The organism is Mycobacterium neglectum (genome assembly GCF_002591975.1).
Classification (GTDB): Bacteria; Actinomycetota; Actinomycetes; order Mycobacteriales; family Mycobacteriaceae; genus Mycobacterium; species Mycobacterium neglectum.
In genome coordinates, this window is the sequence record NZ_NVQE01000016.1 from 1 (window position 1) to 56,364 (window position 56,364).

Sequence of the window (56,364 nt, forward strand, 5' to 3'; positions counted from 1 at the left end):
CCCGGTGCCCATCGCCAAGGAGGTTCCGCAGGCACCGCCGCGGGAGCCGGGGCTGCCGGCGCGGGTGGTGGTGCCTCGACATACACGGTCCGCGGCGGTGCCTGCGGAACCTCCTGGGCGACGGGCACCGGGGGCTTGATGGTCTGCGCCGGCGGCGGAGGAGGCGCCTCGATCGGCTTCGCTTCAGGAGCGGGCGCTGGTGCCGGTGCGGCGGGTGCGACCGTCGTGGGGACGAGGGCGTTCTGACCGGGGCTGGGCCGCTGGTCGGCCGTCGGGCGAATACTCACTGCCAACGAAATGACCAGCGCCACAACGCCGACCACGAAGATGGACGTCAGCGCACTGCCGACGAGCAGGAACGGCTTGCGCTCCCCCTCGGCCACTTGCAGGTCGGTCTGTGGGTCGTAGTCATCAAGGGACGCACCATCGGCGCCGCCGGGCCTCATCTGTGTCTCGGCGTTGGCGAGGCCGGCGAGGACCGATCCTGCGGTGGTTCCGTCGGGATCTTGCGAGTAGGCCAGTCCGACGGTGGACGACTCCATCGCCGGGGCGCTGGCGGCAGCCAGAGCAGCACCGCGAGCGAGCGCGAGTTCAGGTTCGTCCGGCGCGCTGACCGGAAGGCTGACCAGATGCTGAAGGTGTTCCCTCACCGACGAGACATCGACACCCGAGCCGACGACGAACATGCCCTGCGGCGGAGCGTCCTGCGCATCGACGGCGGCGGCCATCTCCGTCAGCACACCCATCGCGTCTGCGCTGTGCAGACTGCTGCTGAGCACCTTCACGACCGAACCGTCGTCGGTCTGGACGACTGAGAGCGTGGCGGTGTCACGGTCAATGAACAACAGCGCGGTGGTGTCGTATCCGACCGCACGGCCGGCAGCCTGGGCCAACGCTGCAGCGGCGTGGCTGGCGGACACCAGCATCACGTCGTCCAAACCCTTCGCCGCGAGGGCGTCACGCAATGCCGCGCCCTGGGTGTGGTCACTCCAGGTGACACCGATCGCCTTGAGATGGTGGCCGCCCGTCGCGGCACTCTCCTGGGTCCCCAGCACTGCTTCAACCACCTGGTCGGCGGCCGCAGAGTTAGCTGACCCTTCGTTGGCGGCGACGTCGAACGAATCGTGGTCGACGGTTACCCCGTCGCCCTTCTCGCCCTCGACCAGCACCATGCGGACCGTCGTAGGTGTCGTCGATACACCCAATACGATGTCCACTTATTCCTCCAATAAGTTTGCTAATCCATCCGGTTCAGTGATGGGCCCCGCAATCCGCACGCGCCGACCACTAGTACTAAATCGACCTGATCTGCAGGTGCGTTACATGCCCCAAACGCATTTGCTGACGGCGATCGAGTCGTGGCCGGATCTATGGCAGCTCCGGCGCCCCGACGACGCCGGTACCTCGACCCTACTCGTGTCAACGGGCGACCGCGCCAGCCCGTTCAAAAGCTCGGAGGGAGATTTCAGTCCGGGATTCCGTCGGCAGTGTCTAGTCGCTGCTGCCCTGGGGTGCCGGGGCCGCCCGGAGCAGGTCGACGCCCGGGCTGGTGACCGTGCACGCCCTCGGCGTAGGCGGTCTCGGCATGCTGGGTGAAGTCGACGCCGGTCGTCTCGTCCTCTGGACTGACGCGGAAGCCGAGAACGCGATCGATGACCTTGGCCAGCGCGAACGAGACGGTGAATGCATAGAGACTGACCACGAGGGCGGCCAGCGCCTGCTTGCCCAGTTGGGCGAGACCACCGCCGTAGAACAGGCCCGCGGGACCGGCCGTCATCACCTCGGCCGCGAGGAAGCCGATCAACAGCACCCCGACCAGTCCGCCCACGTAGTGCACGCCGACCACGTCCAGTGAGTCGTCGTAGCCCCAACGGAACTTCAGCCCGACCGCGTAGGAGCAGATGACCCCCGCGGCCAGACCTACGACGATGGCGCCGAGGGTGTTGACCGTCCCGCACGACGGCGTGATTGCGACCAGGCCGGCGACCACACCCGACGCAGCACCGAACGTCGTCGGCTTACCGTCGCGGAACCGCTCGACGGTGATCCAGCCGAGCATGCCGAGGCAGCCGGCGACCAACGTATTGAGGAAGACCGCCGCTGCCATGCCGTTGGCGGCCAGTGCAGAGCCGGCGTTGAAGCCGAACCAGCCGAACCACAGCAGGCCCGCGCCGAGCAGAACGAAGGGCAGGTTGTGCGGGCGCATCGCATCCTTCTTGAACCCGATGCGCGGTCCGAGCACCAGTGCCAGCGCCAATGCCGATGCACCAGAGACGATTTCGACCACCAAGCCACCGGCGTAATCCAGCACTCCGAGATTCAACAGCCAGCCGTTCGGACCCCAAACCCAGTGCGCCACTACGGAATACACCGCGACGGTCCATAGTGGAACGAAGACCATCCATGCCGAGAACCGTGCACGGTCCGCGATCGCTCCGCTGATGAGTGCGGCGGTGACAATCGCGAAGGTGAGTTGGAATGTGGCGTAGAGGAGTTCGGGCACCGACCCGCGGACGGTCGTCGGATCGATGCCGAGCATGCCGAAGTGTGAGAAGTCTCCGATGAGTCCGCCGCCGGCGTCCTCGGAAAACGCGACGGTGTAACCCATCAACAGCCAGGCCACCGTGCACGCCGGGATCGAGATGAAACACATCATGATCATGTTGAGTACACCGGTGGTACGGACCATGCCGCCGTAGAAGATGGCAAGACCCGGAGTCATCAGCAGGACCATCGCGGTGGCGGCCAGCAGCCATGCGGTGGCGGCGGGATCGATCTCGGGCACGTCAGCTCCTTCGGCAAAGTTCCGACGAGCATTTCGGCCCCACGTTTCAGCCGCGCGGCAACCGTGTTTCCGACATGTTTCGTGTTTCGGCGCAGTTACCGAAACCTCACGCTCAGCTGGACTTGATGAAGTTCTGATACGAGCGCGACGGCGTCGGGCCGCGCTGCCCCTGGTATTTGGAGCCGGCCTGCGAGCTGCCGTACGGGTGCTCGGCGGGACTGGTCAGCCGCAACAGGCAGAGCTGGCCGATCTTCATGCCCGGCCACAGGGTGATCGGCAGGTTCGCGACGTTGGACAGCTCCAGCGTGATGTGGCCGGTGAACCCTGGGTCGATGAAGCCGGCCGTGGAGTGGGTCAACAGTCCGAGACGGCCGAGCGAGCTCTTACCTTCGAGGCGTCCCGCGAGGTCGTTGGGCAGGGAGCAGCGCTCCAGCGTCGAGCCGAGGACGAACTCACCGGGATGGAGGACGAACGGCTCGCCCTCCTTGGGCTCGACCAGTGTCGTCAGTTCGTCCTGGCGTGTCGACGGGTCGATGTGGGTGTAGCGCGTGTTGTTGAACACCCGGAACAGGGCGTCCAGGCGGACGTCGACGCTCGACGGTTGGACGAGGCTTTCCTCGTACGGGTCGATGCCCAGCCGACCGGCGGCGATTTCGGACCTGATGTCACGATCGGAGAGCAGCACGCGACGAGCGTAGCCGCTCGGGTGTTAGCCTTCGTGATCACTGGCGCAGCCAGACAAGCCGATGTAGTTCAATGGCAGAACATCAGCTTCCCAAGCTGAATACGCGGGTTCGATTCCCGTCATCGGCTCCAGGTAGAGAGCAATTTCTGCTCTAGCGGAGTGGCGCCGGTCCCCTATCCGTCCCTTGTGAAGGTCCGTTAGCCCCCGCCTAGCTCGGGAACGCGATGACATTGCCGCCGTAGCTCGGCGTCGGCCCGGTCGCCAACGCGCCCAGCGCGGCCATCTCGTCGGCGTAGTCGGCTTTCTTGTAGACGTGGGTGTAAATCTCCTCGGTCGTCGTCGCGCTCGCATGTCCCATCCACTCGGCTACCTGGCGGACGGGGATGCCGATGCTCCCGCACAACGAGGCGTACGAGTGGCGCAGGCTGTGGAAGCGGAACCCAGGCGGCAGCATCGACCCGCCCGCTAGCCGATTGGCTCGGAGCACAGCGGGGCGGTAGACCGTCTTGTAGAAGCTCTGGTGCCGTAGCGGCTTCGCCCAGTCGGGTTTCAACTGCGCTTCGGCCTCCGCGACCGAGAGCGCGGCGCGGGCTTCGGCGTGTCGGGCGGTGCGCGCCCGGTTGGCGGCCTTCCGCGCTTCCGGCGTCGTCTCCGCTTTCCGCGCACCCTTCGGCCCGGTTGGCTGCGTCGGCGGGGACTTGACCGTGAACGCCGGGAACAGCGGTGCATCCGGCTCCAATCGGCGCGGGTGCTTCTTCAGGTACTCGCGCAAGCGGTCGGTTGCCGGCTCCGTCAGTGGTACCTGCCGCTCGCTGGTGGCGGTTTTTGTTGGGCCGTACTGCTCTTCGCCCTTCGCAAACTTGACCGTCCGCGAAACATCCAACGTCGCGTGCTGATTCGGCGGTAGCTCTACGTCTGCGATCTGCAGCCCGCCGAGTTCCGCCGCCCGTAACCCGCTCCAGGCCGCAAGGTGCACCAACACGTTGTAGGGCCAAGGTGTAGCCGCCTCCAACGCGGCTACCTGGTCGGGGTTGAGGAACTGCGTCTTCGCAACAACTCCCACCTTCCCGCCGCTGGTCCCGCGTTCCGCAGGGAGCTTCACATGCTCGGCGGGGTTCTTGGCCAGCCGGCCATCTACTTCCGCCTGCTCCAACACCATTCGCACCGTGAAGAACGCGTGCCGGACGGTGGACGGCTTCTTGCCTGCGATGGTGAGCCGGTTGACCCAGTCCTGTATGTACTCGCGGGTGATCTTGTTCAGCGGGTAACCGCCGAACACAGCGTCAATGCCCAACGTTCTACCGTCGCCGCGACGGGTTGCGGCCGGGGCGAGCGCGGAGCGGTGGTTGACTAGGTTCTCCTTGTGCGAAGCCAGCCAAATTGCCGCTGCGTCGCGGAATAGCATCTTGCCCTTGCGGGGGTCGAAGTCATTGCCCGCCGCGATAGCCGCCTTGGCCTTGTCCTCGTAGGCTTCTGCGGCCTTCTTGGTCTGAAACGGGCTGTGGCTACGCTGCTTACCGTCTGGACCGTGCCAACGGGCAACCCAAACTCCGCGCTTCTTCTGCGCCATTATGTTGTCCTCCTTGGTGTTTCGGAATCGCGATCTCGCTGCGCGGCTAGCGTAAGCGCAACCGCGCCAACACCTTTCGTGTACACCTTCATGCGTCGTCCTCCACGTCCCGCCAACTGTGGCGGTTAATCACGGCGCTCATGTTGCTCTGGCTTACGCCGAAGATGTACGCAAGGTCGCCAACTCCAAACCGGCCCGCCGCGTGCATAGCCCGTGCCTCGCGCACGTCGTTGGCGTCCAGCTTCGCTCGCCGGTCGGGCTGTTGTGCGGGTGTGGGTTCCGGCCCGTCGGCGTGGTCGTCCGTGGGCTGCTGGGGCGGGGGCGCGCCGTTGCGCCGTGGGGCAGGCGGCACGACGTAGCGGTGCCCCTCCGGTGTGCGCTTCACGAGTGGTCGTGGGCTCATGCTTGCTCCACCTCGTCCGCGCGGTAGTAGGCCACGTGGTGCGGGTAGTGGTCCCGCTCGCCGCAGAAGCGCACGACGTAGACCGGGGTGCCGTCGTCGCCGGTGATGTCCCGCTCCACCGTGCCTACCTGGCCGGTGAAGTCCTCGTTGGGTAGCAGCACCCGCACGCGGGTACCGGGGCGGTAGTCGCTGGGCTGTGTCACGCGGCTGCCCCTTTCTTGTTGGCGCGCTTGAGAACGTCGCTGACGGTCGTGGGGTACCACTTCGCCCCGCCGCCAGGAGTCGGCACACCGCGCTCGGTGAGCCGCTGGGCGATCTTGTTGGGGCTCAGCCCGTCCCGTGTGCTCATGCGCACGATGCGCTTCGCCAAAGCCGGGTCTACCTGTGGTGGCCGGCCCAATCGCTTGCCCGCCTTACGCGCCTTAGCCAGACCCTCCCGCGTCCGCTCGCTGATCTTGCGGCGTTCCTCGGCGGCGACGGCGTTGCGAACGTCGGCGGTAAGCCGCTGGGCCGGGTCGCCGCTATCCGCGCCGTCGCAGTCCATGAGCCGCCACGCGTGGCGTTGGGCGCGCTCGAACAGGCTCGCGTGGTCGAGTTGGCTTCGTGTCGCCCGGTCGAGTGCACGAACAAGCAGCGCGTCGGCCACGCCCATCTCGATGGCCACTATGGCGACCTCCCTGCCGTACATTCGCGTCGAATCCCCGCCGCTTACAACATCGCTCGTCACCGTAAGCAGTTCGTATCCCCGTGCCTCGCAGAACTGGCGCAGCGAATCATGTTGCGCTCCAAGCCCATAGCCGTTCTTGCCTTGGTCCTTCGTGCTGACTCGTATGTAGCCGATCACCCTTAACGTCATCCGCCCTCCTATAGCCGTAACGGTCGAATCGCTCGATTCGGCTTTAAGGCTACGCCAGCAGCACACGCGCGTCTGCCCTCTCACCTGCGCTTACGCCGCATTTGGCTAACTCCTGCAGCTCGGTTCGCTGCGGCCGCGTCGGCGGCTGCAGCCTCTGCTGTGGTTAGCGCACGCGTAGGGCGTGCCGGTGCGGGTTCGGCCCACTCGGGCGGGGTAGAGCGGTCGGCACGCTCTCCGGTGGAGCTAGCGGGCCGCTCGTGTGCGTCCTCCACGACCTCGGCGTCCACGATGTCGTCGGACGCGGGCAGGGCGCGCTGAGGGGCCTGGGCCGGGGCGAACTCCCCGCGCTTCATGGCTTCGTGCTGTGCCTTCGTGATCTGCGCAACATCGCCGAGCAGTTCCTCCCACGGCTCCTGCTTGACCTCAACGGCTAGCTCGGTTTTCGCCGCCATCCCAGCGCGGTCGAGTGCGTCGCGGATCGCCCGCAGTGCAACGTTGTCGTCAACGCCTCCGTCTAGCGCGAAGCCAAGTAGCCGCTGAACCAGCGAGTCGGCGGCTTGCTGTAACCGCCGTTGCGCCTTGGCTTTTACTTGCGGAGCGTTCCCGCCGTGGTGGTAGCACACATTGCCACCGAGCATCGCCGGTCGTTTACACGGCTCGCCGGTGCGAGTGCTTCGCGCAGTACACCGCGTCCCGCCCGACTTGAAATCAGTGCTCACCTCTCGGGCGTCCCTCGATAGGTTACGAGTGCTATCGGTTTCATTCATAGGTCATCGTTCTCCATTCATCGTTCGCCGGGTCTCGTCCAGTCCTCGGGCCAAGGCGGGCGTCTTGGGTTTCGTCGCGGCCGCGTGGGATGGCCACGGCGAGTGCGCTTCTGGGGTCGCAACCAATACGGCGGCTCCATGACGGTGAATACGTTCATTGGGTCATCCGTAGCTCTTCCAGCTGGGTCACAATTTGGCCCAGCTTCTTGTCAATCCCGCCCAGAGCCGCGCAGATACCAATGAGCGCAAGTGTTCTCACAGTGTCGTTATTTTCGCCCATCGGGTCACGAAGCTCGCTAAGTGCCTCTTGTGCCAACTCATCGGACAAGCTTTGCTCATCCCACTTCGTCCTCATTTTCTCAATTCTCCTGTTTCTCTTCGTGGTTCGCGGTCGGTCACCGCGACGTCTGTGTAACCCGCCCTCGGGCTTCAGAGGGGTAAGAGGGGTACGAATTACCCCTCTGCCCCGCGAAACTCGCCGCCTCGCGCGTTTAACGCGAATGATCATTTGTGTGTGACCAGGGGTTTTAGATTTTCGGTTTTCACGCCCCCGCGCCGCAGAGGGGTACGCACGTACCCCTCTACCCCTCTGAACGTGTCCGCTCATCGGCCCGCCCTCAGCCACACGGTATGGCCGGGCCGACCGTTGTACTCGATGGGTTTCAACTCAACGTCGCCAACATCTACAAGTCGTGCAAGTGCCTCGTCGAAAATCTCTTTGTCAGGCCCAAATTGTCGTTTCAACTTTGCCTTGGCCTGGCCATTGTTGGCGCGCAACTTCTCTCGAATACGCTCCACAACGCGTGCAATCTTTTTGTCGCGCATCACGTCATCTTTGACAACCTCGCGCTCGGCATCTCGTCGCCCCATCGCCTGGGCGGTCTTGGTCGCGTTCGACTTCATCGCCTCTAACACGCTTGCGCGGGTTGTCCTCGATACCGCAAGAATCGTTCCGGCTAGGTCCCAGTCCTCTTCGGTGACTTTGTCGGTGCGCCCGTTCAGCCACATGAGCCCAGCCGCGATCTTCAACCGTGCGAGCATCGCGTGCGAGTCCAACGCGCCTGCTTCCGAGACCTCGCCGCGCCGTTTCGCTAAGTGCTCGCGCCGAATCGCGTCAACCACGCTCGGCGGCAGCCCCAGCACATGGAAGGCGGTCTTGTCGGCGGGTTCCTGGAGCTTGTATTGGACGACTGCAAAATTCAGCCGTGTTGACCCCTCGCTGTCACCCGCGTCATCCTCGTGCTGGCTCTCGGCGTCAACAGCCGTGGGGTCATCGGGCTGCGACTTGCTAGGCATCGGCCATGCGGGTAGGCGCAGCGGCTCTGGCTCCGCTGGCGGATCATCCGGTGCATCGGGGTCCGTCGTCGGCAGCCAGATGAACCGTTGCGGCGTCCCTCCGTCCGCATCCTGCAAGAGCGCGCCTCCGCGCCCCGGCTGTACGCCGACGATCATCGTCATGCGGTATCGGTGCGACATCATCACGACGGCCTTCTCCACGTCAGACCATCCGAACCCAAGCCGCTCACCCATCCACGCCTTGCGAAGCTCGGGCATCAAAGTCGAACCGCCGCGGGCGGTTAATGCAGCGAACGTGTCGATTTCGGGCACCGTAAAGATCGCGGTATCCCGCACGTTGATCTGCTCGGTTTTCTTCTTGTAGGCGTACTGCTTCAGCAGCCCTTCGCCGCTCCCCGGCGTCGCAACAAACGGATACAACTCAGTGATCAGGAAGTCTTCGGCCACCGCTTCGGACGCACCCTTACCAAAGCCAGACGGCGCCACAAGCGCGACAAACAAATTCAAGCTCGCCTCGGAACCCACTGTCGGCGGCAACACCACATGCGGGGGAATCGTTGCTATTGCCCGCGCCAAGACTGCGCCGAGCACAGACCACGGCCCCACCAGACGCGCTCGTGCGAACGTCCGTAGCCGCTCCAACTCGGGCCGCGCCGACCAGAATGCCTCTAGCTCAACATCGGCGGCCAACTCAGCTTCGGCTGCACGGTCCTCTAAGCGTTCTGCCCAACCGTCTACATCACACTTATTCGTGTCCACGGCGCACCGGTCGTCCGGTACGCCTAGCGGCTGGCCGTCCTCGTTCACATAGCGCGGCTGGATCTTGCTCAACGCGCCCAGCACGCTCCGGCCCATCTCGCCGCTGGCTTCCTCCGGTGCGCGCTTGTCTTTTGCACGCTCCCACCAGGTCTGCTCAACCTGCGCTAACGCCCAACTCAGCCCGGCGTGTCCTTCGGCGGCTAGGTTCAGCAACTCCCAATGCGTATCGGTCAGCCGGTCGTGGCTCGTGGGGCTGGCCTCAATCTCTGCGATGCGCCGCGCTACAGAACTTTTCATCATCTGGCACGGTTCGGCGTCGAACAGCGGGCGCGCCTTAATCCACTCAACCAATTCATCCGGCGGCAGATCGCTGACCGGGTCATCACTTCTCAGCAACCCGCCGCAGGTCAGGTGCGTAAACCAGGCCTCGGGCAGCACGGTGACGCGATCTATGGCGGGTAACCCGCCGTCGAATCGCTCCATGGCGTCTTGGCCAGCCTCGGCAAGCTTCGATGGTGCGCCCCAACACCACTCGTAAATGGCCGGCTGACCATTCATCACCGGCGCATCGGGGTTCGTGCTCGGGTACGTCGCCATGTAGCGGTGGCGCTCCTGGATGATTTCAATGGCGCTTGCCGCTTTCCCGATGAAGCCATAGCCCTTCGGCACGAGGTACACCGCGATGCAGCTACCGGTGTCGAGCCGTGCGCCGCTCAGGGCCGTGTCGGGCAACTCACCTAGGTCACATTCAAGGTCGTGCAACTCATCAGCGCCACGCTTCGGTGGGCCGTCGCCCTTGGCGTAGTTGTCGATGTCAATGCCAACTAGTTCCCAGCCATCAACGTTGTTCCCCGCGTATACAACCGGCAAGTTCGGTGGCCGATACTCACGCGGAACTTCGGCCAGGCGCAAGGCAATGTTGCCGCTCTTGTGCCCGTTGGCGAGCCAATCTGCAACCTGCTCGTCGGATGGGTATGGTTTGCCTCCGCCAGTGAAACCTGTTGGTGGCGGCGACTTCTCGTTTTGGGGCAAAGGCAGCGTGCCTAGCCAACCTAGTTCACGGTACTTCGCGGCTGCGCGCCCGAATGGGCCTAGCGGGCGGGCAACTTTCGCGGGTATACTCACTAGAGACTCTTTCTTGTTGAAGCAGGTTTGGGGTCCTGCCCCCGGCGCGCCCGCCAAAGTGTGTCGGGGGCAATCAACGTCTAGGGTTGGATTGCAGCAGACTCGCCGCTCACTTCGGCACCAGCGAATGTCACGAGCGATTCAAACCACTCGTCAATCAGCGCAGGCGTTGTGTAGCGCTTTTTGCCCACTTGGTAGAACTTCAATTGCCCACGGCGAAGCGCATTCTCGATTGCGCGCGGGGCTACATCAAAATCTGGGTACTGCGATTCGACGTAATCTTTGATTTCGTCGGTGTAGTCATTCCGGCAGCGGATGCCGCGCCGTCGATCGGCGTTGTGGTTGTGGTCCACGGATTCCTCCAGGGTCAGGGGTCTCCGGTGCTCACGGCACAACCTCCTTCATCGTAATCGCCTGTGGGCGGGTTAGTTCCGTCTTAGCGTACCCGTACCGCGCCGTGTTCGCCCGAACGTGTTTCATGTGTTCGGGCGAACACGGCTGCGCGGCTTAGGGTTACGCATTCATCGGCTGCACCTTGTGCTTTTTGAGGTACTGGCGCCAGGCCTTAGCCATTTTCTTCTCGCCGAACCCGTACGTCTCATACGTGCCCCACAAACCGCCGAACCATAGGAACGAATGAATGCGGCCGAATGTGTCGGCGTCGATGTTCTCGATGCCGTTGCGGATCGCAGCCTCGATGACGGGGGCCCACTCGGGGTTGGCCCGCCAGGCAGCGTCACGGTCGATGATCATGCCGCGCAGAGTGCACAGCTTGCTCGCATCGATCTGCCACTGCGCGCTCATGATTCGACCTTGAAGTCGTAGCCCAAGGTCCGCAGCGAAAGGACCAGGAGATTGACAAGTTCATCTGCACGGTCGTCGGACTCCCCGGCCTCGGTCAGCATCTTGTCGAGCCGCGCCTTGACGCGATCAACCCACTGGTTCACATCCGGTGACCCGTCCTTGCGGCGCTTGATCAGTTCCTCACGGATGATGCGCCGCCACGATCCGCCGCAACGTGTGCACGCGGCCTCAACTTCGGTTTGAGTCTTGAACTTGTCGGCAAGCTGCATCCGCCGGGTGATCTCCGACGCTTCCAACACGAAGGTGTCGGCGATGTCGGCCCGCATGCCGTTCGGCAGCTGCTTCTTATCACCGCGTTCCGCTACGAGCAGCTTCCCGAACTCCCAACGGTCCAGTATGTTTTCGGTCCCGCTCTTGATGATCTTGTCCTGAATGGGCCTAAGCTCCAACAAGATTCCCGAAATGTCGTTCGACATGATTCCTCCATAGGTTGGCGTTTTGCTTTGAAAGGCCAACGGAGGCAAAGACAAAATTAGCGCACAACCGAAGGCCTGCCCTTGCTTGTGAAGGACGAACCATCGATGTGCGCTCTTGGGCATCGGCTGCCGGGATGAGAGCTACCCGACTCGGTCGGGTTCCAGACCTCGCCATCGCTGCGGGTCTGAGCACCACCAGTTTACGTTGGTCCACGGCTACTTTGCAACGGTCTAGCAAATCGCACATGTGTTCGATAGAGAGGGTCAAGTTGTGCACGCGTCCACAACTTTCTACGGTTGCCAGGCCCCGGTCAACGCTCTTATCGGCCCGGTGCTCGGCATCGCCTACGGGCCAGGCGGGGTGCTCGGGCGGTGGCGCTTACGCCACCCCGGGTGAGCTCGGCGGAACGACTCAAGCAGCGCCTCCATGCATGACTCGCAGATGCTCAGGACGTAGATGTGTTGCCCTAGTGCAACGGGGACCAGCTGCTTGTTGCCAGCGAAAGGGTTCTCACAACCATCCGGCAAACGCATGTCGCAGGGCGCAAACGTGCAATCGCGCTTGGCGTCCTTCATGAAGGTGTCAAAGTCGTAATCAGCCCCGTAGTCGGGCATACCTACCTCGGGTGCATGACGTTCACGCGGGAGCACCCCGCCAGCGGTCCCGCCCCGCAAGACATACACCTTTTCTGGCTTGGCCACTACGGTCCCCAGGGGCACCGTCTGGTGGGCGGGGTTGTCGGGGTCGAAGGCCGGCCAGCCGTTGGCTTCGTCGTGCTTGTTGCGGTCGTCGTAGTAGTGCACGATGCCCTCACCGTGGCGGGAGTCGCGTGCCTGGGCCTCACGCAGTCGCGCTCGCGCCTGATAGACGCGGTCACGGAGTTCTGTTGGTAGCTCCCAGTTGATCCACTCCAGCCCGTTGGCCTCGTTGTACTGCTCAACTGCCGCCCGCGCTTCCCGTATCGCGCGCTCATGCTGCTCAGCCTCGGCGGTGATCGCCGCGTTCTCCAACGTTGGCTCAAGGTCGATGTACTTGCGGCGCAGCATTTCGGCGCGCTCTGGGTCGATGTCGGTCATGATTGCTCATACCACCTTGTGCTCGTCGTAGGCGTCGGCTGACGGTGTTGAGAGGTAAGCCAGGTCCACAGATCGTGCGTGCTGAAGTGCATCGCATGGCCGATCCACGTATGCGGGATGCTGTTCTTCTTCGCCTGGTTTTTGAAGAAATTCCAAGACATCGCTACACCCGCTGCCTCGACGATCCATTGGTGTGCTGCAACCTTGCCTTTGATCGTCGGCGAATGCGACAAAGCCAAACCGTCTGGCGGGTTCGGCGCGAACGTTGTCACTGCCACTTTACCGCCCTCCCTTCATAATTCGCGTCTACTTCGATCCTACCCGGTCCCGACGTTTTCGCCGCCCGGTAGCGCCCTCGCTAGCCACACATGCGGCTTTAGCTCAGCGCGACAACGCATCTCCGGCGTAGGGTCTCCGCTAAAGCACTAGAGCAGAGAGGCCGAAAGATGGCGAAGCAACTATTCCGCGTATGGGGCGGCGAAGGCAACAGGCACGGAACTGCCACGCGCGGAGACGTCTTGGTGAACCGTCTCAACGACGGGACGAGCCTTGAGGATGTCTGGCTGGAAATCAACGACGCACTTTCGTTGTACAACGCCCAGAAGTCTGCACTTGCAGGACTACTCGCCTTCAGAACCGCCAACGTAGCCGACGCCATCCCCCAGGGCCAGGAAGTGCCTCTCCTGGAGGAAGCTACGGAATTCGGTACCCCCGTTGGCATTTCAGATCCGTCTTACCTAACTCTTGGTTACGGCTGGAAAGATTTTGACATAGCCAGCCGTATGTCGTGGCGCTATTTGCGCGAGGCCGACAGCGAGCAGGTAACCAACCGGGTGGCCCGTATTATCGCTGGTGACAATCAGCTGGTCAATGGCTCGATCCTTCAGAGACTTCTCGATCCCACTGTGCGCGTGAATGATTGGGGTCACAACTGCTATGGGTTGTACAACGGCGATATGAAACCGCCGGATTACATTGGCAAAACCTTCGACTCGACGCACAAGCACTACCTCACGACTACGACGACAACGCTCGACAGCCTCCATGTCGAGGCCGGGATCAACCATGTGCGCGAGCACGGGTACGGGGTTCAGACCGGGCGGTTCGTGCTGTTGATGAATCCGGCAGACGTGCAGACCTCGCTGATTACGTCGTGGCGCGCGGGCAAGGAGTACCGCACTGGCGGCCCGTTGCCCAAGTACGACTTCATCGTCAGCAGCAACGCACCCGCCCGTATCACACACGAGCATGTGGAGGGCGCTGCACCGCCGCCCGACTATCTCGGCCAGCCGGTCCTGGGGTCGTATGGTTCAGCATTGCTGATCGAAAGCTACTTCGTGCCAGCGGGTTATGTGATCATTGCCGCTACGGGCGGCGCCAACGGCAGCGACAACGTGGTGGGGTTCCGCGAGCACAAGAATCCCGCCTATCGTGGACTTCGCGTGATCCCTGGCGTCGGGCCGTATCCCATCCAGGAACACTTTTACGCTCGCGGGTTCGGTACTGGTGTTCGACACCGGGGCGCAGCGGTCGCCATTCAAATCACCGGGTCGGCCAGCTACACCGCGCCTGTCATGACGGTTCACAGGTAACCACGATGGGCTTCAACGAAAAGTGGTACGGCGACAAAGAGCACGCTAAGGGTGCAGACGATTGTGGCGCAACAGAATTCGGTTTTGGTCCCGGCCCCGTGCCACCTGGCAAGGAACTCGCCCCGCCCAGTGAGGGTGGGCAGTACGTCGGGCGGTCACCAGATATGGTCGACCCACCCCGAGGCCGGTACCGGCGTAGCGGCGCGCCACGGGGTTATGCCGGTGATCAGATTGCCCATTGAGCCGACGCACGGCTGGCGTTGGTACAGGGTCGAGAACAACAGGCTGTACTCGCCGATTGTTGGCCGAATCCCACTGCCCCGCAACGGCGTTTTAGACCAGGTGTACTTTATCCCACGCGCCGAGCACATCTGGTCAACAGCCATGATGATTGCGCACCAGAAGTGGTACAGCTTCGCGCTCACCTTCGGCACTGTCCAAGGCCCATTTGAAGATGACCCCACGATGCCACGTACCGGCTCGCTGAAATCCACCCGCTACCAGGCACTTGCGATCCTGGCGTCGGCGGGTTCCATTGACCCTCAACACTACGACATGCCTGTCGTGGACGGCCTGCTGTCCGAGGACTTGCTGCTAGCGGTCGAACGAGAGCACGAGTTTGTCCATGGATCCTAGATATGGCTGGCGTTGTTACACGGTGGATGGCAATCGCTTGGTGTCGCCGTGGATTGGTCGAATACCGCTGCCGCGCAACGGTGTATTAGACGGCGTGTATTTCATGCCGCTTACAATCGACATCAAGCGGACGGCCAACTGGTGCAAGTGGGGCTCGTGGGTTGGCGGCGACTTCGCCACTACCTTCGCGTTGACCTTCGGTCGGGTGCACGGGCCATTCGAGCAAGACTACGGCTACGTTGAGCCGAGCATCACATCCATGAGATGCGCTCGGTACGAAGCGCTTGCCATTGTTTGCCCCGTCAGCCCAGAGAGATTTGTTGGCGCATATGCCCTTCCCGTCGTGCAGGGGCTCGACCTAACAACCTTGGCGGCGGTAGAGCGTGCATTCGGGCAACCCGCTGCTTCTCCGATGGCGCAGGTGCGCGAGGCCATTAAGTCCCAACAGCGGGCCACTATGACGGCTTGCGGCGTGCTGGCAGGCCGGGCACCGTAATGCCGCTACACATCACCTTCATCTGCTCGGGCAACATCTGCCGCTCGCCAATGGCCGAAATCATGTTCGCGCAACAGATCGCCGCACGCGGCCTAGCTGACGCGGTTCACATCAACAGCGCGGGCACCTTCGCCTGGCGCAAAAGTCGCGGCTTAGACCCACGAGCTACGCCGGTACTCCGTCAACACGGCTACCCCGCCCCAAGCCACCGAACTAGCCAACTCACCGCCGCACACCTGCGTGCTGACTTGCTGGTGTGTGCGGGCCGCAAGCACTTGGCGCATCTGGCCGACTACGGCGGGGTGCCCGGTGAGCGGTTGGCGCTGCTGCGAGCATTCGACCCAAAGTGGGCAGGACGGCCCGACGTACCGGACGTTGCCGACCCGTACTACAACGGTGAGTTCGCGGCCACCTTCGCCGCTATCGACGCGGCCCTGCCGGGGCTACACGAGTGGGTCGATCAACAACTAGCCCGCGCCGGGCGCGCGCATGTGGGAGCGGTGGAGCGAGGCCGTACGGCGGCACAGGCTATTTCGGCGGGGAGAAACGCGTCTGGCCGATAGATTCATCTGTTGGATCCGGCATGTTGACCGGGGGCAGCGCGTCCACGTCGTCGTAGGGCCAGGCGTTCAGCTCGGCCATTATTTGCGTTTTGAGCGTGGGTCCAGCCAGTACGGGTGATGACGTAGATGTTGTCAATTTGCGGCTCGTACTCGTACTCCCGAACAACCGCCATGACATGCGACTGTGTCCAGTCATTGTCGTCATGAACGATGTTCTTGTTCCGCAAGTTCAGCCAGTACTCGCAGGCTTCGAGTTGCTTCGCATCCGTATAGATGGTCTCGGTGACGAGACGGCTGCGGGCCTTGCTATTGCCAAAGCACTTAAAGGCCGCCACGAGCGCCGAGTGCCACAGAGCCTGGCGCGTGATACCGCCTTCGGCGCTGTAGCCGAGCCCGTCGAGTTCATCAAGACACTCCACGGCGAAGCCCAGATCAGTCAGATGCAGATTCAGGTGCGCGAGTTCCTTCCCGAGGTCGTCCGGCACCTGCACGATCTTCTTGATCACGCCCTCAGGCGATTGCTCCGTTAAGTGCACCCCGCCGTCACGGAGCTCAATGCTGTACGTGCTCTTCACGGAAGAGCATTCTCCCAGGGACCGCCGACAGGTCGGGGCGTGTCATGGTGCGTGTCCCCGTCCCTTAACGGTCCCTTGAGCGCAGCCGTACTCCGGGCGTACCGCACCCGTACCGGGGTAGTGCGCTAGCCGTACCGGAGCTGCAGCTAGCGTTGCAATTTGGGTTTGCTATGCGGCCCATCTACCAGCGGTTATCGCTCATGCGTTCGGGCGTGGAAATAGCTTCCCAAGCTGAATACGCGGGTTCGATTCCCGTCATCGGCTCCAGAGATTGCGATTCGGCGACATGATGGCCACAACCGGGAATCGCGAGCCCCGCCAGCGGCAATCGGGCCGACACGCCCTTTAAGTTGCGAATCACTATGACTAACGTTTTGCGGGTCTTGCGCACACTGGCCACTGCCGTCGCCGCGCCGGCAATCGCGGGCCTTGCACTCGCCGGCACGGCAACCGCCGACCCGCCGCTACTGAACGGCGTCTACGGCTCAACCGACGGCGACCCCTACAACGTCTGGACCTTCGCGACGAGTTGCGGCGCCGCCGGCTGTACCGGCACGGTCACCAGCAACCAGGGCTGGCAGACTCCCACCACGCTTTCCGGCGGTCGCTGGAACTTCACGGTCTCGAAGCCGGGCGGCCTCACCTGCGACGACGGGCACTACGAACCGGCCGTCGTGTCGATCTCGGTCGACCCGGCGACGCTGGGTGGCGTGTTGTCGTCAGATTCCAATTACGGCTGTGCGGGCGGAATTCTGACCCAGAGCCCATTCCAGCTGCAAAAGGTCGGCTGACCCGTTCTGGGACGATCACCTAGCTGAAATGGGTGCTCGGTCGCGCGAGTTGTACGCCGTCGACAGTGATGTCGAGTTTCTCGTTGTAGAACGCCACCATGTTCGCGATCGGCGCCACCGCAGGCAGCGGCGTCTCGTAGGTCCACGCGAGGTCGGCGACTGACGCGTCTCCAACGTGCACCGACCAGTAAGCCGAAGTGACGCCCTTGTAGGGGCACAGCGTCTGCGTGGTCGACGGCTCGAGATGTTCGAATGCCACGTCGGTGCGGTCGATGTAGTAGCGGGTGGGCAGTCCGGTCTCGAAAACCATTACCGGGCATTGGGTGTCGGCCACTTCGACACCATTCAGAGCAACCGTGACGTGGCGGTGGGACCGTAGCGCATCCACGCGCACGTACGGGTTCCGGGGATGGCCGTAAATCGGCTCGTCCTCTTCGAACCAGTCCAACGTGTCCCATCGGAACCGGACCAGCCCGGCGAAGTCGCCATCATTGAAGACCTTCGCCGCCGGAACATTGCGGAGTACATCGGCGCGGACATCCGAGACCGGTATGTAGTACTGGGGGTAATACGGCACCTCCCACACATAGCGTGCCGAGATCGTGTCGAACACCAACTCCGAATCCAGAAAGCCGCGCACCCGACGCGGACCCGGTTCGATGCGACCGCGTACCGCGGCCATCTGGGGATAATCAGGCGACTTCGGCGTGGTCATGCTTGCCAGACTAGGCGCGCAACGGCATTCAGCCGAAGGGCCGCGTAACCTATACCGTCCGGCTTCCCAATCCGACTCTTGCGTATGCAAAAACACCAGGTGAGCGCTACTTTTTTGCAATCATTTCGACAGCGTCAATTGATCTTGTTTTTCCCCTTTTTCTGGACATCTGTCCGGTACCGTTAGCACCGCTTTCCGTCCTAACGGCCTTAACAGGAAGACGACGATGACACAACCTCCGCCTGGCAATTACCCGCCTCCGCAACCGCAGGGCGCGCAGCCAAGCACACACCTTGTTTTCGCCATTCTGGTGACATTGTTCTGCTGTCTCCCGTTCGGCATCGTCTCGATCGTCAAGGCGAGCCAGGTGAACGGTCTCTGGGCGCAGGGCCAGTACGACGCAGCGCAGGCGTCGTCCGCCGCCGCGAAGAAGTGGGCGATGTGGGGCCTCATCGCCGGCATCGTCGTATTCGTGATCTACGGCATCCTGATCGCCGTCGGTGCGGTCAACATGGACTTCGATACGACGACAACGACCGACTACTGATCTCCACTCCGCTTCGGCACAACGTGCCTGTCCGCCTCGGCGGCCCACTGTTGGTGGGCGCCTTGGCGGCAGGTGCGTGTGCGGTTGTGTGGATCGGCGATCCGACCACACCGGGCGGCTTCCTACCGCTGTGCCCGACGAAAGCCCTTCTGGGCATTGACTGCCCGGGCTGCGGCACCCTTCGGATGATCTATTCGCTGCTGCACTTCGACTTCCTGTCAGCGGTGCGGTTCAACGCGCTCGCTGTCGTCGCGCTCGGATTCCTGATCGTCGCCTTTGTCGTATGGACGTACGGCAGCATCGTGGGTCGCAAGGTCTCCGGCTGGCAGCACCACCGCTGGGCCGCCACCGTGACAATGGTTCTCGTCACGCTGTGGTTCGTGGTTCGCAACCTGCCGTTCGCGCCGTTCACCGCATTGCACGTGTGACCGGCGGGATGAAATCGCTATCGATTACGGACGCAGTCGTACGTCAACGGGATATCGGGTCCGAGTTCCACGACCTCGAACGCCTCGGGTGTGATCGCGCGGAAGGTATCGGCGGCAATACCCAAATCCGCCCATTTGGCGTTGCTGGTTCGGTCGTCGGCGAAGGTGAGCGGCACCTGGCCGCCGTCGGCCAGCAGCATGCCGTGGGTCTGCAGAGCCTTGATCACCACCTTCTGCGAGTCCGTGTAGCCCGTCTGGTCGAAGTCGGCCTTCAGTCGGAACCGCACGCCATAGGGCGGCGCATTGGGGTCGAGGCTTTCGGGGCCACCGGCGTGGCTCGCCGGGTGCACGTACACCCCTGCCCTTATCCGGTCGTTGGGCAGGATGAACCGGATCGCGTGATCGATTGAGCCCGAGGCGACTTCGTCGGCAGTGGGTGTCATGGCGGAGATCGGGAACCCGCCTGCATCTGCGCTGGTGCACTGATCGCCGCGCAGGTTGTCCGGGTACTGCTTGTTCAGGTCCCAGACGAAGAAGGCCGCGGTCGCCAGGCCCTCGCCCTCCTTCGTCGACTGGTACGTCTCGTACAGCCGCTGACCTTCGCGGTCGACGACGAGCAGTTGGCAGTCGCCCTGGCCCTCGGTGTTTCCGGTGATATCGCACTGAAGATCCGGGGATCCGCCGATGTTGGCGTTCTCCGGGACCGGCATCTCGGCGGGCACCGGATCGCAGGCCGGGCCTCCGAAGCAGTAGTCCTCGGTGCCGGCGACCTGCATCCGCGGGGTGCTGCCGTCGGCGAAGAAGACGGCGTTCGAGAAGTCGATCTGGAGCCTGTTGTCGGTGCCCCACCCGCCCGCTGCGCTGAGTGCACCGATGATCGCGTCGCTGCGGTCGGACTTCGGAACACCGGAGACGTCGGAGTTCCACGGCTGCGGACCGTTGAACATCCCCCCGCCGGACGCAGTCGGCGCAGCAGGCGGCTGCCCCGTGGACGGCGACGGCGTGTCCGACGGCGACGACGACGCGGTGTTTGTCGATGGCGAGTCGGAGTCACCGGTGAACATGATCACGGCAGCGACGGCCACGATCACGACGAGTAGCGCCGCGGCCGAAGCCAGCAGAATGTTTCTCCGCCGCCCCGACGGCGGGGCCGAGGGCGCCGGCGGCGGACCCTGCCCGGCAGGCGTTCGGTACTGAGTCGCGGCGGCGAACGCCGCCGGGTCGGGTCGATGCAGACGCTCAGTCGGCTCCGGTGGCCGGGCCGCCATCGTCGGTCCGGGCTGGTTCAGCTGCCCGGTCGGCTGCGCCGTCCACGCCGGCGGCGCGGCCTCGGTGCGATCCTGCTGCGCGCCGACCGCTGCGCGGGCGGCGGTCGCGAGATCCTTGGTCGAGGCATAACGCTGGTCGGGTTCCTTGGCCATGCCGGTGGTGATCACCTGGTCCATCGCCTGGGGAATCTGCGGCCTGACCATCGACGGCTTCGGCGGAGGTTGGAGCATATGCGCGGTGGCGATCTGCTCGAGTGTCTTTGCCGGGAAAGGAGATTCACCAGTGAGCGCCTCATACAGCACACACGTGAGCGCATAGACATCGGCCCGCGCGTCGGCCGACCCGGTCGAGAACCGCTCGGGAGCCATGTAGGCCCAGGTACCCACAGCGGCTCCCGTGTCGGTGAGCCCCGCCTCGCCCGCGACCCGGGCTATACCGAAGTCGATCAGGTAGGCGAAGTCATCCTCGGTGACGAGGATGTTCGAGGGCTTGACGTCGCGGTGCACCAGTCCGATCCGGTGGGCAGCGAACAGTGCCAACGCGATCTGTTCGATGATCTTGATGGCACGTTGAGGGGGAAGCGGACCCGAGCGCAGGAGCGTGCCGAGATCCTCGCCCTCGATCAGCCTCATGTCCACGAACAGGCGGCCGTCGATCTCGCCGAAGTCGTGGATCGGCACCACGTGAGGATTGTTGAGCCCCGCGGCCGCTCGAGCCTCGCGACGGAAACGTTCCTGGAACGTCTGATCGTCGGCCAGATGAGCGGGCAGGACTTTCACCGCCACCACGCGGTCGGTCACCGTGTCATAGGCGCGCCAAACGTCGCCCATACCGCCCCGGCCCAGCAATTCGACCAACTTGTAGCGCCCGAACGGCGTCGCGTCCAACTCAACCTCCCGAAAGTGCAGCCTGCGCAACGATAAGCCGCCACCGCCCCCTTATGGGCGGAATGCAGGGGCCACACCGCACGGGCTCGGTAGGCCCTCGGGCAATATGTCTGTCGTGTCGGGACAGCTGGAGAACAAGGTCGTCATCGTCGCCGGACTCGGCGGCATCGGAAACGGCTTGGCGCGCCGCTATGCCGACGAGGGGGCCCGGCTCGTGGTCGGTGACCTCGACCCGGAGACGGTGTCGCACGTCGTCGCCGAGGTCGACCCCGAACGGATACGCGGGGCGGCGCTCGACGGCGCCGACGAGGAGTCGGTCATCTCGATCGTCAAGCTCGCGGTGGATACCTTCGGCCGGCTCGACGGCATGCACGTGAACTTCACCAACGCCGCGGACGCCTATCTGCCCGGCGGTGTTGTCGATCTTCCGCTGGAGGCGTTCGACGAGGTAATGCGGGTCAATACACGCGGTTTCGTGATCTGCGCCAAGCACGCGATACCACCGATGATCGAAAGTGGCGGCGGATCAATCGTTTTCACCGCATCGATCGACGCGTACAACGGTGCGGGCACCCGCGTGTCCTATGCGATGAGCAAGGCGGCCGAACTGGCGCTGATGCGTCACATCGCCCGCAAGTACGGCCCGAAGGGCATTCGCGCCAATGCCATTGCCCCGGGCCTGATCTGGCACTACAAGTTCGACGAGCAGTGGATGCCCGACGGCATCGTCGAGCAGACACGTGCCCGTCAGATGATCAAGTCGCGCTTCGGCAATCCGAACGATGTCGCCGCAGTGGGTGCGCTGCTGCTATCAGACGACGGCAGCTTCATCACCGCACAGACGATCAGTGTGGACGGCGGGGTGACGTTCCGCCCTTGACTGCCCGCGGCTTACCGGAACTCAGCGGAAGTAGTTCTCATCGCCGGAGGGGTATCCGCCGCCGGTTGTGGTGATGTGAACGTGGTCGTAATGGCCGTAGCCGCCGCCTCGTTGCGCCCCGTTGGGGGTGTAGTACACACCGCGCCAGATGGCGTCCTGCATCCCGAACCGGGACGCGTTGCGCAACACGTACGACACGATCTCGTCTCCGAGCGCGATGCCCTGCGCGGAACCGGCGTTGGGAATCATCACGTCGAGCGCCAGGCCGTTCGGATGCCACCTCAGCGAATCGGGCCGAACGCCACCGATGCTGCGAATCTCGGGGAAGGCCGCCGTGATGGCGCGGGACGCCAGGATCGTCTTGACCTGAAGGCCGCGCTCGGGAGCGAGTCCGATGGGCAGCGTGCGATCGACGGTGCGGTACCGCGATGCCGCGATGACGGTGTCGGGACCGGAGCTCAAGCTGACCTGACCGACGATCTGCGCCGGCAGCGGCGCGGTCGGCGCGGCGGCCACGATCTCGACGTTCCAGGGCGCGACCTCGTCGACCGGAGCGCTCTGGACCGGATGCTTCTGCGGTTGCATATCGGCGCCTACCGCGAAGAAGACGGCCGCCGGACCGAGCACTGAAGCCAGGACAACAGGCGACTTACGTCGCTTTTTGGCTAATGAGTGCCGACCCACGCAGAGCACCATAACCGTAATTGAGCGATAACACAGCAAGGGCCCCACCTGCAGCGATGTTTCCGCTGGTCACCGGCCTGAGATAAATTTGTTATCTGTCCGTTATCGGCGACCAACGGCCTGTTCGGCGATTGATACGTGGACAATCGATTCGTGGCAGAGCCGACGATTCAGTTTCGCCGCCTTGCCGAGCAGGTCGCCGACGAGCTCCGGCGACGCATTCTGCGAGGTGAGCTGGCCGACGGCAGCATCCTTCCCAAAGAGGATGAGCTCCTTCTCGAGTTCCCGGTCAGTAAGCCCTCGCTGCGCGAGGCGATGCGCATTCTCGAGGCTGAAGGGCTGCTGCGCGTCCGTCGCGGAAAGCTCGGCGGTGCCGTGGTGCGCAGGCCCAATGCCGCGAATGTCGCCTACACCGTCGGCCTGGTCCTGGGATCCCAGGAGGTGGGCCTCTCCGACGTCGGCAACGCGCTCCTCCAAGTCGAGCCGGCGTGCGCGGGCCTGTGCGCTCAGCGTGCCGATCGCGGCACGGCCGTGGTCCCGCTGCTGCGACAGGTGCATGCCGGCGCCGTCGCGGCCGTCGAGGACCTGCTGATGGTGACATCGGCCAGCAGGCGGTTCCATGAGTCACTCGTAGCGCTGTGCGGCAACCAGACCATGATCATCCTCGCCGGGGCGCTGGAGATGCTGTGGTCGGCGCACGAGACGAGCTGGTCGAGCCGGGTCGCGGACGGCAGCATCGTGCCCGTCGATGAACGCCTGGCAGTGCTGGAAGACCACCGGCAGGTGATCGATGCGATCGACGACGGTGATGCGCGCCGCGCGTACGACCTGGCCGCGGCGCATCTCATCGATGCGCAGCACTACCCGGGCTCATCGGGCGTCGTCGATCCCTCGATGCTGCGGAACTGGCCGAACACCCCGCCGGAAACCCACCGTTGACCGCGCTCCTCATTTTCATATGATTTGGTGATGAGCGTCGACGCAGCCGCCGTGACAAGCGCCGAAGCGGCGCAGTACCGGGCCGCGGGCTGGTGGTCGGACGTCACACTGTCCGACTGCGTGCGTGGCAACGCCGCCTCGTCACCGGACCGACCCGCCTACGTCGACTTCACACCCGACATCGCCGGACGCCAGTTCACCTGGGCCGAGTTCGACCGGGCCGCCACCAACCTGGCCTGCGATCTGCAGCGTCTCGGCGTCACACCTTCAGACCGCGTCGGTCTATGGCACAAGGACAGCGCGGCGATCCACATCGCGCTGGTCGCCATCGAGCGCTGCGGCGCTGCTGTCGTCGGTCTGGGATCCCGTGTCGGCGTCCGCGAGGCCGAGCAGATCCTGCGGACGACCCAGCCGACCCTCCTGGTTGCGGACACCCAACGACACCGGCTCGCTACAGAGGCCGCCGGTCCGTCGCTGCCCGTGGTCGCCCTTGGCGCCGAACTCGAGGTTGACACGCTTCCGCGAACGGATTCGAACTCGGACCTCTCACCTGCCGGTTCGGACGACGTCTTTCTGATCAACTCCACATCGGGCACCACGGGTATGCCCAAATGTGTCGTGCACACCCAGAACCGTTGGCACTACTTCCATCTCAAGGCGGTCGCCAACGGCGCGCTCACCGCGGACGACGTTTTCCTGCCGATCATCCCGACGCCCTACGGCTTCGGGATCTGGACGTCGCACACCACACCCATCCACCTGGGCGCGACCACGGTCCGCATCGAGCGCTTCGATCCCGCCGCGACGTGCGCGGCGATCGAACGCCACCGCGTAACGGTGTTGTGTTGTGTCAGTACGCAACTGGCGATGATCCTCGCCGATCCGGCCTCGCGGGACCACGACCTGAGTAGCCTGCGCGTCGTGTTCACCGGCGGTGAGCCACTGCCGTACACGCAGGCCGCACGCTTCGAGGAACTGACCGGCGTGACGATCCTGCAGTTCTACGGCTCCAACGAGACGGGCATGCTCAGCGCCACCACGCTTTCGGATTCGTTGGACCGCCGGTTGCGCACCGCCGGTCGAATCGTGCCGGAGATGGCTGTGCGGTTGTTCGACGGGGATCGCGACGTCACCGAGTCCGGGCGCGGGCAGCCGGCATGCCGAGGGCCTGCACTGTCTCTGGGTTATCTCGGCGGCACCGACCACGACCAGTTGTTCACCAAGGACGGCTGGATGCGGATGGGTGACATCTGTGAACTCGATGCCGACGGCTATCTCACGCTCACCGGCCGGACATCGGACTTCATCCTTCGCGGCGGCAAGAACATCAGCGCGGTCCAGGTCGAGGAAGCCGTGGCGACGCATCCCGCCGTCGCCGTGGCGGCCGCCGTCGCGATGCCCGACCCCGTCTTCGGCGAACGAGTCTGCGTCTACGCCGAGCTCAAGCAGGCCGATGCTCTTGACCTGCCGACACTCGTGGAGCACCTGTTGGCTGCCGGTGTCTCCAAGGAGTTGCTGCCGGAGCGACTAGAAGTTCTCGATGAGCTACCACGCTCGTCCGGCGGCAAGGTCGCCAAAGGTCAACTTCGCGAACGGATTCGGGAGGGATCATGACCACAGAGGAAGTTCGACGGGGCGGCCTTGACGTCTGGTCGCCGTCGAAGACACCGCCGATCGGTGCCGACCTTCGCGACGAACAACTGATGGCCGTCGCATTCCGGCACCTCGCCGATATCGGCTTCGCGGAGAACATGGCCGGGCACATCACGTGGCAGCCGGACGGACAAAGCGACATGTTCGTCAATCCGTGGGGCCTGTGGTGGCAGGAGTTGACGGCCTCCGACATCTGCGTGGTCGACGAGGACGCCCGCGTGGTCCGCGGCCGCTGGGACGTGACACCCGCAATCCACCTGCACACCGAACTGCACCGGATCCGGCCCGACGCCCGCGTCGTGATCCACAACCATCCCTACTACGTCACCCTTATCGCAGCACTGGGCATCCTGCCCGAACTCGTGCATCAGACCGGATCGCTGTTCCTCGACGACATGTATCTCGTCGAGGACTACGACGGTGAGATCGATGCCCCTTGGCGAGCAAGCGAACTCGCACAGCAGATTGGATCGGCCAACCTCATCGTCCTCGCGAACCACGGTGTCATCGCCGCCGGGCGCAACCTCGCCGAGGCGGTCTACCGGGCGGTGTCCATCGAACGCGTCTGCCGACTGGCCTACGACGTGATGCTCACCGGGCGGGCACCGTCCAAGATGAACCGCGGCGACATGGTCGGCATGCAGGAGTCGCTGATCGAACGCGCCGCCGACGTCTACTGGGCGGGCGCCGCCCGCATGACCATCAAGGCCGACCCCGACGTTTTGAACTGATAGCCCAACCGATGACAGGAATCGAGGACTGCCAATGACTTCCATCGATGACATGGCGGCGAATCTCAACTTCACGACCGCGAAGACGGGCGCCGACCGCACCGTGACATTCCTGCCCGAGCCCGAGCGGGCCGAGCGGAGATACACCGTGATCTCCGTCGACGATCACATCGTCGAACCTCCGGACACCTTCGACGGGCGGGTGCCACGCAAGTTCGTCGACCGCGCACCGCGGGTCGTCGACACCGAGGACGGCGGTCAGACGTGGATGTACGACGGCCACTCGCTGCCGAATGTGGGCTTCAACGCGGTGGTGGGACGGCCGGTGTCCGAGTACGGTTTCGAGCCTGCCCGGTTCGACGAAATGCGCCGCGGCGCATGGGATATCCATGCACGCGTCAAGGACATGGATCTCAACGGCGTGTATGCGTCGCTCAACTTTCCGTCCTTCCTGCCCGGTTTCGCTGGCCAGCGACTACAGCAGGTCACCGATGACCGCGACCTTGCGATGGCGTCCGTGCGGGCATGGAACGACTGGCACATCGAGGCGTGGGCAGGCGCCTATCCCGATCGGATCATTCCGTGTCAGTTGCCGTGGCTGCTGGATCCCGAGGTCGGCGCGAAAATGATCTACGAGAACGCCGAGCGCGGCTATCACGCGGTGTCGTTCAGCGAGAACCCGGCGATGCTCGGGCTGCCGACGATCCACTCGGGTTACTGGGAGCCGCTGATGGCGGCGTGCGCGGACACCGGAACCGTGGTGAATCTGCACATCGGATCGTCAGGCACGTCGCCGTCGACCACCGCGGACGCTCCGCCCGACGTACAGGGCGTGCTGTTCTTCGCCTACGCGATCTCCGCGGCCGTCGACTGGCTGTACTCCGGGCTGTGCACCCGGCACCCCGATCTCAAGATCTGTCTCTCCGAAGGCGGTATCGGCTGGGTGGCCGGCCTCCTCGACAGACTCGACCACATGCTGAGCTACCACGAGATGTACGGGACATGGAAGGCACTCGGCGAGAGCCTGACCCCGGCGGAGGTCTTCAAACGAAATTTCTGGTTCTGCGCCGTGGAGGACCAGTCGTCGTTCATCCAGCACGAGCGCATCGGCGAGGACAACATCCTGCTCGAGGCCGATTACCCCCACTGCGACTCGACGTGGCCGCACACCCAGAAGAAGATTCACGAGCAGATCAACGGCCTCCCCGAGTCCATCATCAAGAAAGTGACGTGGGAAAACGCGGCGCGGCTCTACCAACATCCGGTTCCCGTGGCGGTCTCCGAAGACCCCGACGCGTTCTGAGTGCCCTAGCGGTACCCTCGGTAGCGACTGGCAGCTAGTCGCGGGCCAAGATCGGGGGTAGCCATGGACCTCGTGCTCGGTGTTTCCATGACATCCGCAGCGGTGCGCTGGGTGCTCGTCGAGGGCATCACGGGCGAGGGCGCCACGATCAGCCGCGGCTCCTTCGACTTGGCCGAAGCGGTCGACCCCGACGATCTGCTGGACGTGCTGCTCATCGATGAGCCCGACAGTCGCATGCATGCCATCGGCTTGACCTGGACGAATGAGGCGACCGACGCAGCATCCGGGGTACTGGAAGCCGTGCGGGCCAGGGGCTACGACAACGTGATCGCGGTCTCGGAACTCGAGGCGGGCGACGTCCTGGCGTCAGGCATCGCAGGTATCGCGGACTACGAGGACGTCGCCGTCTGCATCGTCGAACCCGATGCCGCAGTCGTTGCCATCGTCAACTCGAGGGGTGTGACTGTCGACCGCTTCAGCCGTCCCTCCGACGGCTCGGATGTGGTGGAGCTGCCGAGTTCGGTGATGGCGATGCTCGATCTCGACGACTGGCAGCCGGATTCGATCTTCGTGGTCGGCTCGGCGGAGGACCTCGACCTCATCAAGACCACACTCGAAGCGGTGACCGACGCACCTGTCTTCTCGGCCGCCGAAGCCGACCTGGCACTTGCCCGCGGTGCCGCGCTGGCGTCCGCCCGCGCCGTCAACGGTTTGGAGACGCCGGAGACGCACAAGCCGTCGCCGGTCCGCGCGCTGACCGCGGTTCTCGTGGCGGCCGCGGTGACGTTGGTCGTGTCGCTGTCGGTGGCGCTCGGATTGAGCCTGTCACCGTCAGTGCCCGAGCAGCCCCACGCCGCGAACCCCGAGCCCACGGCCGAGGAGCCGGCACCTCCGGGCAGGCAGTCCGGGACCAAGGTCGCCAACCTCACCGAATCGCTCAAGGCGGCCCGCCCGGTGGTGGCGCAGACCATCGTGGTCGCCGCTCCTTCCGCTCCGCCCGCGTCGGCATTCGTGCCGCCCGCGGCCCCGGTCAACACACCGCCCGCGTACAGCCCGCCGGTACCCACGTATGCGCCACCGCCGGCGTATGTTCCGCCTGTGGCACCGCAGCCGCGGCTGCGCGACCGGATCCTGGAACGCATTCCGATAATCAACCGATTCCACGAACCGGAGTACCAGTACCCCAACTAGCCCTACTCGCTGTCTACGGCAGCGGCGGTGGTTGGAACGGGTTGTTCGGCACCTGAATCGGTATCGGCACCGGTACGAACGGCACCGTGATGTGGGTCGTCGTCATCGTCGGAATCGTGGTCGTCGTAGTGGTCGTGGTTGTCGGCGACGTCGTTGTGGTGGTGGTCGCCGTCGTTGTGGTGGTGGTGGTTGTGGTCGTCGTAGTGGTCGTGGTTGTCGGCGACGTCGTTGTGGTCGTCGTCGGTGGTGTGGTGGTCACGTATGTCGTGACCGGCTCTTGCGTGGGTGGCGGCGGCGCCTCGCTGGTGACGGTCACCGTTTCCGGCGGGGGCGGCGCGACAGACGCCGGCGGTTCGGCGCTGGCCGGCGGCGGGGGTTCGGCGTTCGTCGGTTTCGGCGGGCTGGCGGTGCTGGGCGGATCTGTCTTGTTGGTGCTGTCGCTCACGCCGGTCAAGGCGATCGCCACGCCTCCGACAGCGATCAACGCGACCGCAGCGGCCAGCCCGATCACCAACTGCGGCAACCGTTGCCACGTGCGAGGTTGCTCGATGGCACCGGTCGTGGGTACGTACTGCACCGGCTGACGCATCGAAATGGCCTCTGCGCCATACGGGTTTTCGTAATCGCTTGCACCGGTGTAAGGGACGGGCTCGTCGGCGCCGTCGTCGTCCTGCGACCACGCCAGCGCGTTGGACGTCTCCGTTGCCGGTGCGTCGAGGACGGGCGCAACGGGCGCGAGACCGGTCGCGGCGTCGGCCGCCACCGGGGCCATCCCGGTCGCCGCTTCGGCCGCCGAGCCGTATGCCGCGAAAAGAGCCGCACCCACCGCTGCGTCCAATGCGGGCTGTGGTGTCGTCACCACCGGGGTACTCGTGCGCTCCGAAAGACGTTGTGCGATAAGTGGAATACTGGCCCCACCACCCACCATTACCACGGCTACAATGTTGGTCCAGCCAATGCCGTTGCGCGCCAACGTATTTTCGACAGCATCAACAAGACCGTCGAGCGGCGCCGCGATCAGCGACTCCAACTCGGTTCGCGTCAACTGAATCGCCGACCGGAAGGCGGGTAGTTCGGCGAGGACTTCGGTCGTCGATTCCGCCGACAGCCGTTCCTTGGCGCTGCGGCATTCCTCTCTGAGCCGGCTCAGTGAGCCCACCGCGGCAGTGGCGGCCGGATCGATGCCGCCCGTCGCCGCGATGCCGTTGACGATGTGGCTGAGCAGTGTCTGGTCGATCTGATCGCCTGCGAAGTCGGCGTATCTGGTGGTCTCGTCGATCGGCTCGAATGACGCCCCGGCGTCCGCAAGCGTGATGCTCGTCCCGCTACCGCCGAAATCGAGCAAGGCCAGCACACCCTGGGCCGGCAATCCGGGATTGGCCTGCAACGCCGTCAGCGAGGCGACCGCATCGGACACCAGCCTCGCGGGCATACCGTCCGGAGCCAGCGTCGGATCGGCGCGCAATGCGGTACGCAGACTGCGCAGCGAGGCCATTCCCCAGTAGGCGGGGACCGCGATCGCAAGTTCGGTCGGAGGCTGGCCGCCGGTCGCGTCGATCAGGTCGCCCAGCGCCTCGACCAACAGCCGGTCGGCCTGATGCGGCGCACCGTCCGGTGCGACCAATGGCACGGGGTCTCCGACGCGTTCGACGAATCCGTCCAGGACGGAGCCGTCGGCGAAGCTCACCACCGAACGGCGTATCACGGGTTGATTGCCGACACGGGCCGCAACCAAGTTGGTCGTCCCGATCGACAACCCCAACGGGTCGCTCATAACGGACCAAACCATAACGGCCCGACCTGCTCATATTTGTTAGACACTCCGTGCCAACGACGTTCCACCATCATGGCTTTGGACTTCTATGAGCGGGCACAGAACCCGCTATGGCTTCGCTGTGACGAACTCGCCGATCCCCGACCACCCGCAATCTCAATGCGGCGAAGTAGCCGGTGTGCTCCAATGTCGGCCATGGGTGACATCGACGACATCAAGCAAGTCAAGTACCGCTACCTCCGCGCGCTCGATACCAAGCATTGGGACGAGTTCGCCGACACGCTGACCGAGGACGTGGTCGGCAGGTACGGCGAATCGATCGGCGAGGAGCACCACTTCACCAATCGCGATGAACTCGTCACTTTCATGCGCAACTCACTCGGACCGGAGATCATCACCGAACACCGCGTCAACCACCCGGAGATCACCGTGGACGGCGATGAGGCCACCGCGACGTGGTACCTGCAGGACCGCGTGATCGCACCGGACTTCAACTTCATGCTGATCGGCGCGGGCTTCTACCACGACCGGTACCGGCGAACCGGCGACGGCTGGCGGATCAGCGAGACCGGCTACGACCGCACCTACGACGCCTCGATGTCGACCGAGAATCTCAATTTCAAGGTGAAAGCCGGTCGGGCAATCAATCTTTGAGTATCACTTCGAGATCGCGATGAGTGCGCCGGGCTGAAGCCAGCGCATGATCTCGACCAGCTTGGCGTCGTCGATTGCCACACACCCCGCTGTCGGTCCACCGTCGGTGGCATGGAGGAAAAAGGCGCCGCCATTGCCGGGCACGCGTTGTTTGTTGACGCCCATCACGACCGCGTGGACATACTGCGGGATTTCCAGGTTTTCGGTGCCGCTGGACGGATCGGTGTTGAACGGGCACTGCGATTCCTCACACACCTGCATGGTGTTGTAGGTCGGGCTCTTCATATCGCCGTCCCACCAGTGATTGGGGCCGACCTGGACGTACTGCAGGCCGCCGCCGGGATTGGGCGCGGTCCCGAACGCGAAGTCGAGGGTGAACACCCCCATCGGCGTCTTCATTTGGCCGTCATGGGTCTGCGGTGCCATGCCCGCCGCGCCGACGAACGCCGGGATACCGACGGCGACGGGCTGCCAGCCCGCAGCGGTTCGTTGGTAGACATCCATTTTGGCGTCCGAGCCGCCAACGCCCACAACGGAAATAACCTGAGTCGCGTTGCCGACGGACTGTGCGAACCACGGCGCGGTCTGCGCCCGGCTCACCGATGGGGTGGCCAGCGACATCACGGCTACACAGAGCAGGGTCAGTAGCCGGTGCACCCGCTCATGCTAGGGGGTGACCGCCTCGCCTTCGAGGAGGCCACGCAGCCACGACGTCCATTTCGGCTGTTCGGATGCCGCGATGTCGGCAGCATCGGGTCCGTAGAGGTAGATGCTGGCCATTGCGCGGCCGTCGTCACCGACTGTGCACGCACCGACGACGGCAACTCCCAGTGTGGGTTGGTCGATACGCAGCATCACCTCGCGTGAGACCGCGTCCTGGTGGATGCGCTCGACACGGCCGGCCAGTCGGGGCGCGCCTGTGGGCGCTTCACAACGGTCACCAACGTCGGCGGCGGCGATGTTCAGCGCACCGGTCATCGTCGACCACGCCTGCTTTTCACCTTCAGGCGACACCGCAGAGGCCCGCACTGTCGCCGCCGGCGCTCCAGCGAAGTCCGCGAGGTAGACCTTGAGGATCTCGAAGAAGCCCGGCCATCCGGTTTCGAAGCTCTCGAGTTCGCCATCCCAGTCGTCCCTGTCGGTCACCATGGTGTGCACCATGCGGACGACACAACGGTCGCCGGACCTGGCGGTCACGGTCACCTCGGTCGCCACCGGAGGGGCATCGCCGTTCCATCCGTATTCCTCGTATTCGACGCGCACCGGCGGATCCCAGGCCGTGATCTTGCCCGACGAGATGTCCTGACCGCAGTTCTCGTCGCCGAAGTCGAAGCTGATGGCACCGCCGACACGCTCCTCGATCTCTGTCGTGGTGAACCACGCGCTCATACCCGGTCCGGTCGCAATCGCGTGCCATACCTGTTCGGGCGTACCGGGTACGAGGAACTCCATCTCGACCCATCGGCGGCCGGAATCGTCTCTCTTGAAAGGCATTACACATCCTCCTTCGGCTTCGGATAGGCCGCCACCACCAAGCGGTAGCTGCGGCTGTCGGCATCTGATTCGTCGTGGTAGCGCGCCGCCAGCGACATCACGGCATCGGACAGCTCTTCGGTGAAGGCGGCCCGCTCCGCCGGCGATCGGAACTGGATCGCCGTGTCGATAGACAGTGTCGCCAGTCGCTTGTTCTTCGTACGCGCCATGCGACAGAGCTCGCCGACCTCCCGCACGGCACGCGCCGACAGCGCAATGAGGTAGCTCGCCGACAGCCGGTCACTGGAGCGAGCCGGGTCGGACGCGACCGCCCCGAGGGCGCTGGGTGACACCACGTAGGAAGCCGCCGTCGCGACGAGGAGACGCTCGGTGAGCCCGCCCCAACGGCGTTCCCCGGCTCCTGCGACGAGCTGATGATCTTCCAGAGCGCGCAGGTGGTAATTGACCTTCTGCCGGGCCATCCCCATGCGCGACGCGAGGGCGGCCGCCGATGCCGGTTCGGTCAGTTCGGCCAGCAGACGGGTCCTGATCGGATCGAGCGCACTGACCGCCGCGGCGGGATCGGCGATCACCTCGACGTCGAGCATGACGCCATCGTTCCCCTTGACAAAATAATTTGTCAAGCTCGTGGATAGATTAGCGCCATGAACCTCCTGCCCATACGACGTCATCGAGGCATCCGGCAAATCGGAGAGGGCCTCGGGACGCTGGACCGCGAGGTGTTCGAAGCCATCGCCGAATCGCCCAGTCCGCTGCTCGATTCACTCATGCCGCAGCTGACCCGCGCCGCGGACCATTCGAAGCTGTGGTTTGCCATCGCCGCGGCCCTCGCGGCGACGCGGCACCGAGCCTCGCGTCGCGGTGCGGCACGTGGTGTCGCGACTCTCGGTGTCACCAGTCTGCTGACCAACCAGGTCGCCAAGCGGATCTGGAAGCGGCCCCGCCCGAATCGCCTGTTGGTCCCGCTGGCCCGACAGAGCAGGCGGGTCCCGACATCGAACTCGCTTCCGTCGGGCCACTCGGCGAGTGCGGCCGCTTTCGCCGTCGGAGTCGGCCTCGAGAATCCGCCGCTCGGGCTCGGACTTGCGTTACTGGCAGGACTGGTGGGCCTGTCCAGGGTGGCGACCGGCGCGCACTATCCGGGTGATGTATTCGCCGGCTTCGGCATCGGTGCCGCCATCGCGGTGGTCGGCGCGCGCATAGTGCCACCGACCGTGCCGACGAAGATTCCGACCGCGGATCCGCTCCGATTGGAAACGCCCGCCCGCCCAGAGGGTGAGGGGGTCGTCCTGGTGATCAATCCCGCGTCGGGCAGCGGCACGGGCGCACGTGTGGTGGAAGAGGTGCGAGAAGCGTTACCGGCGACTGAGATCGTCGAGTTGGAGGAAGGTGATGACCTCGAGGCCGTCCTGCGCGCCGCGGCGGATCGAGCCGAAGTTCTCGCTGTCGGAGGCGGCGACGGCACGGTGTCGTGCGGCGCAGGCGTCGCGATCGAGTCCGGGCTACCGCTGGCGGTCTTCCCGGGCGGAACGTTCAATCACTTCGCCAAGGACATCGAATGCGACACTGTGGCCAAGACGGCCGAGGCGATCCGGCGAGGTACCGCCGCCTACGTCGACGTGGTGTGCCTCAACGAGAAACACATGGTGGTCAACACCGCGAGCATCGGCGCCTACCCGCAGTTCGTCCAGACCCGGGAGAAGCTCGAGCACAAGATCGGCAAGCCGCTCGCCGGTATCTACGCGATGTTCCACACGCTGCGGCGGGATGAGCCCGTGCGAATCCGATACGACAACAAGAGCTTGCAGACTTCGCTGTTCTTCCTTGGCAATTCGACATACCTACCGTCCGGCTTCGCCCCGTCGCGCCGAACCCGGATGGATGACGGTTTGATGGACGTCCGCATTCTCGAGACCGGTCGCAGGTTCAGCAGGCTGCGCATTCTGGTATCACTGGCGCTGGGCCGATTGGTGAGCAGCCCGCTGTATCACGAGATGCGGGTACCCGAATTCGAGTTCACCGCAGTGGACGGTTCAACAATTCTGGCTCACGATGGCGAGGTCAGCACCGAATGCACCGATGCCAGCTTCACTGTTCGATATCGCGTTCTTCCCGTGTTCCGTCCGCTGCCGTGACCGACCGTCGCGGCGGCAGGAGTAGGACGCAGACGACGAAAAATGCGTAGCCCAAAGCCCATCCGCCGATGACATCCGATGGGTGGTGCACATTGAGTACGACGCGACCAACCCCGATCATGACGACGATCAACGCGCCGAGCGCGATCAGCCACCCTCGCAGCGGCGGGTTCACGTAGGGCCAGACGATCGTCAGTATCGCGAGCACGGCGACCAACACGCCGAGCGCGTGACCGGACGGAAACGCCGCCGACTGCGCGCCCACCATTGCCGTTGCGGGCCGTGGACGATCGGCCACGTATTTCGCCAGCTCGATGAGCGGTCCCGACAGCCCCGCGGTGATCGACAGGAATCCCACGAGTCGCCAGTGACGGCGAAACATTGCCACCACGATCACGACCAGGCCGACCAGTCGAAATGCGGTCGGGCCCAGCACAGTGCAGAACACGTCCCACGCAGTCACCCAGCCAGGGCGCGTGGCCCCGTAATCGTGCGCGAGGTCTAACGCCCACGAGTCCATCGCGGTCAACCACTTCCACTGCGACAGGTAGCCGATCCAAATCAGCGCGTACACCGCCACGGCCGCCACAGCACTCCCCAGGAGCCAACGCGTCCTGGATGTCATATAGATAGCTGTACCAGCTGTGACCCGAGAGCGTCACGGTGGCCGGCCGACGTTCGTCGGCAGCGCCCTCGGGATTCCCCGCGGCTGAGCTACGGTGCCAGTATGGCGGTGTTTCTGCGCAAGCTGCTTCGTATCGGTGGGCTGCCCGCTGAACTGCGGGCCGAAGTCGAGGCCGAAGGCATCATCTATATCGCCGAGTACGTGCCGGTGACCCGAAGATTCAGTGGCAAGATCCCCGGCAAGCGCGCGCACGGCAATGTGGCCAGTTATGTCGGCGCGTTGGTGCTCACCAATCAACGGATACTCGGCACACTGTCGACGGTGCCGAAGCTGGCGGGTCGCACGATCGATCAGCCTTGGAGCACAACACAATCAGGCACGGTGACGGCCGACATCTCTGAAACAGGCCTGCACATCGATGTCAATATCAGCGCGGTTGATCCGCGATGTGAAGGTCAGCTCTCGCTTCACTACAAGACGCCCATCGCACCCGAGGTGCTGGCGCGACTACCTCGCCGGTCGCTGGCCTTTGACGTCCCGCCGGAGTACGTCTTCCGAGCGGTGGGAGTGCCCTATCACCCCTAGAAGGGTGGGGGTCTGTTTCGTTCGGGGGCTTCTGCGTCGACCAGGGGTTGGTTGCGTGCTCGCTCGTTGTTGATGGCTTGGGTGCGGTTGTGGGCTCGGGTGGTTGTGCGTCGGGGCATGGCCAGCGTGCGGGCGGTGTCGTTGCCGCCTGATGTGGTCGAGTCCCTCGTCATGACAGGTGCGGTGGGTTCACACAGGCTGGGGAACAGGATTCGGCTGCCGGGATGGGTGGTGTAACACTGCCCGTGTGGGGAGGTCCAGATGACGGTGCCGTCGGGCCACTGGCGGTCGTGCCAGCCGCCGAACGTTTTGAGTAAGTGATGTTTTCGGCACAGACATTTGAGGTTGGATGCCTGGGTCGGGCCCGCCGGGTAGACAATGGTGTGGTCGAGATCGCAATGCTGGGCGGGTTCATCACAGCCCGGGAACCGACACGTCATGTCCCGGCACCGGATGAACGTCGCCAGTACCGCCGAGGGAATGTAGCGCGGTTCTGGAGGCTTGTCGCCGGGGTGGCGGATCGGCACGATCTTGGCGACACCCGCAATCTTGGCCGCCAACAACGGGGCAGGCAGCACGCCACCACCGAGGATGACGGCGGGCGGCGTGGTGGCCGGTCCAGTCGGTGGTGGCCGTGGGTCGGTCAGCGCTTCGGTAATCGTCATCTCCGTCCACTGCGTGGCGTTGGGGTCGGGCTCTTCTTTGCCGTCCCACTGGGCCGCAGTGTCATCGGCCAACGACTCCTCGTGGGCGACGACGTGCACGACCACCGTGCTCGGCTGGACACCGGCGGCGTCGCAGTCGGGATTCTCACACGCGCACACCAGCCGGTCGGCGCCGTGCCCGAAGGCGCCCAGGGCGGCCGCGCGACGCTGATCCAGCGTGCGCGGATCACCCTCGCAGACCGCGGCCGCCATCGCCTCCAACCGCTGATCCAACGCCTCAGCATCGGTGGCCAACAGCCGCGCCTCGATATCGGCGGTCCCCAAACCGTCCTCGGGTCCACGGATATCGACATGGCAGCCCCGCACCCGGTCTTCGCTGCGCCGCACCGCAGCAGGGTCGTAGCGGTCGACCCAGTAGTCGATCTCGGTCTGGGTCTTGTCCACCGACAACGACCCCCACCCCGCAATGTGGGCGGCGATCTCGGTATCCACCTTCCCCAGCGCATCGGGATCGCGCACGAGGCGGGTCCGGGAGACGACCGCGGCCACCATCCGGTAGGTGATCGCCCCGGCGGCGAACACCTCGGCCACCCGCGGCAGCCGGTGGCACAGTGCGTCGGCGATCAACAATTGATGGGCGGCCACCCCCAACGAGACATTTTGGGCGGCGCCCACTGAGGCGGCCACGGCGTCCCAGTTGTCCAGACACCACTGCTCGCGTTCCTCACCACCATCGGCGGCCAGCATCGCGTCGAGTTCATCGGCCATCGCCGACAGCCGCCGCGCGCACGCGGCGTTTTCCACCCGCGCCCACGCCCCCACCGCAGCCGAAGCCCGACTACCAAGAGCCGCATCGACGAGGTGATCGAACATGCCTCCACGCTAACCACACCCCCGACACAAAACCCCAGCTCACACCCAACCTGTGGACAAAACAGCGATTGGGGATAACTCAGGCGAGCAATGAGGTGCGAGATCTCCGCGGGGTTGCGGACGGGGTGCTTGCCTGATGTTCACTTCAACTGGGCGACAACGAATATTCTGCGGAACGGGAAGAACGTTGTGCCGTCCGAGCGCATGGGGTATGCCTCGTCGAGCATCGGGATGAGTTCCTCGCGGAACTGCTGCCACTGCGTCTCGGTGAGTCGGCTCTTCACCGGCGTCAGCGCCGTTCCGGTGATCCACTGCAGCACCGGATCCTCGCCGGTGAGCTCATGGATGTACGTCGTCTCCCACGCGTCAACCCGGCAACCGGCGTCGGTGAGCAACGTGGCGTAGCCCGTCGGGCCATCGACCTGACCTTCTCGGAATGGGAAGTCCCGCAGCGGCTCTGACCATCGATCATGGCGCGCCAGTCGGCGAACGGCCTCATGTGACGGCGCGTCGAAGTTCCCGGGTACCTGCATCGCGATCCACGATCCCGAGGAAAGCTGGCCAGCCCATCGGACCAGCAGGTCGGCGTGCCCCGGCACCCATTGAAGGACGGCGTTGGACAGCACCACATCGGTGTCGGGCTGCGGCACCCACGTCTGCACATCACCGACATGAGCATCGATACCCCGCTCGCGCGCCGCCTCGACCATCTCCGGTGAACTGTCAAACGCCTCGATGGCGGCGTCCGGCCACCGTTCCCCGAGCGTGGCGGTGAGATTTCCTGGACCGCAGCCAAGGTCGACCACCCGCCGCGGCGATTCGGCAGCCACCCGCGACATCAGGTCGAAGAACGGCCGTCCTCGATGGTCCGCATACGCCAGATAGAGGTCAGGGTTCCACATGGGGGCCAGTCTTCCACCCGGGTTACGATCCGGAACGTGACCACTTCGGACACCACCCCGTTGGATCCGCCCCTTCCCGTTCCCGACGTACCCGGCGCCGACGCGTCGGTTCGAGGTCTGCCACGCCGCGCCGATCTCACACTGCGCCAGCGGCTCATCGTGGACTCGTCCGCCGTCGCCGATATCGCCCTGCGCACCGCAATCGCCTCGCTGCTTGCCACGACGATGCTTCCGACACTCGTTGGCGGCCTACGCGGCAGCCGAGCGCGCGCCGAACAAGATCAGCTGAGGTTCTACAGCGAGCTGGCCTCGGCGAAGGATCCCGCCTTGTCCTTTCCCACTCCGACGGCACCGCCGCGGGTCTCAACGCGACCGGCCGGCCCGGTCGCGCAATGGATCGCCAAGGGCAACGTGCACAACATCCGGTTCGACAGCGGCTTCGAGGCCGTCAACCCGGCGTTGCGCGATCAGTGCCGCGGCTTCGCACGCAACAACGTGGTGCACGCCCAGCACTGGCGCCATGACGACGGACCGCATCCGACCCTGTGTGTGATCCACGGTTTCATGGGCTCGCCGTATCTGTTCAACGGGTTGTTCTTCTCGCTGCCGTGGTTCTACCGGTCCGGCTACGACGTACTGCTGTATACCATGCCGTTCCACGGCAGCCGTGCCGAAAAGGGTTCGCCGTTCAGCGGATACGGATTCTTCGCCAACGGCTTCTCTGGTTTCGCCGAGGCTATGGCGCAGGCCGTGCACGATTTCCGCTCGATCATCGACTATCTGGAGTTCACCGGTGTCGACCGCATCGGGCTGACCGGAATGTCACTGGGCGGCTACACCTCGGCATTGATCGCCAGCGTCGACGACCGCATCCAGGCCGTCATTCCGAACGTTCCCGTCGTCGCACCCGACCAGACCGTCGACGAATGGTTTCCCGCCAACAAGGTGGTCCAGCTGCGGAGCTGGCTGTCTGACACCGGCTCCGAACTCACCACAGCCGCAACCCGGTACTCGTCGCCACTGAACTATCAGCCGTTGGTCCCCAAGGACCGTCGGTTGATCATCACTGGTCTCGGCGACCGGCTCGCCCCACCAGAGCAGGCCGAAATGCTCTGGGAGCACTGGGATCGCTGCGCATTCCACTGGTTCCCGGGAAACCACATCCTGCATGTCAGCCAGCCTGACTACCTACGCAGGATGACTCGCTTCATGCGTGACTTCATGTTCGACTGACCAGCGCCCACCTACCAGCCACCCAGCCGGCTCCAAGAGTCCAGGCGGCAGCGGCGCACTCGGGATGTCCAGGCGGTCCGGCGACGCCGGATCCAACGCCGTCAGCAACGGCCGCTGAATCCCGGGCGCAGGAGTCAGACCGGCGACGGGTGTGCCGCGCTCCGCCTCCGCTGTCCGGAATGCGCACAGGGCGGACACTGTGGGATGTGCTGAGGTACTGCCGAATTCGAGCGCCGTCCAGGTCTCGACCGACTGCGACCACACCTCGGCGAGCCGTTCGGCGAGGTTGGCGTCGACTGGGATTCCATAAGCCGACACGAATCCGTTGTCGTCGCTGACCCCGCGCCACTTCTCGCGGGGGCCGCGGGCAATCGGTGTCGGAGCGTCGTCGACGACAATGGCCAGCAGGCCCGTCTCACGAAGGTGATCGGCCAGCCGGCGACCGACGATCTCGGCCATATCGTGCAGCGGCAGCCGGGCGGAACGGGCCTTCAGTGCCGCCAGGTTGTCGGCCGCGCTCAGAGTCACGCTGATCCATGTTGTGCGAACGCCGCGTGCGTCGTGATTGGTCACCCGCACCTTTTGGCTGCGGACACCGAAGCGCTCGACGTAGCCGGCCACCAACGGCAGCGGCAGACCCACTCCCGCCGGGTCGTCCACGTGCACTACGAGAGTGACGTCGTGTGATGCCTGCGCCGTCGGCGTGGCATGGTTGCGGCGCCAGATCGCCCATCTCCTGCCAACCATGTTCGTTACGAAAAGGCCACGCCACCAAGCGAATATGATCAACGTGATGCCGATGGCGACACCGAATATCCACCAGTCGAGGTCGGAGTTCCACGGATACGCCAGCGCCGCGGGAACGATGAACAGCAGCGCGAGCGCGATTCGGATGGTCACTTTGTCTCCGTCTTTCGTCTACGCGTTGCGACTGCCGCCGTGATCGCCGCAATCAACGCCAGGACACCGGTGCCGACGAACGCGACTGTGCGCGGCGTCGAGTCTGGTGGCGCGGGCTGCGGCGGGGCCGCGACCGGCTGGGGTTGCGGCTCACGGGCGAGGTCGCTCGCCGGATTGATGTCCCATGTCAAGGACGCGACCGGATCGACAAGCCCCGCGCCCGTGAGGTTCGACGGCGCGCGGGCCGCTCCCTGCGCCCCCGCCGTCAGACGATCGATCACCTGCTCGGCCGTCAGCTCTGGAAATCGGCTACGCACCAACGCCGCAACGCCGGAGACATACGCCGCGGCGAAGCTGGCGCTGTTGAGTCCAAAGAGCTCCCCTTGATCGTTGGACAGCGCGTTCGCCAAGCCACCGCCGTCTGCATTGCCGACCGAGGTGATGTTCTCGCCGGGCGCCGCGATCCCCACCCAGGGTCCGGCGGCAGTGAACTCCGAAGGCGTGCCGGAGGAGTTGAGCGAGCCGACGGACAGCACGTACTGCTGCCACCAAGACGGAATCGAGATCTCCGTGACGCCTGCCCAGTTCCGCGGGTCCTCGGGACGGCCCGGATCCGACAGCGGATTCGACGGGCACGCGGAGCCAGGATTCAACCCGGCCTTGTTGTTCCCGGCGGCGGCGATGATCACCGCGTCCTTCTCCACGGCGGCATAGCGCAACGCCGCACCGAGTTCAGTCTGGTCGACAGTCTTGTTGGCAGGCAGACAGGTCACTGCGGAGATGTTGATGATGCGAGCGCCGAGATCGGCGGCGCGCACGATCGCCCTCGCGAGCGTGGCGATGTCGAGCACCGCCCGTGCGAGCGCCGGATCCTCACCGGACTCGCGCGGTGCATAGTGCGCCGATGTCGACCGGATCGACAGTATCCGCGCGCCTGGCGCGACTCCGGAAAAGCTGTCGGCGCCCGACTGCCCGGCGATCAGCCCCGCCACCAACGTTCCGTGTCCATCGCAGTCCGTCAGGCCGTCCGTCGATTCGACGAAGTCGCCGCCCGGGTCGACGTTCGGTAGGCGCGGGCCCGGCCGAACACCTGTGTCGAGTACGGCGACCAGTTGCCCGTCACCGCGGCTGTACTTCCACGCGCCGGAGAGGTTGAGCATCGACTGATTCGGGTTGACCGCACCGAGGTCGGTGCCGGGCAGCACGCCGGTCGCGACGCACGCGCTGCGCTGCGCCATCGGCTGTACGGGGCCGTCGGCTCCCGATGGCGGTACTGCTGAAGGGTCCAGCTCAGGCGGTGTGATCGCGCCCGCCGCAGGACAACTGACCGTCGCAACGGCCAGCGGCACCGCGACGGCCGCGATGAGCGTCCGCAGCTTCGAGTGCATCAAGGCCTCATCGATTCAATACCCAGGCGAACAGTCCGACGAGGTACGCGAGCACCGGAATCAAGGACGCGTCGACGCCGGAAGCCAGGAAGCCGACCAGTCGGCGCATCGGCAACGAGTAGGTGTCGGGCGACGCGACCCGCGGGACCAGCGCCGCGAACACGAACACCGCCGTCAGGCCTGCCAGCGCCGCCAGCGCCCACCAGGCCGCGGTGTAGCGGCCTTCGGTGGCGAACGCCGCGAGGAACAAGACACCCATCAGGAACGGCTGGGCGAGCAGCCACGCTTTGCACGGCGCGGAATCAAACACCCGCGCGCGCAACGCCGCCCCCAACGCCACCGCCGCCACGACGTACCACGCCCAGTACGAGACCCCAGGCGGCGCCGCGAGGAGCCATGCGCCCGTGGTTGCGAGCACCACACCGCCCGCGATGAAGCCGGTCTGGTGCGAATCGCCCACCCGTACCCGCCGCGGCAGGTCTTCGAGCACCTTGAGCGACGGCGGGGGCGGTGTCGGATCACCGGGCGCGGGAATCACCGGTGCCGGTAGGCGGGACCACATCGCGGACAGTTGCGCGGCCTGCGCGGTGACCAGGAGGGCCAGCACGATCAGCACCGAGGCGATGACGACGGTGTCCAACTCCCAGATCGCCGCGGCGCCCGCGGTGATGAGCGTGCCGACCCCGATGACGGTGACCGCTGTGAAGACCGCGATCGCACGCTCGGCGACGGTGATGCTCACGATCGACCAGGCGGTCACCCCGGCCGCGGCGAGCAAGATCGGGGAAGGCCCGAACTCACCGGGCACCGCTAGTCCGAGTGCCGCGGCGATCGGTATCAGCGCGGTGATGGACAGTGCCGTGGCCAGTTTGGCTGCATGCCCCCACGCCAGCATGGTTGCGAGCACGGCGAGCACCGCGATGCCACACGCCGCGATGAGCCCCGCGAGGCCGCCGGTGGTGACGCGGTGCGCGGTGGCGAACACCGTCGCGGCGAGGATGAGGCCGATGACGGCGACAGTCGCACCGCGCTGTATATGACCTGCGCTCCATGGCCTTTCCCGGGCGGCAGAGAAGATCACAGCCGCGTCCGCGATGTCCTCCACGATCCGGGGGGCAGGTGGTCCTGCCGGAACCGATTGCAGGGCCAGGAGATCGCCGTCGACGACGCCGACGGTATTCAGTGTGGCGTCCAGGCTGAACGGCGCACCGCCGATGGGTGCAAGCGATAGCGGCGCCGTGTCGGCGGTGTCATCACCATCGGCCGTCAACGCCATCCGTCGGACCGCAGGCAAGATCTCGCGCAGCGGAAGCTCGGTCGGCAGTGCCATATCGGTGATTCGCCCACCGCCCTCGCCCGAGGCGAGTACGGCGACGCGAACGATCGGCATGGACGGTGTTGGAGCCAAGGAAGTGGTGCCGTTCAAACTGTCTGACGCCATTGCTGGTGTTCCGTTCTCTGGTCCGAGTCGAAGTCTCGGGTCAACTGCTGGTGGGGGAACCACGGCCCGTCGGGCAGTGTGGAAGCGAGCCGCTCTATCGCGGTGGCAATCGCCAGTGGTGTGCCGGATGTGAAGGTGGACAACCATTCCCCGTCGAAGGCTTTCGACGGACTCACGAGGATGCGGCCTTCTCGAGTGTCCACGACACTGACCCCGACGTTCGTGCTGACGCGGTGCCCGTCGCGGTGATCACCGGCGACGATCTCCACATAGCTACGGTCGGTCGAGTACGCCGCCGCTACAACTGCGCGCGCTGCCTGCGGTATGCCGAGGAACTCCATGACATCGTCGAGCTCCGCGCCGTCGCGCAACTGCTCGTCGGCGCGTGCCCCGGTCCGCGCGGGAATGGTGAACTCCTCAAATGTCGCAGGCGGCCGTCCCGACAACCCCGCAGTCAGGACAGGCACCAATGTCTGCGGATGGTCGATATCCAGCGCCGTGAAAGTGATCAGGCCGCCGCTGCGCAGAGCGACGGTGTGTTCGTCAGTGCGCAGGTCGCGACGTGCGACATGCCCACGCAACATGTTTCCCGATCCACTGACGAATCTGAGCTCGAGCCAGCGCCGTGCCCAGCAGGTGGCCGTCACCCATTGGCGGACACCGGGATCGACGACCCCGTCCTCGGTCATCACCCCCATGTCCACCAGCTCAGCGGAGAGCCTGGCTGCGACCGCCGCGCGCTGCGCGTGATCGCTGTACGGCGGCGTGATGGCGAGCACCCAGGGAAAGCTCCCGGCGCTCAACGCATCGGCGACGAACCAGGCCTGCTCCGCGGTCAGCTCGACTGCGTTAGCGGTCACCGATCCTCAGCCACCCCACTTGGCGCCTTCGGCTGCATCCCGGGCGCTCATCGACATGGTGTTCGTCTCGTGGGTGGCGGCCATCGCGCGGTAGGCCCGCACCAGCTCCTCGAGCGCGGTGTTCCATTGCGCCTGCCACGCCTGGTAGCTCATGCCGGTGTCGCCCTGCCAGCCGCTCGCCAACGCCGCCTGCTCGCTGGCAATATCAGCGCCGACGCCGTGCATGGCACCCGCATAACCGGCCATCTCGCCGGCGTGCCCCAGCATTGCGGGGTAGTTGTACATGATCTGCGACATCAGATTCTCCTAATCGTCAGTTTGGGAAGTTCAATCTCAAATTCCGGTGTAGGTGCTTGCCGCAGCGGCGTCCTGGGCAACGTAGTTGCCTGCGGCGTCGCCGAGGTTGACCTGCGCGATGTCCAGCAGCGAATTGATCTTGGCTGAGACCTCGATGAAGCGGGCGTGCGCCGCCTGGAATGCGGCGGAGGACTCGCCCATGTGGAAGGCCTGCGACGACTGCGCCGCCTGCTCGGCCTGGGCCATGGTGCTGCGCATCAGCGCCGCCTTTGCGGAGAAGGCAGCCTCTGAGGCGACCAGTTGGGGGATGTGAGCGTCCAACATGCTCATGGCAGTTCCTTTCGATTCTTGTTCTGAAGTAGACGGTTTCGGTCAGGCGCTCTGCTCAGTCGCGTGCTCCCCCCTCTTGGTCCCAGTCGCGGGGCAACATGGGCTCTTTGGGTCCGCCGCCGAACGAATCGCCGGCAAGTTCGGTCAGGCCGGAGGCCTGCTCGGTCTCGGGCTTCGTCGCGGCGCCAGCGAAACCGACTGTCCCAGCGCCCCTTTCGGATGTACGCATGCGTGACCGCGGCTCGGCGGGCGGGGTGTCGTCAGGCTCGGGCTCGTAATCCATGTACGCATCGGCGTACTGGCGCTGGTGGATCGGTTGCCCACGCTTGCGGCGCGCCTTGCGTTTGGCCAGCGACGACGCCGCAGCCGCGGCCGCGGCGGTGGCCGCGATGTCGGACGCAGGCGCCTTGGCACTGATGCCATCCCGGAACGTCGGGGAGACGCCGCCGTCAGGGTCCGGGCCGCCGATCGCGTAGGGCACCGCGGCACCAACGGCCGGTGCGGGAGCGGAGCCTGCTGGAGCGGAGCCTGCGCCGACCGACGTTGTCGGCGCGGCGGTTCCGGTGGGCACGGTCGGCGCCACCGACGTCATCGGCGGCAGGCTCTCGGCGCGCGCCAACGGGGCAGGCCGGGCCGGGGCGGGCGCGGGAGCAGGGGCGGGCGCCGGCGCCGGCGCTTGTGGCGGGTTCAGATACTGGTAGATGCCGGCGATCATGAGCGGCAGGACTATCGGAGCAGCGAAGATCATCGACCACGTGGCCCAGCCGAGTGGCTGTGTGATCGCCTGGTAGGCGATGAAGAAGAGCAGCACTCCCGACGACGGGTTCAAGAACAACCCCAAGAAGTTGTTCAAGACGTTGTTGAGAAGGTCCAAGACGCCGGTGAAGAACTGCCGCGCGAAGTTCAGGATCGACTCGAAGAAATCCTCGAAGAACCGGACCAACTGTTGCAGGAAATCCGAGATGGAGTCGGCGAGATTCTGTGCGGCGCCGGCATCCGCGGCGGTCAACATGGCTGCCGACTGCTGCGCGTCAGCCGCCGCTGAACCCGCTTCTCCGACACCGGGAGTCAGCATGAACGGCGCGGGCGTGGTGGTGGGCGCGGCTGCCACCGCGGCACCTGATACCGCTTGATACACGCTCATCGTCGTCGCGGCCTGAATCCACATCCGCACGTAATCGGCCTCGTTCAACGCGATCGGGATCGTGTTGATACCCAGGAAGTTCGTGCCGACCAGCACGCCGTGCATCGCGTGGTTGAGCGCCAACTGCGGCAAGGTGGGCATCGCCGCCAGCGCCACGGTGTAGGCCGCCGCCGCGGCCTCGTGCTGTACGGCGGTCGCCGCACTGTTCGCACTCGCCTGCGCCAGCCACGCCAGGTACGGAGCATGCGCCGCGACGTACCGCTCAGCGCTCGGCCCCTCCCAGGCGCCGCCCTGCACTCCGCCCAGTATGCCGGTCAACTCCGCTGCGGCCGAGGAATATTCGGCGGCCAACGACTGCCACGCCCCTGCGGCTGCCAACAGCGAACCCGGCCCGGGACCACTGCTGAGCATCGCCGAATGCACCTCCGGGGGGAGGGCCATGAAGATTGGGGCAGTCACGATCAGCTACCGTGCGGCCCGTGGGCCGCCAAATAAGACACAGCGGCCATCGCGTCTCCGGTGGCATAGCTGATACCGGACTGGCCAACCCCGACACCGGAGCGTCCGAGTTCTTCGACGCCCAGCACGGCCATCGCGTTGTGTTGTGCGCCATGTGCGCTCATACCCGCAGCGGTCAGCAGCGACACCGCGTCGGCGGCGGGCGGCATGACAGCGGTGGTAAGGGGCGCGGCCGCGGCGTGTGCCGCGGCCAGTCGTGCGGTAAGCCCTTCGACGGCGGCGCTCGCCGCGGCGAGGCCCTCGGGAACTACGCGCAGAGTCATCAGTTGAACTCCCTTCCTCTATGTCCGGTGTTGCCTGTGCTGCCGTGCACTGCGTCGCCGAGCGGATTGACGAGTTGCAGGAACGTCGGGGCGTCGCCGTCGTCGAGCAACATGGCGCGACCTGCCGGCAGCCTGCGGAATCGGTGACCTCTGATCTTTCCGCTGTCCTGCGGGTTACCGGACAACATCACGATCGCGGCTTGCAGCTCGTTCAGGCGGCGCAGCAGAGGTGCGGTCATCAGGGCGTGCGCCGAACCGGTGGCTCGAGCAGTGACGATGACGCGCAGCCCGAGCTCGCTGGCCTGCGAGAGCAATCCGATGATCGGAGTCCACGGCCGCTGCCCGACGAACGGCCCACTCACAGCGGGAGCGTCCGGGATCTGGTCGACGTCGTCGATGATCAGATAGTGGGTATGGCCATCCGCACCGGACTGGTAGGTCCAGCCGCTCAACTGTTGCGGGGTCAGACCAGCAGGCGGCCGACGCTTCTCCAGCAGCGCCGACAACCCCAGCATCGCGGGCGTGATCCGATCGATGTTCGGGGTGTACTCGTTGTCGGGAAACAGCGGTTCGTCGACGAGATGCAACCGGCGGTCGATGACCGTGAACGCCACCCGATCCGGTGTCGAGTTCTCGCGGATGGTCCTGATCACATGACGCAGCAAGGTGGTCTTGCCCGACTTGGAGTCGCCGAACACCATCAGCAGCGGATTGTCGTTGAACGCCAACGACACCGCGGCCAGGTCCTCCTCGCGCTGGCCGACGACCACACGCTCCGGCGCGGGATACAACGGCGCCAACGCACTCGGGGCCAGGTCGCTCGGAAGCAGGCGGACCGGTGGGGCAGCGACGCCCGGGTGGCGTGCGTTGATCACCGCGATGTCGCGCAACGACGGCTCGGCGAACAGGAAGTGCTCGGCTGCCATCGTCAGGCCGCGTCCTGGCTGGACGGCGGGCACCGCCTCGGCTGGCCTGCGCAGTGCCCCCGTGATCCGCACATTGCTGTCCCTGGCATCCGCCAGCTTTAGTTCGAGCCGCAACCCGAGCCCGTCGCGCATCGCCAACGGGACCTCGAGCCAGTTCGGGGTGGTGATGATGACGTGAATGCCGTACGACATTCCGGTGTTGACAAGCTCGGTGACCTTGGCCAGCAATGGGTTTCGCGTGTTGAACGTATCGGTGTTGTCACGGCTGAACGCGTACAGGTTGTCGATGACCAGGAATACGTGGGGGTAGACCTCTCCGCTTTTCCGTTCGCCACCCCCATTGCTGGAGTGGCCACGAGCCAGCCGGCCTTCCAGCAGCTGTTCGATCTCGCCGAACGTGCGCCGAATGCGTTCCGGTTCGAGCGGAGAGGCGACGCTGCCGACGTGCGCGAGGTCTTCCAGCGCGCGCAGTTGACCGCCGCCGTAGTCCAGGCAGTAGAACGTCACGTCGCGGGGTGAGTGCAGTGCGGCGGCCGACAGCATGAAGGTCTGCAGCGCAGTCGTCTTACCCGATTTCGGTCCGCCGTGGATCAGCAGATTGGCCGCCGCGGAGGTCGCGTCGAAGACGAGCGGGTCACGTCGCATCGCGAAGGGGCGGTCGATCTCGCCGAGCGGCCAACGCCATTCGCGCTCGGACACATCGGCGCGAGCCAGCAGCTCGTCCAGCGGTACCGACTCGTCAAGCGGGGGCAGCCACAGACGCGGCGCCTTCGGCCCGTAGTGCGACAGCTGATCGCCGATCGTCGCGACGAGCTTGCGCGGCGCGCGATCCTCATGCGCCGCGGGTTCGACGACCTCCACCATGTCTGCAGGCGCCTCGACATGTCCCGCGGTGAACAGCTGTGGGACTGGAACCGATTGCACGACCACGGACTTCGCGACCCGCGGCGGGTCGTAGATTCCGTCGACATAGGTGCCGCGGAACTTGACCGGCATGGCGCCAGGAGTCGGCACCAGATAACCCTCGCCCTTGTGCTCCGGGCCCGCCTCGATGTGGAACGCGTCCTCGACGCCGATGATCTGGCGGCTGACGGCCGGGCTCGCCACCTTCAGGCCGATGCGGTAGGAGGTGTTCTTGTCGATGTCCTTGATGCGGCCGACGTCGAGGGTCTGCGACGCGAACAGGATGTGGATGCGGAACGAACGTCCCTTGCGCGCGACGTAATCGAAGAGGTCGGCGTACTCGGGATGGTCGGACAGCATCAGGGAGAACTCGTCGGCGACGACGAGCAGCGTCGGCAGCGGTGGCAGATCGTGGCCCGCCGCGATCGCGGCCTCGTATTCGAGTACCGAACTGAATGCGCTGCCCTGCACCCGGCGGCCCGCTTCCATCAACAGCTGTTCGCGGCGCGCCACTTCACCGCGCAACGTGTCAGCGAACCGGTCGGCGAGGGAACGCTTCTCGGCCATGTTGGAGATAACGGCGACGACCTGCGGGAAATCGCGGAAGATGTCGGCGCCGGCCTCACCCTTGAAGTCGGCGTAGATGACGATCAGCCGGTCGGCCGAGTGAGTCGTCAGCAGTGACAACAGGATCGACATCAGCGTCTGCGACTTACCCGAGCCAGTCATGCCGATCATCAGGCCGTGGGGGCCCATGCCGCCCTCCGCCTCGTCCTTGAGGTCGAAGTCCAGCGGGTCGCCGGAGGACGTCACACCGATGGGCACCCGAAGCTCGTCGGCACGCGCTCGCGGCGCCCACAGGCTTGCAACGTCCAGCGCCGCGGCGTCCGGAATGCCCAGCAGTGTCGAGAACGTAGCCACTCCGGCATTACTCGTACGCGCGTGGCTCGGGTTCGAGTCCCACCGCGACAGCCGTCGCGCGACGTGGCGCGCGACGGCGACGTCGAGGTGATCGACCGCATCGACATACGGTGCCCAGCCGCCGGTCTGCCAGCGCTCGAGCCTTCCGTCCACGACGCGAAGGATGGGTCGCTCCGGGTCGGCATACTGCTCGCGGTGCGGCGGCTCGGTGATGCGGTGCACAAGCGTCACCCCGGACAGCCCGCCCCGCGGGACGAGGACGTTGGGATCTGCATCGGGGTCGTCCACCACGATCAGCAGATGCTTGACACTGGGATCCGCGCCGGAGCCGAACAGACCGCGGTCGTCCAGCATTGGGTCCAGCAACAGCCGCAGCTGTGCAACGTCGCCGCTGAGATAGCGTGCCGGACCGGCGCCATCTGATGAGCCCGGTATGTCGCTGTGCGGCAACCACTTCAGCCACACCCAGTCGTCGCCTTCGAAGTCCGGTGACGCCAGCGCGACACCGAGGACGGCGGGGTCGTGCCAGGTTACCGCCTGGGTGATCCACGCGCGCAGTGCGCCGCGAACGTCGTCGGTATCACCGAGCACGGTGATCCGCGAGACCCTGGCCATGTCGATACCCGCGGGCACTGCGCGCACCGTGCGCTGAACGTCGAGCAATCCGCGCAGCGTGGTGTGCGATACCGGTTCGAGGTCAACCTCGTCGGCGCTGTCCTTGACCCGCAGTGCGGCATTGAGCGGTGCGTCGTGCAAACCCGTTCGCACCACCAGGAAGTCACTGTCGCCCGGATCGCGCTCCCACTGGCGGCGGGTGCCAGGCACATCGGCGAGCAGCGCGGGGTCGGGATGCGACCACTCCAGGGCCGCACGCTGTTCAACGGCATGGGCACGAACATTGTCCCGCACCACCGACAGATAGCGCAGATAGTCGGCACGTTCGGCGTCGACTTCCTCTGTGCGCATCTTGTTGTCCGTCCCGCGGTACAGCGCGGTCGCGGCCAGCAGCAGGACGAACGGGAAGAACAGTGTCGTCGGCGACATCAGCCGCATGCCCGTGGCGACCAGCGCGACGATCATGCCGACGATCAGGATGACGATCAGATAGGGCAGCACCCGTCGCAGCAATGACGGCGGCACCATCCGGGGCAGTTCCGGTGGTGGTTCGATCGTGATGGTGCCCTTGCGTGTGGTGGGCGGCGCAATCCGGCGGCGCGCTTGAAAGATGAGCCGGCTCACGATGGGGTCTCCCTAACAACTGCGGGGCGGGGGTCGGCTGCGAGCCCGTCGTGGGCCAGCAGGGCGTCGGACCGCGACAGCGTCGGCCCGTCCGCGAACTGGCTCAGCATCGACCACGGTATTGGCAGCGGCGGCGGGGTGAGTCCGAGCGCCGTGATCGTCTTCTCGTCACCATCGGTGTCCAGTCCGTAGCGGACGCCGGTGTCGCTGAGCCAGAAGTTGGCTCCGCCGACCGGCGGCATCGCCGATCCTCCGCCGTCCTGACCGACGGTCTGTACCAGGAAGCCGGAGCCCGGCGTCAGCACGACGCGGTCGGCCGTTGTGCCCGACCCCGCCCCGACCAGAGCCACCGCGCGAAGCTCATCGGACACCGGAAGTGTTACGCCGGTGCGCAATTGGAGGGTGGCTCCGGTCGCGTCTGCCGGTCGAGTCCACTGCGCGCACGTCAACGGCGCCTCGGCGGCATCGACGATGGTGACGGGCTCGCGCGGGTAGGCGCCATCGTCAATGGCGCTCGCCACCGGCAGCCGGGCGATGTCGTCGGCCCCAAGCCGCGGCGGCTGGTTCAGCCCATACGAATTCGTATTGCGCAGTATCGCGGCGACCACCGGTGAAATCGGTTGCAGCCCTTGACGAAGAACCGCGTAGTGCTGCAGCGAGTTGTCGGCGCCGAACGATGTCACGACCGCACCGACCGGTGCGGGTAGCGGCAGTGAGTAGCTCGTCGGTTCACCCGCGCCCGGCAGGATCGGGGCGCTCAGCGCGGGGGCCTCAGGTATCGCATTGAACAGTCCCGGCGCGATGGAACGGCCGGCGGGAGCCTCCGACCCGAGGCCGAGCGCGCCGGTGACCGCACGGTCGTCGAGATCGATGGTGCTGCGACGGCCGTCCCACAGCAGCCACGTGCCCGCGTTCGGCCCCGTCTCGTTGGCGACGAGGATGGCCTCGTTACTCGGAAGCGCCGCGGCGCGTTCGCCGCCGTCGGTGAGCGGGGCGGCAATCAACGTCACACCCGCCGCCGGCCCCGAGGTTCCGTCGCACACGGTCCAGTCCGCATCGCCGGTCGTGTTCTGCACCATACGTTCTGGCGCACCGGGGATACCGATCAGGTTGCCCCGCGCGAACTGGTCGATCTCGCTGGTCTTGACGGTGGTCGGGTTGTCGGGCCGACCGGCGATGAGGCGCGCCGACGTCAGGTTGAGCACCGGATGCAACTGGTCGCCGAGACGAACGTAGAGCGCCGACGTGGTGCGGTCGGCGAGAATCGCATCGTTACCCGCCACCCCGCCGGGCCTGATGAGCGAGAAGACGAAGCAACCGGCGAGCCCGGTGATGAGCACCAGCGCCCCGACGAGGACCGCACGTGACTGCGTCCGCAGCGGGTCGACGAGCATGCGGGTGTCGTGCAGGGCGACGCCGGATGCGATGCGCCGCATGATGAACCGCCAGCCCGACACCTGGTGGCGGGTGACGAACCCGCGCCGATAGACGACACGGTCGGGGTTCTCGTTGACCGGCGTTCGGGACGTGAACTCGCGGCGGTCACCCCCTTCGGTGCCGCTCATTCGGACACCGCCAGGCCGAGGCCGCGCAGCAACGGGATGGCGGATCTGGTGACGTCCTGGTCGGAGATCGTCATCAGCTCGTCATCGGTGAAAACGTGGGCTTCGGCGGTGGAACCGCCAGTCGGCGGGAGATGGTCCAGACGGAACTCGCGCTCCTCTTCGGAGCGCTCCACCAGGTTCCGGACGAACCGGCCGTTACCGGCGATGTCGAGGTTGCGCCTCTCCACCCCGTTGGCGTCGGGGGTGGAGGCGGAGGCCAGTTGGCCGAACAGCGACTCCATGTGCTCCAAGGCCGCCGGCTCGAAGACACTGTCGCGCTTCTCGGCCATGCGCATTGCGATCTCCACCAGTTCATGCGGCGAGTACGACGGGAAGTCGATGCTGCGCGTGAACCGCGAGCGCAGCCCCTCGTTGGTGTCGAGGAACGCGTCAAGGTCCTTGCGGTATCCAGCGACGATGACGACCAGCCGCTCGCGGTCGTTCTCCATGCGTGCCAGCAGTGTGTCGATAGCGACGAGGCCGAAGTCGTTCTTCGCACCGGTCGACACCAGCGCGTAGGCCTCGTCGAGGAACAGCACGCCGTCCAGCGCGCTGTCGATGATGCCGTTGGTCTTGGCCTCGGTCTCGCCGATGTGCTGGCCGATCAGGTCGGCGCGGTGCACCTCGCGCACCGTCTCCTTCTTGAGAATGCCCAGCCCGCAATAGATCTTGGCGACGACGCGCGCGATCGTCGTCTTACCGGTGCCGGGCGGGCCTGCGAACACGAGGTGGTTGGCGCGGTTGGCCACGGTCAGCCCGCGCTCCTGACGACGGATCGCCATGGCGACCGAACTCTTGAGCCGGGCCACCTGATACTTGACCTCTTCGAGGCCGATGAACTCGGCGAGTTCGGCCTCGGCCTCGATCAGCAGGTGGGCCTTGCGCTCCTTGGCACCGGGATCGACGAAATCGGTTTCGGTCGGCTCCGTGTCGGGATCCCACGGGTCCGAACGGGCTTCGATCCTGGCGGCAGTCGTCGGCACGATGCCGCACGACGTATCCGAGATCGCCGTCTCGACCTCGTCGTTCTCGGGGTTGGCGGCGTAGAGCTCGGCCAGCACATCGGCAGCGTCGAGGTCTTCACCCTGTGCGCGCAGTGACAGCGCCTTGGCCAGCGCGCCATCGACGGCGGCGACGTCCACGGGCCCGGCGGGGTCCTCCAGATACGACAGCGCCGGGGCGAACATGCCCAGCCTGGCCAGCGCGGTGCCAAGGGCGATGCGCACGGCATGGGCATACTTCTCGTCGAGCTTCGAATCGTTGACGATCGGGGTGAGCAGCCGCACCACGTCCGACCAGCGCTCGGTCCGGTAGTACATGGCCACCCGCACCCACCGCGCCTCCAGCCAGCTCGGACGGCGCTCGATGAGCGGACCGACCAGATTGTCGGCGGCCGCATACTCGCCGGAGTCGCAGAGGGTGACGGCGTAGGCCAACTGGAAGTCGTCAGGCGTCGACGCCGCGAACTGCAGATACAACCCGGTGTCGTAGTCGAACACCAGATCGCCGTCGGCGAGGTCAACCTCGCGCTGCAGCACACCCGCCGACGTGACCGTCTGCCACACAGCTTCGATCACCCGCGCGCTGGTATCGCCCGCGGCGGCCAGACCCGTCCACGCGTCGCACTGCTCACGGGCGATTCGGGTGAGCTCGGCAAATCCGGCCCGCGCTGCCGAGAGGTCCGGCGGGCGGCGCCGATCGTGCACCGATAAGCCCAGCGCGCGGCAGCAGGTCGCAAATCGACTGACGACGTCACTGTCGACGCGCGAAGTCGCAGCAAAGTCCGTTGGTAGAGGCACGCGCGGTTGTCTCCCCCGTAAATTATGGCAGGCTAACTTTCGCCAAAAGTTAGCATTGCATAACTTAACTGTCGAGACGCACGGTCCTGGCTAGGAGGTGACTCCCCTCACCCCTTGATCGCACCGACCAGGCTGATTGTGCTGGTCATGGTGCCCGCGTCGGATTTCGGCGACGGCACTGGTCTGCCGAGCGCCCGCAGATAGTCCGACAACGGCGTCACTTCCGATCGCCAGCCCCGCACACCGAACCACTGAGCGGCGGGTTCATCTTGCTCGTTGTACACAAGCTGGAAGAACGGGCCTCCGTGCGCCGAGCTATCGCCACGCTCTTCCTCTTGTTGTCTGGCGGTGAATTCCTCGGGGTCCATCGGCACGGATTCCTCGACCGCGACGTGGCTTCCCGACGCGGACAGCGCGTCGATGCCGGCGAACAACGCAACCTGCGCGGTCGCGGGCAGATAGATCAATAGGCCTTCGGCGATCCAGGCGGTCGGTGACGAGGGGTCGAAACCGTGCTCCAGCAGTGCCCGCGGCCAGTCGTCACGCAGGTCGACGGCGACCGCACGGCGCTCGGCGGTGGGCCGGACCCCGGCCAGGGCGGCTCGCTTGAAGTCCAGGACCTGCGGCTGATCGAGTTCGAACACGACGGTCTTGTCGGGCCAGTCCAGCCGGTAGGCACGCGAGTCCAGGCCGGCCGCCAGCAGGACGATCTGCCGGACCCCCGCTGTGGCGGCCCGGCTGAAGTAGGTGTCGAAGTATCGCGTGCGCACGCCCTGGAAGTTCACGAAGTCGGCGCCGAACTCGGACTTCAACGCGTGCTCGGGCGCCGCGCCGTCGAGCAGGTCGGCCCACTGGCCGCCCACTGCGCGACAGAAGATCTCCGCGAACGGATCGACGGCGACCGGGTCGGGCTTCTGCGCCTCCAGCGCCCGCGCCGCCGCGACGAACAAGGCCGTCGACCCGACGCTGGTCGTGATGTCCCAGGTGTCGTTATCGGTACGCATGTACCCGTTTCTACGCCGCCAATCTGACAACCTGCTGGGTGCGTGCCCGCTAGGTCAGCGGGCGCCCGGTGCGCATCCGCCAGTCGAGATCGCGCAGCATCCAGTTGAAGGGGAACCGCCGGACGAACCGGGGCATCACCATGTTGACGGCCCCGATCGCCGCCATCACCCGATTGAACCTGCGCTGCCTGACCGCATCCCAGGGCAGGCGCATCTCGTCGCGGAACCGTTGCGGCAGAAAGCCGGTCGTGAAGAACAAGTTGACGGCGTCCAACCGTGTCTGCAACGGACGCGGCAGAGTGGCATTGCCGACCCGGCCGGCCGCGATCGGCCACAGATACTCGTGGACGGCGTCATCGATGTTGATCTGGTCGAGTGAGGACCGCCAATACTCGTCGAACGCCTTGCGGTCGGCGGGCCACATCTCCGCGGGGACCTGCAACGTCGTACCGAGCGTCATGCCTTCCCGATAGTGGCGGTCCGCGGCCTCGTCGTCCATCTCGCCGACGAAGATGCGATGGACGTCGACAAATCCCTTGTAGAGGCATGCCGCCACCCACATCTGCAGGTCTTTGTCGAAGGCGTTGTACTGCACAGGGCTGTCGGGCTTCGAGTAGACCTCGGCGTGAGATCTGTTCACCGCGCGGCGGTACGCCTTTTTCTGGTCGTCGCTGCCCGAGAGTGCGACCGCGAGATAGGTGAAGGTGGTCCGCGCACGCTTGACGGGGTGCCGGTCCGCTCGACCGGTTTCAACCCGGCTGTCCTTGACGCCGTAGCCGACGCCTGGGCGAGCGAGCTCCATGATCACGTTGGCGCCGCCGGACAACAGCCCGATGAACGCGGCGTCATCGGATCTGTACATCCAGCGGGGCGGCCGCCTGCCGCCCGGAATCACCGGATCGTTCAGCGGACGCTCGACGTGGTCGATCGGCTCTCTGACCGTCATTGGTCGGCCCCTATCGGCGAATGTGAGAACGTGTGTTTCCTGATCTTGCCTCGCAGAGCTGACGGGTGTCAAGATGGCACTCATGGCACAGGTGCGTCCGTATCGCGGCGTCGGCGCGGGGGAACGTGTCGCCGGGCGGCGCCGAGCGCTGCTGGACGCCGGCCTGGAACTGCTCGGCGCCGCGGGCAAAGACCCCGCCGAACTGACTGTGCGCGCCATCTGCGGGCAGGCCGGTCTGGGGGTCAGGTACTTCTACGAGAGCTTCACCGACAAGGACCAGTTCGTCGGGGCGGTCTTCGACTCGGTGATCGCCGAGATCGCCGCGACCACCCAGGCCGCCGTTTCCTCGGCACCGCCTGACGAGCAGGCCCGCGCGGCGATGGCCAACATCGTGCGCACCGTCTCCGCCGATACCCGGATAGGTCGCCTGCTGTTCAACGTCGAGTTGTCCAACACC

56 protein-coding genes and 1 tRNA gene (1 of these 57 only partly in view) are annotated in these 56,364 nt (G+C 65.3%); 18 read left to right on the forward strand and 39 right to left on the reverse strand.

Annotated features, from left to right (window positions below; translation table 11 throughout):
• From CSQ99_RS14335 to dcd, 3 genes are all read right to left on the reverse strand, one after another.
• Positions 1-1,217, reverse strand: a 1,217-nt coding sequence (locus CSQ99_RS14335) for a DUF7159 family protein (RefSeq protein ID WP_141562671.1), incomplete at its 3' end; no start/stop codon positions are given.
• 248 nt (positions 1,218-1,465) lie between these two features.
• Complete coding sequence (locus CSQ99_RS14340) at positions 1,466-2,785, reverse strand: ammonium transporter (protein ID WP_099039713.1); 1,320 nt, start codon at positions 2,783-2,785, stop codon at positions 1,466-1,468.
• Between the two features lie 112 nt (positions 2,786-2,897).
• Positions 2,898-3,470 (reverse strand): dCTP deaminase, encoded by a 573-nt coding sequence (gene dcd, locus CSQ99_RS14345; RefSeq protein ID WP_099039714.1) that lies wholly within the window; start codon positions 3,468-3,470, stop codon positions 2,898-2,900.
• 57 nt (positions 3,471-3,527) lie between these two features.
• Here dcd and CSQ99_RS14350 point away from each other — a divergent pair.
• Positions 3,528-3,601: transfer RNA gene (locus CSQ99_RS14350), tRNA-Gly, on the forward strand.
• Between the two features lie 77 nt (positions 3,602-3,678).
• Here CSQ99_RS14350 and CSQ99_RS14355 read toward each other — a convergent pair.
• From CSQ99_RS14355 to CSQ99_RS30695, 12 genes are all read right to left on the reverse strand, one after another.
• Entirely contained in the window at positions 3,679-5,040 is a 1,362-nt protein-coding gene (locus tag CSQ99_RS14355; RefSeq protein WP_099039715.1) for a tyrosine-type recombinase/integrase, read from the reverse strand.
• An 88-nt stretch (positions 5,041-5,128) separates the two neighbouring features.
• Positions 5,129-5,443 carry a hypothetical protein gene (locus CSQ99_RS14360; RefSeq protein WP_141562672.1) on the reverse strand — a complete coding sequence of 105 codons (315 nt, stop codon included), beginning with the start codon at positions 5,441-5,443 and terminating at the stop codon, positions 5,129-5,131.
• Complete coding sequence (locus CSQ99_RS14365) at positions 5,440-5,646, reverse strand: hypothetical protein (protein WP_099039717.1); 207 nt, start codon at positions 5,644-5,646, stop codon at positions 5,440-5,442. The genes CSQ99_RS14360 and CSQ99_RS14365 overlap by 4 nt, the downstream gene beginning before the upstream one ends.
• A complete protein-coding gene (locus tag CSQ99_RS14370) occupies positions 5,643-6,299 on the reverse strand; it encodes a recombinase family protein (RefSeq protein ID WP_099039718.1) in 657 nt (218 codons plus the stop codon). Before CSQ99_RS14370 ends, CSQ99_RS14365 begins: the two co-directional genes overlap by 4 nt.
• A gap of 80 nt (positions 6,300-6,379) precedes the next feature.
• Positions 6,380-6,937, reverse strand: a complete 558-nt coding sequence (locus tag CSQ99_RS14375; protein ID WP_099039719.1) for a hypothetical protein — start codon at positions 6,935-6,937, stop codon at positions 6,380-6,382.
• Positions 6,938-7,220: 283 nt separating this feature from the next.
• Positions 7,221-7,421, reverse strand: a complete 201-nt coding sequence (locus CSQ99_RS14380) for a hypothetical protein (RefSeq protein ID WP_099039720.1) — start codon at positions 7,419-7,421, stop codon at positions 7,221-7,223.
• Positions 7,422-7,669: 248 nt separating this feature from the next.
• Complete coding sequence (locus tag CSQ99_RS14385; protein ID WP_483869963.1) at positions 7,670-10,246, reverse strand: bifunctional DNA primase/polymerase; 2,577 nt, start codon at positions 10,244-10,246, stop codon at positions 7,670-7,672.
• A gap of 80 nt (positions 10,247-10,326) precedes the next feature.
• Entirely contained in the window at positions 10,327-10,599 is a 273-nt protein-coding gene (locus tag CSQ99_RS14390) for a hypothetical protein (protein ID WP_099039722.1), read from the reverse strand.
• A gap of 160 nt (positions 10,600-10,759) precedes the next feature.
• Positions 10,760-11,050 (reverse strand): hypothetical protein, encoded by a 291-nt coding sequence (locus CSQ99_RS14395; RefSeq protein ID WP_099039723.1) that lies wholly within the window; start codon positions 11,048-11,050, stop codon positions 10,760-10,762.
• A complete protein-coding gene (locus tag CSQ99_RS14400) occupies positions 11,047-11,649 on the reverse strand; it encodes a hypothetical protein (RefSeq protein WP_141562674.1) in 603 nt (200 codons plus the stop codon). The genes CSQ99_RS14395 and CSQ99_RS14400 overlap by 4 nt, the downstream gene beginning before the upstream one ends.
• Before the next feature lie 222 nt (positions 11,650-11,871).
• Complete coding sequence (locus CSQ99_RS14405) at positions 11,872-12,603, reverse strand: hypothetical protein (protein WP_099039725.1); 732 nt, start codon at positions 12,601-12,603, stop codon at positions 11,872-11,874.
• Complete coding sequence (locus CSQ99_RS30695; RefSeq protein ID WP_141562675.1) at positions 12,600-12,881, reverse strand: hypothetical protein; 282 nt, start codon at positions 12,879-12,881, stop codon at positions 12,600-12,602. Before CSQ99_RS30695 ends, CSQ99_RS14405 begins: the two co-directional genes overlap by 4 nt.
• A gap of 168 nt (positions 12,882-13,049) precedes the next feature.
• On the opposite strand from CSQ99_RS30695, the gene CSQ99_RS14410 reads away from it, so the two are divergent.
• The 3 genes from CSQ99_RS14410 (at position 13,050) to CSQ99_RS14430 (ending at position 15,890) form a co-directional block, all read left to right on the forward strand.
• A complete protein-coding gene (locus CSQ99_RS14410; RefSeq protein ID WP_099039726.1) occupies positions 13,050-14,195 on the forward strand; it encodes a hypothetical protein in 1,146 nt (381 codons plus the stop codon).
• Positions 14,196-14,417: 222 nt separating this feature from the next.
• Positions 14,418-14,831 (forward strand): hypothetical protein, encoded by a 414-nt coding sequence (locus tag CSQ99_RS30700; protein WP_141562676.1) that lies wholly within the window; start codon positions 14,418-14,420, stop codon positions 14,829-14,831.
• 495 nt (positions 14,832-15,326) lie between these two features.
• Positions 15,327-15,890, forward strand: coding sequence for an arsenate reductase/protein-tyrosine-phosphatase family protein (locus tag CSQ99_RS14430; protein WP_099039730.1), 564 nt, complete (start codon positions 15,327-15,329; stop codon positions 15,888-15,890).
• A 2-nt stretch (positions 15,891-15,892) separates the two neighbouring features.
• On the opposite strand, the gene CSQ99_RS14435 is transcribed toward CSQ99_RS14430, so the two are convergent.
• Complete coding sequence (locus CSQ99_RS14435) at positions 15,893-16,465, reverse strand: hypothetical protein (RefSeq protein ID WP_099039731.1); 573 nt, start codon at positions 16,463-16,465, stop codon at positions 15,893-15,895.
• A 362-nt stretch (positions 16,466-16,827) separates the two neighbouring features.
• Here CSQ99_RS14435 and CSQ99_RS14440 point away from each other — a divergent pair, with 362 nt between their 5' ends.
• Entirely contained in the window at positions 16,828-17,256 is a 429-nt protein-coding gene (locus CSQ99_RS14440; RefSeq protein WP_099039732.1) for a hypothetical protein, read from the forward strand.
• Positions 17,257-17,275: 19 nt separating this feature from the next.
• On the opposite strand, the gene CSQ99_RS14445 is transcribed toward CSQ99_RS14440, so the two are convergent.
• Entirely contained in the window at positions 17,276-17,971 is a 696-nt protein-coding gene (locus CSQ99_RS14445) for a DUF427 domain-containing protein (RefSeq protein WP_099039733.1), read from the reverse strand.
• A 226-nt stretch (positions 17,972-18,197) separates the two neighbouring features.
• Between CSQ99_RS14445 and CSQ99_RS14450 the strand changes: the two genes are divergently transcribed.
• Together CSQ99_RS14450 and CSQ99_RS14455 are read left to right on the forward strand one after the other, a co-directional pair.
• The gene (locus CSQ99_RS14450; RefSeq protein WP_099039734.1) at positions 18,198-18,518 is read left to right on the forward strand and encodes a CD225/dispanin family protein; all 321 of its coding nucleotides are present in this window, start codon (positions 18,198-18,200) and stop codon (positions 18,516-18,518) included.
• Positions 18,519-18,541: 23 nt separating this feature from the next.
• Entirely contained in the window at positions 18,542-18,946 is a 405-nt protein-coding gene (locus CSQ99_RS14455) for a DUF2752 domain-containing protein (RefSeq protein ID WP_176561030.1), read from the forward strand.
• 17 nt (positions 18,947-18,963) lie between these two features.
• Here CSQ99_RS14455 and CSQ99_RS14460 read toward each other — a convergent pair whose 3' ends face one another.
• On the reverse strand, positions 18,964-21,102 hold the full coding sequence (locus CSQ99_RS14460; protein ID WP_099039735.1) for a serine/threonine-protein kinase: 2,139 nt from the start codon (positions 21,100-21,102) through the stop codon (positions 18,964-18,966).
• 106 nt (positions 21,103-21,208) lie between these two features.
• Here CSQ99_RS14460 and CSQ99_RS14465 point away from each other — a divergent pair, with 106 nt between their 5' ends.
• Positions 21,209-21,982, forward strand: coding sequence for an SDR family NAD(P)-dependent oxidoreductase (locus CSQ99_RS14465; RefSeq protein ID WP_099039736.1), 774 nt, complete (start codon positions 21,209-21,211; stop codon positions 21,980-21,982).
• Between the two features lie 21 nt (positions 21,983-22,003).
• On the opposite strand, the gene CSQ99_RS14470 is transcribed toward CSQ99_RS14465, so the two are convergent.
• Positions 22,004-22,666, reverse strand: coding sequence for a VldE C-terminal domain-containing protein (locus CSQ99_RS14470; RefSeq protein WP_245908910.1), 663 nt, complete (start codon positions 22,664-22,666; stop codon positions 22,004-22,006).
• Between the two features lie 153 nt (positions 22,667-22,819).
• Here CSQ99_RS14470 and CSQ99_RS14475 point away from each other — a divergent pair, with 153 nt between their 5' ends.
• From CSQ99_RS14475 to CSQ99_RS14495, 5 genes are all read left to right on the forward strand, one after another.
• Positions 22,820-23,605 (forward strand): FadR/GntR family transcriptional regulator, encoded by a 786-nt coding sequence (locus tag CSQ99_RS14475; RefSeq protein WP_099039822.1) that lies wholly within the window; start codon positions 22,820-22,822, stop codon positions 23,603-23,605.
• A 30-nt stretch (positions 23,606-23,635) separates the two neighbouring features.
• Positions 23,636-25,219 (forward strand): class I adenylate-forming enzyme family protein, encoded by a 1,584-nt coding sequence (locus CSQ99_RS14480; protein ID WP_099039738.1) that lies wholly within the window; start codon positions 23,636-23,638, stop codon positions 25,217-25,219.
• Entirely contained in the window at positions 25,216-25,989 is a 774-nt protein-coding gene (locus CSQ99_RS14485; RefSeq protein WP_099039739.1) for a class II aldolase/adducin family protein, read from the forward strand. Before CSQ99_RS14480 ends, CSQ99_RS14485 begins: the two co-directional genes overlap by 4 nt.
• 34 nt (positions 25,990-26,023) lie before the next feature.
• Positions 26,024-27,292 (forward strand): amidohydrolase family protein, encoded by a 1,269-nt coding sequence (locus CSQ99_RS14490; RefSeq protein WP_099039740.1) that lies wholly within the window; start codon positions 26,024-26,026, stop codon positions 27,290-27,292.
• Between the two features lie 63 nt (positions 27,293-27,355).
• A complete protein-coding gene (locus tag CSQ99_RS14495) occupies positions 27,356-28,483 on the forward strand; it encodes a DUF7159 family protein (protein ID WP_099039741.1) in 1,128 nt (375 codons plus the stop codon).
• A gap of 13 nt (positions 28,484-28,496) precedes the next feature.
• On the opposite strand, the gene CSQ99_RS14500 is transcribed toward CSQ99_RS14495, so the two are convergent.
• On the reverse strand, positions 28,497-30,257 hold the full coding sequence (locus CSQ99_RS14500; RefSeq protein WP_099039742.1) for an Hsp70 family protein: 1,761 nt from the start codon (positions 30,255-30,257) through the stop codon (positions 28,497-28,499).
• Between the two features lie 195 nt (positions 30,258-30,452).
• On the opposite strand from CSQ99_RS14500, the gene CSQ99_RS14505 reads away from it, so the two are divergent.
• Positions 30,453-30,911 (forward strand): nuclear transport factor 2 family protein, encoded by a 459-nt coding sequence (locus tag CSQ99_RS14505; protein WP_176561031.1) that lies wholly within the window; start codon positions 30,453-30,455, stop codon positions 30,909-30,911.
• 3 nt (positions 30,912-30,914) lie between these two features.
• On the opposite strand, the gene CSQ99_RS14510 is transcribed toward CSQ99_RS14505, so the two are convergent.
• Genes CSQ99_RS14510 through CSQ99_RS14520 form a run of 3 tightly spaced genes read right to left on the reverse strand, consistent with a single transcriptional unit; the run spans position 30,915 to position 32,992 of the window.
• Complete coding sequence (locus CSQ99_RS14510) at positions 30,915-31,568, reverse strand: L,D-transpeptidase family protein (protein ID WP_176561032.1); 654 nt, start codon at positions 31,566-31,568, stop codon at positions 30,915-30,917.
• A gap of 9 nt (positions 31,569-31,577) precedes the next feature.
• The gene (locus tag CSQ99_RS14515) at positions 31,578-32,405 is read right to left on the reverse strand and encodes an SRPBCC family protein (RefSeq protein WP_176561033.1); all 828 of its coding nucleotides are present in this window, start codon (positions 32,403-32,405) and stop codon (positions 31,578-31,580) included.
• On the reverse strand, positions 32,405-32,992 hold the full coding sequence (locus CSQ99_RS14520; protein ID WP_099039745.1) for an ArsR/SmtB family transcription factor: 588 nt from the start codon (positions 32,990-32,992) through the stop codon (positions 32,405-32,407). Before CSQ99_RS14520 ends, CSQ99_RS14515 begins: the two co-directional genes overlap by 1 nt.
• A gap of 57 nt (positions 32,993-33,049) precedes the next feature.
• Between CSQ99_RS14520 and CSQ99_RS14525 the strand changes: the two genes are divergently transcribed.
• Positions 33,050-34,540, forward strand: coding sequence for a bifunctional phosphatase PAP2/diacylglycerol kinase family protein (locus tag CSQ99_RS14525; protein WP_099039746.1), 1,491 nt, complete (start codon positions 33,050-33,052; stop codon positions 34,538-34,540).
• Here the strand turns inward: CSQ99_RS14525 and CSQ99_RS14530 are convergent.
• Positions 34,494-35,165, reverse strand: coding sequence for a phosphatase PAP2 family protein (locus tag CSQ99_RS14530; protein WP_099039747.1), 672 nt, complete (start codon positions 35,163-35,165; stop codon positions 34,494-34,496). The two genes, CSQ99_RS14525 and CSQ99_RS14530, sit on opposite strands and share 47 nt — an antisense overlap.
• 102 nt (positions 35,166-35,267) lie before the next feature.
• Between CSQ99_RS14530 and CSQ99_RS14535 the strand changes: the two genes are divergently transcribed.
• A complete protein-coding gene (locus CSQ99_RS14535) occupies positions 35,268-35,750 on the forward strand; it encodes a hypothetical protein (protein WP_099039748.1) in 483 nt (160 codons plus the stop codon).
• Here CSQ99_RS14535 and CSQ99_RS14540 read toward each other — a convergent pair.
• The gene (locus CSQ99_RS14540) at positions 35,747-37,288 is read right to left on the reverse strand and encodes an HNH endonuclease signature motif containing protein (protein ID WP_099039749.1); all 1,542 of its coding nucleotides are present in this window, start codon (positions 37,286-37,288) and stop codon (positions 35,747-35,749) included. The genes CSQ99_RS14535 and CSQ99_RS14540 overlap by 4 nt on opposite strands.
• Positions 37,289-37,428: 140 nt before the next feature.
• Positions 37,429-38,190, reverse strand: coding sequence for a trans-aconitate 2-methyltransferase (locus tag CSQ99_RS14545; RefSeq protein ID WP_099039750.1), 762 nt, complete (start codon positions 38,188-38,190; stop codon positions 37,429-37,431).
• A 36-nt stretch (positions 38,191-38,226) separates the two neighbouring features.
• Between CSQ99_RS14545 and CSQ99_RS14550 the strand changes: the two genes are divergently transcribed.
• A complete protein-coding gene (locus tag CSQ99_RS14550) occupies positions 38,227-39,423 on the forward strand; it encodes an alpha/beta hydrolase family protein (protein ID WP_099039751.1) in 1,197 nt (398 codons plus the stop codon).
• Here the strand turns inward: CSQ99_RS14550 and eccE are convergent.
• The 13 genes from eccE to CSQ99_RS14615 form a co-directional block, all read right to left on the reverse strand.
• Positions 39,379-40,323 carry a type VII secretion protein EccE gene (gene eccE, locus CSQ99_RS14555; protein ID WP_099039752.1) on the reverse strand — a complete coding sequence of 315 codons (945 nt, stop codon included), beginning with the start codon at positions 40,321-40,323 and terminating at the stop codon, positions 39,379-39,381. The two genes, CSQ99_RS14550 and eccE, sit on opposite strands and share 45 nt — an antisense overlap.
• Positions 40,320-41,711: a type VII secretion-associated serine protease mycosin gene (mycP, locus tag CSQ99_RS14560; protein WP_099039753.1), complete on the reverse strand. Its 1,392-nt coding sequence runs from the start codon at positions 41,709-41,711 to the stop codon at positions 40,320-40,322. Before mycP ends, eccE begins: the two co-directional genes overlap by 4 nt.
• Positions 41,712-41,718: 7 nt before the next feature.
• A complete protein-coding gene (gene eccD, locus CSQ99_RS14565; protein ID WP_099039754.1) occupies positions 41,719-43,101 on the reverse strand; it encodes a type VII secretion integral membrane protein EccD in 1,383 nt (460 codons plus the stop codon).
• A 32-nt stretch (positions 43,102-43,133) separates the two neighbouring features.
• Positions 43,134-44,012 carry an ESX secretion-associated protein EspG gene (locus tag CSQ99_RS14570; protein WP_099039755.1) on the reverse strand — a complete coding sequence of 293 codons (879 nt, stop codon included), beginning with the start codon at positions 44,010-44,012 and terminating at the stop codon, positions 43,134-43,136.
• Positions 44,013-44,018: 6 nt separating this feature from the next.
• Entirely contained in the window at positions 44,019-44,309 is a 291-nt protein-coding gene (locus tag CSQ99_RS14575) for a WXG100 family type VII secretion target (protein WP_099039756.1), read from the reverse strand.
• A 36-nt stretch (positions 44,310-44,345) separates the two neighbouring features.
• A complete protein-coding gene (esxG, locus tag CSQ99_RS14580) occupies positions 44,346-44,639 on the reverse strand; it encodes a type VII secretion system protein EsxG (RefSeq protein ID WP_099039757.1) in 294 nt (97 codons plus the stop codon).
• A 55-nt stretch (positions 44,640-44,694) separates the two neighbouring features.
• A complete protein-coding gene (locus CSQ99_RS14585) occupies positions 44,695-46,242 on the reverse strand; it encodes a PPE family protein (protein ID WP_099039758.1) in 1,548 nt (515 codons plus the stop codon).
• Between the two features lie 2 nt (positions 46,243-46,244).
• The gene (locus CSQ99_RS14590; RefSeq protein ID WP_099039759.1) at positions 46,245-46,565 is read right to left on the reverse strand and encodes a PE family protein; all 321 of its coding nucleotides are present in this window, start codon (positions 46,563-46,565) and stop codon (positions 46,245-46,247) included.
• The gene (gene eccCa, locus CSQ99_RS14595) at positions 46,565-50,554 is read right to left on the reverse strand and encodes a type VII secretion protein EccCa (protein WP_099039760.1); all 3,990 of its coding nucleotides are present in this window, start codon (positions 50,552-50,554) and stop codon (positions 46,565-46,567) included. The genes CSQ99_RS14590 and eccCa overlap by 1 nt, the downstream gene beginning before the upstream one ends.
• The gene (eccB, locus tag CSQ99_RS14600; protein WP_099039761.1) at positions 50,551-52,119 is read right to left on the reverse strand and encodes a type VII secretion protein EccB; all 1,569 of its coding nucleotides are present in this window, start codon (positions 52,117-52,119) and stop codon (positions 50,551-50,553) included. The genes eccCa and eccB overlap by 4 nt, the downstream gene beginning before the upstream one ends.
• Positions 52,116-53,957 (reverse strand): type VII secretion AAA-ATPase EccA, encoded by a 1,842-nt coding sequence (gene eccA / locus CSQ99_RS14605; RefSeq protein WP_099039762.1) that lies wholly within the window; start codon positions 53,955-53,957, stop codon positions 52,116-52,118. The genes eccB and eccA overlap by 4 nt, the downstream gene beginning before the upstream one ends.
• A 107-nt stretch (positions 53,958-54,064) precedes the next feature.
• Positions 54,065-54,961 carry a class I SAM-dependent methyltransferase gene (locus tag CSQ99_RS14610; RefSeq protein ID WP_099039763.1) on the reverse strand — a complete coding sequence of 299 codons (897 nt, stop codon included), beginning with the start codon at positions 54,959-54,961 and terminating at the stop codon, positions 54,065-54,067.
• Between the two features lie 49 nt (positions 54,962-55,010).
• The gene (locus CSQ99_RS14615; RefSeq protein WP_099039764.1) at positions 55,011-55,907 is read right to left on the reverse strand and encodes an oxygenase MpaB family protein; all 897 of its coding nucleotides are present in this window, start codon (positions 55,905-55,907) and stop codon (positions 55,011-55,013) included.
• Positions 55,908-55,989: 82 nt separating this feature from the next.
• Between CSQ99_RS14615 and CSQ99_RS14620 the strand changes: the two genes are divergently transcribed.
• A protein-coding gene (locus CSQ99_RS14620) for a TetR/AcrR family transcriptional regulator (protein ID WP_099039824.1) crosses the window boundary here: on the forward strand, positions 55,990-56,364 show its 5' portion. Its footprint extends 243 nt past the window's final position; only the first 375 of its 618 coding nucleotides appear in the window; it begins with the start codon at positions 55,990-55,992; its stop codon lies off the right edge, out of view.

What these genes read in the sequence shown, in the direction of transcription:
- CSQ99_RS14355 (WP_099039715.1), bottom strand. Translation starts at nt 5,040, where the DNA reads ATGGCGCAGAAGAAGCGCGGAGTTTGGGTTGCCCGTTGGCACGGTCCA.
- CSQ99_RS14360 (WP_141562672.1), bottom strand. Translation starts at nt 5,443, where the DNA reads ATGAGCCCACGACCACTCGTGAAGCGCACACCGGAGGGGCACCGCTAC.
- CSQ99_RS14370 (WP_099039718.1), bottom strand. Translation starts at nt 6,299, where the DNA reads ATGACGTTAAGGGTGATCGGCTACATACGAGTCAGCACGAAGGACCAA.
- CSQ99_RS14375 (WP_099039719.1), bottom strand. Translation starts at nt 6,937, where the DNA reads ATGCTCGGTGGCAATGTGTGCTACCACCACGGCGGGAACGCTCCGCAA.
- CSQ99_RS14380 (WP_099039720.1), bottom strand. Translation starts at nt 7,421, where the DNA reads ATGAGGACGAAGTGGGATGAGCAAAGCTTGTCCGATGAGTTGGCACAA.
- CSQ99_RS14395 (WP_099039723.1), bottom strand. Translation starts at nt 11,050, where the DNA reads ATGAGCGCGCAGTGGCAGATCGATGCGAGCAAGCTGTGCACTCTGCGC.
- CSQ99_RS14400 (WP_141562674.1), bottom strand. Translation starts at nt 11,649, where the DNA reads ATGCCCAAGAGCGCACATCGATGGTTCGTCCTTCACAAGCAAGGGCAG.
- CSQ99_RS14405 (WP_099039725.1), bottom strand. Translation starts at nt 12,603, where the DNA reads ATGACCGACATCGACCCAGAGCGCGCCGAAATGCTGCGCCGCAAGTAC.
- CSQ99_RS14410 (WP_099039726.1), top strand. Translation starts at nt 13,050, where the DNA reads ATGGCGAAGCAACTATTCCGCGTATGGGGCGGCGAAGGCAACAGGCAC.
- CSQ99_RS14430 (WP_099039730.1), top strand. Translation starts at nt 15,327, where the DNA reads ATGCCGCTACACATCACCTTCATCTGCTCGGGCAACATCTGCCGCTCG.
- CSQ99_RS14440 (WP_099039732.1), top strand. Translation starts at nt 16,828, where the DNA reads ATGACTAACGTTTTGCGGGTCTTGCGCACACTGGCCACTGCCGTCGCC.
- CSQ99_RS14445 (WP_099039733.1), bottom strand. Translation starts at nt 17,971, where the DNA reads ATGACCACGCCGAAGTCGCCTGATTATCCCCAGATGGCCGCGGTACGC.
- CSQ99_RS14450 (WP_099039734.1), top strand. Translation starts at nt 18,198, where the DNA reads ATGACACAACCTCCGCCTGGCAATTACCCGCCTCCGCAACCGCAGGGC.
- CSQ99_RS14465 (WP_099039736.1), top strand. Translation starts at nt 21,209, where the DNA reads ATGTCTGTCGTGTCGGGACAGCTGGAGAACAAGGTCGTCATCGTCGCC.
- CSQ99_RS14480 (WP_099039738.1), top strand. Translation starts at nt 23,636, where the DNA reads ATGAGCGTCGACGCAGCCGCCGTGACAAGCGCCGAAGCGGCGCAGTAC.
- CSQ99_RS14485 (WP_099039739.1), top strand. Translation starts at nt 25,216, where the DNA reads ATGACCACAGAGGAAGTTCGACGGGGCGGCCTTGACGTCTGGTCGCCG.
- CSQ99_RS14490 (WP_099039740.1), top strand. Translation starts at nt 26,024, where the DNA reads ATGACTTCCATCGATGACATGGCGGCGAATCTCAACTTCACGACCGCG.
- CSQ99_RS14495 (WP_099039741.1), top strand. Translation starts at nt 27,356, where the DNA reads ATGGACCTCGTGCTCGGTGTTTCCATGACATCCGCAGCGGTGCGCTGG.
- CSQ99_RS14500 (WP_099039742.1), bottom strand. Translation starts at nt 30,257, where the DNA reads ATGAGCGACCCGTTGGGGTTGTCGATCGGGACGACCAACTTGGTTGCG.
- CSQ99_RS14505 (WP_176561031.1), top strand. Translation starts at nt 30,453, where the DNA reads ATGGGTGACATCGACGACATCAAGCAAGTCAAGTACCGCTACCTCCGC.
- CSQ99_RS14515 (WP_176561033.1), bottom strand. Translation starts at nt 32,405, where the DNA reads ATGCCTTTCAAGAGAGACGATTCCGGCCGCCGATGGGTCGAGATGGAG.
- CSQ99_RS14520 (WP_099039745.1), bottom strand. Translation starts at nt 32,992, where the DNA reads ATGCTCGACGTCGAGGTGATCGCCGATCCCGCCGCGGCGGTCAGTGCG.
- CSQ99_RS14525 (WP_099039746.1), top strand. Translation starts at nt 33,050, where the DNA reads ATGAACCTCCTGCCCATACGACGTCATCGAGGCATCCGGCAAATCGGA.
- CSQ99_RS14530 (WP_099039747.1), bottom strand. Translation starts at nt 35,165, where the DNA reads ATGACATCCAGGACGCGTTGGCTCCTGGGGAGTGCTGTGGCGGCCGTG.
- CSQ99_RS14535 (WP_099039748.1), top strand. Translation starts at nt 35,268, where the DNA reads ATGGCGGTGTTTCTGCGCAAGCTGCTTCGTATCGGTGGGCTGCCCGCT.
- CSQ99_RS14540 (WP_099039749.1), bottom strand. Translation starts at nt 37,288, where the DNA reads ATGTTCGATCACCTCGTCGATGCGGCTCTTGGTAGTCGGGCTTCGGCT.
- CSQ99_RS14545 (WP_099039750.1), bottom strand. Translation starts at nt 38,190, where the DNA reads ATGTGGAACCCTGACCTCTATCTGGCGTATGCGGACCATCGAGGACGG.
- mycP (WP_099039753.1), bottom strand. Translation starts at nt 41,711, where the DNA reads ATGCACTCGAAGCTGCGGACGCTCATCGCGGCCGTCGCGGTGCCGCTG.
- eccD (WP_099039754.1), bottom strand. Translation starts at nt 43,101, where the DNA reads ATGCCGATCGTTCGCGTCGCCGTACTCGCCTCGGGCGAGGGCGGTGGG.
- CSQ99_RS14575 (WP_099039756.1), bottom strand. Translation starts at nt 44,309, where the DNA reads ATGTCGCAGATCATGTACAACTACCCCGCAATGCTGGGGCACGCCGGC.
- esxG (WP_099039757.1), bottom strand. Translation starts at nt 44,639, where the DNA reads ATGAGCATGTTGGACGCTCACATCCCCCAACTGGTCGCCTCAGAGGCT.
- CSQ99_RS14590 (WP_099039759.1), bottom strand. Translation starts at nt 46,565, where the DNA reads ATGACTCTGCGCGTAGTTCCCGAGGGCCTCGCCGCGGCGAGCGCCGCC.
- eccB (WP_099039761.1), bottom strand. Translation starts at nt 52,119, where the DNA reads ATGAGCGGCACCGAAGGGGGTGACCGCCGCGAGTTCACGTCCCGAACG.
- CSQ99_RS14610 (WP_099039763.1), bottom strand. Translation starts at nt 54,961, where the DNA reads ATGCGTACCGATAACGACACCTGGGACATCACGACCAGCGTCGGGTCG.
- CSQ99_RS14615 (WP_099039764.1), bottom strand. Translation starts at nt 55,907, where the DNA reads ATGACGGTCAGAGAGCCGATCGACCACGTCGAGCGTCCGCTGAACGAT.